Source organism: Methylorubrum populi, assembly GCA_036946625.1.
GTDB classification, from domain to species: domain Bacteria; phylum Pseudomonadota; class Alphaproteobacteria; order Rhizobiales; family Beijerinckiaceae; genus Methylobacterium; species Methylobacterium populi_C.
Window position 1 is genome coordinate 112878 of the sequence record JAQIIU010000002.1, and the last position, 55393, is coordinate 168270.

Here is a 55393-nt window from a genome sequence, read left to right on the forward strand (position 1 = left end):
CGATCGGGCCGGGGGGCTAGGATGCCGGTCGGCGCCCCTCGATCCCGTGCCACGACCTCGACCTGAGGTGCCGACGCGCAGCGGCGGCCTCGAAGGATCGTCCAGATCCCGCGCAATCCCTGGAGCATCCTTCGAGGCCGCTTCGCGGCACCTCAGGATGAGGAACCGCCCGGACTCGGCCCGATCCGGCGTCGAGCCAGGGCCCCTCTCTCGCCCGGCGCCTGTGAGGACGCCATCATGAGGACGCCATGACCACCGATCCGGTCACCACGCGGCTGCTGCGGCAGGCGCTGCCGGTGGTGACGACGCTCGCCTCGCTGCTGCTCGTGGTGACGCTCGCCGGCGCGCTCTATCTCGGCCGCGACATCCTCGTGCCGGTGGCGCTCGCCATCCTCCTGAGCTTCGTCCTCGTGCCCGCGGTGCGCGCCCTGCGGCACCTGCGCGTGCCGCGGGCGGCCGCCGTGCTGCTGGTGGTGCTGCTCGCCTTCGGGATGCTCGGCGCGGTGGGCAGCCTGATCGCCCGCGAGGCGGCGCAGCTCGCCGCCGACCTGCCGCGCTATTCGCTCACCCTGCGCGACAAGATCACGGCGCTGCGCGCGGCGACCGCCGAGCGGGGCGGGCTGTCGGACACGTTTTCCGGCTTCTTCGACATGGCCGAGGAGATCGGCAAGGAGCTGCAACCCCCTGCCGCCAAGACCGGCTCCGGGACCGAGGCCCCGCTCGGCACGGCGGACCGACCGATGCAGGTCGAGATCCACGCCCCCCGCTCCGGCCTGCTGACGACGCTCGGCAGCGTGGCGGGCGGGGTGCTGCATCCGCTGGCCACGCTCGGCCTGATCCTCCTGTTCACAATCTTCATCCTGCTCCAGCGCGAGGATCTGCGGAACCGCGCGATCCGGCTCGCGGGGTCGGGCGATCTGCGCCGCACGACGGCGGCGATCGACGACGCCACGAGCCGGCTCAGCCGGTTCTTCATCGCGCAGCTCATCCTCAACCTCGCCTTCGGCCTCGTGATCGGCGTCGGCCTCTGGCTGATCGGCGTGCCGAGCCCGATCCTGTTCGGCGTCATCGCCGGCATCGCCCGGTTCGTGCCCTATGTCGGCGCGGCGATCTCGGCCTTGCTGCCGCTCGCCATCGCGGTCGCGGTCGATCCCGGCTGGTCGATGGCGATCGAGGTCGCGATCCTGTTCGTGATCGTCGAGCCGATCGCCGGCCACGTGGTCGAACCGCTGCTCTACGGGCACTCGACCGGCCTCTCGCCGATTGCCGTGATCCTGGCGGCGACGATCTGGACCTTCCTGTGGGGACCGATCGGGCTCCTGCTCGCCACGCCGCTCACCGTCTGCCTCGTGGTGCTCGGGCGCCATGTCGAGCGGCTGTGGTTCCTCGACGTGATCCTCGGCGACCGGCCGGCGCTCGGGCCGCAGGAGATTTTTTATCAGCGCATGCTCGCGGGCGACCCGGCCGAGGCGATCGAGCAGGGGCGGCTGTTCCTGAAGGAGCGGGCGCTCGTCACCTATTACGACGAGGTCGTGCTGGCGGGCCTGCGCATGGCCCAGGAGGACGCGGCGCGGGGCACGCTCGACCGCGCGCGGCAGGGCGAGGTCGGCACCGGCTTCCGCACGGTGGCCGAGGCGCTGGGGCAGGCGCGGGGGCGGCGCCGGCTCGAGCGCTCGCGCAAGCCCAGGGGCGCCGAGGCCGAGGCCGCCTTCGCGGCGGTGGGGCCGGACCGGCGCGCGGCCGGCATCGTGCTCGGCCCGGACGACCTGGCTCCGGTCTGGCGCGGCGCGGCACCGGTGCTGTGCGTGCCGAGCGGGGGCGCCTTCGACGAGGCGGCGACGCTGATGCTGGCCCAGACGCTCTCCCGCCACGGGCTCGGGGCGCGGGTGGCGACGGGCGACGCGCTGCGCAACGGCGGGCCGGAGGGCGAGGGTCCGGCGATGATCTGCTTTTCCTATCTCGACCCGATCAGCCTGTCGCTGATCCGCCTCGCCATCCGCCGCGCCCGCAAGGCGGTGCCGGGGGTGACGATCCTCGTCGGCTTCTGGCGCGAGCGCGATCCGGCCTCCCTCGGGCGCCTGCGCCGGGCGATCGCCGCCGACCTGCTCGTCACCTCGCTCAGCGACGCCCTCGACGCGGCCCTGGACCGGGCCAGGGTCGGCGGGGAAGCCGACGCGCCGCCGATGCTGCAGGCGGCGGAATAGGGCTTCGTCGGAACGGGCCACCAGCGCGCCGCCGATCGGGCGGGCCGGACCCGCGGCGTGGACGGCGAGGCCTTCGAGGCCGAAATGATCGGGGGTAGGCGACTTTGCCTGTGCCGTCGCGCTCCTGGGTTGCTTCGGCTTCGCCTCGCAAGGACGGAGAAGGAGACCTGCACCGTCATTGCGAGCCGAATGGCGAAGCAATCCAGAACGCGACGCAGGCCGGATGAGGCACGCGTGTCACCCGAAACCCATTCGCCAGCCGTATCGCGCAGCCGAAGCGATCGACGTCACGGTGCCTCGGGCTGAGGGCGCGGGTGGGACACTCGGCCTCCTTCCGCCAGCGCCCGCGCGATCCCCTCGTACACATGCGGGTCGGTCATCTGCGCCACGTTGAAGCGCATGAAGCCGGAGGCCGTCTGCGCGACGCTGAAGACGTTGCCGGGGGCGAGCACGAGCCCCTCGCGCAAGCCGGCGCGGGCGACCGCCGCCGCGTCGCGCCCGTCGGGCAGGCGGCACCAGAGCGTGAAGCCGCCGCGCGGGACGATCCAGGGCTCGATGCCGAGACGGCCGAGCCGCCTCCCGGCGCGCCCGCGACAGGCGGCGGCGCAAGTGCTCCAGATGCTTGCGGTAGCTGCCGTCGGCGAGCGTCCCGGCGATCAGCTCGGCCGCGACCGGGCTCGGGCCGCCGAAGCTCGTCGCCACCTGGAGATCGACGAGCGCCTCGATCCAGTCGGGCCGGGCGGCGATGAAGCCGCAGCGGATCGAGGCCGAGAGCGTCTTCGAGAAGCTGCCGATCCGGATCACGCGGGTGAGGCCGTCGAGGGCGGCGAGCCGGGGCGAGGGTTCGGGCTCCAGATCGGCGAAGATGTCGTCCTCGACGATGGTCAGGTCGTGGGCCGCCGCGAGCATCAGGATCCGGTGCGCGGTTCGGGGCGAGAGCGTCGCGCCGGTCGGATTGTGGAGCGCCGAGTTGGTGACGTAGAGGCGCGGGCGATGCTCGGCCAGCGCCTCGGCGAAACGCGCCAGATCGGGTCCGGTCGGGGTGTAGGGCACGCCGACGATCCGGGCGCCGTGCACCCGCAAGAGGGCCTGGAAGTTGAAGTAGCAGGGATCGTCCACCAGCACCGTGTCGCCCGGCCGCAGCAGGAAGCGGCCGATCAGGTCGATCGCCTGCGTTCCGGAAGCCGCGAGCAGCACCTGATCGGCGCCGAGCTCGATCCCCTCCTCCGCGAACCGGCGCACGAGGAGGCGGCGCAGGGACAGCGCGCCGCGGGGGGCGCCGTAATCGGTCAGCACCGCGTCCCCGGCGCGGGCAAGGCCGCGCACCGCCCGGCGGATCGCCGCCTCCGGCATCCAGGCGGCGGGAAGCCAGCCGCAGCCGGGCATGAGCGTGTCCGGCCCGGCATCGAGCGACTGGCGCGAGACCCAGAGCGGGTCGATCGCCCGCTCCCGGCGCGGTTCGGCCTCGGTGAGCGCCAGCGGCGAGACCGCCCCGGAGACGGTGAAGCCGGAGCCCGGCCGCGCGCGGATCAGCCCCTCCGCCACCAGCCGGTCGTAGGCCTCGACCACGGTCGAGGGCGAGACCTGCATCGTCGCGGCGAAGCGCCGGATCGAGGGCAGCTTCTCCCCCGGCGCCAGCGTCCGCGCGGCGAGTTTCTGGCGGATCGCCGCCATCACCGCTCCGGTCCGGCCGCCCGCTTCCCCTGTCCTGTCACGGTCCGTCATGCGTGCGGGTCCGTAGGGCCATACAGTTCGGCCGAAACCGTACGGGACCGTTCCTGTCGCCGCCAGCGCCTGCCGCTTACCCTCGCGCCGGGTTCGGGGACAAGCGATGCGGACAACGCACAAAAAATCCTGGGAGGGGTGGGGGCACGGCCTTCTCGGCGTCGTCATCTTCAGCGGATCGCTGCCGGCGACGCGGGTCGCGGTCGGCGGCTTCACGCCGCTGTTCCTGACCGCTTCGCGCGCCGTGATCGCCGCCGGGCTCGGGGCGGCGCTGCTCGCCCTGCTGCGGCAGAAGCTGCCGGCGCGGGGCGATCTGATGCCGCTCGCCGTGGTGGCGCTCGGGGTGGTGATCGGCTTTCCCCTGCTCACGGCGCTCGCGCTGCGGAGCATCACGTCGGCCCGCTCCATCGTCTTCATCGGCCTGCTCCCGCTCGCCACCGCCCTGTTCGGCGTCCTGCGCCGCGGAGCCGAACGGCCGAGACCGGCCTTCTGGCTGTTCTCGGGGGCGGGCAGCTTCGCGGTCGCGGGCTTCGCCCTGGCGCGCAGCGCGGGCGCCGACCTCGCGGGCGATCTCCTGATGCTGGGCGCGATCCTGCTGTGCGGCCTCGGCTATGCCGAGGGTGCGCGCCTGTCGCGCCGGCTCGGCGGCTGGCAGGTCATCTCCTGGGCGCTGCTGCTCGCCGCACCCGTCATGGCCGTGCTGGCGCTCGCCACGCTGCCTCCGTCGTGGAGCGGCATCGGCCTGCCGGCCTGGGCCGGGCTCGCCTACGTCTCGGTGTTCAGCATGCTGGTCGGCTTCGTGTTCTGGTATCGCGGGCTGGCGCTCGGCGGCATCGCCGGGGTCGGGCAGTTGCAGTTGCTCCAGCCCTTCCTCGGCCTCGCGCTCGCCGGCCTGCTGCTGGGCGAACCGGTCGAGGGGGCGATGGTCGCGGTCGCCGCCGGGGTGGTGCTCTGCGTCGCCGCCGCCAAGCGCTTCGCGTGAGGGCGGATCGGAACCCTCCGGCCGCCTGATTGAGGTCGAGACAGGCGGTCTCGATCACGATCTGCGTGCGGCTGATGACTTCGAGTTCGCGCAGGATCTCGGAAGCGTGGGCCTTCACCGTCGAGTCGCCGACCTGGAACTCGTGGGCGATCTGCTCGCTGAGCTTGCCCTGGCGGATCATGCCGAGCACCCGCATCTGCTGCGGCGTCATACCGTTTCCGCTTGATCGCTTCGGGTTTGGCCCCCCTCCGTCATCGCGAGCGGCCGCGAAACGATCCAGGGCGCGACAGGTCCGGAAAGGTCGCGCCCTGGATCGCCACGGCTTCGCCTCGCGATGACGCAGGAGAGGCCGAAGTCATCAACCGGATGGCGTATCAGGCGCGCGACCCGCTCGGCTGCCGGCGCCTTGTCGCCGCCCCGGGCCGGAGCGGGCGGCGGGGCGAGGTCGGGCGGCATGAACAGGGCGCCGCCATCGTACGTCTTTGGTCTCCCCGGGTCTCCCGCCCCGGCTCCACGGCTCACGTCCCTTCGAGGACGAATTGGCGCCGGCCGGGACGGTGGCCCTCCGAGCCCGTCTCGCGGAAGCCGAGCTTGTGCAGCAGGCCCCAGGAGGCGACGTTGTCGGGCCGGCACTCCGCCACGATCGCCCGGCGCGGGAAGCGGTGCCGCATCAGGCCGACGAAGGCCGAGACCGCCTCCGCCCCGAAGCCGCGCCCGCGGGCGGCCCCGGCGATCCAGTAGCCGATCTCGACCGCGCCCTCCCCGCGCAGATGCGCGCCGACGACGCCGACGAGCGGGGATGCGCCCGCGTGAAGACCGGGATCGCGGCTCCAGGCGCCGACGAAGCGGTCGCGGCCGTGCCGGGCGGAGCCGATCAGCGCCTCGGCATCCGCCAGGGTGAAGGGATCGGCCAGGAAATCGACGGCCCCGGTGATCGCCGGATCGTCGGTGAGGTCGCGCAACGCCCGCGCGTCCTCGCGCGCGAGCGGCGCGATCGACAGGCGCGCGGTCTCGAGACCGGGCAGGTCGATCAGGCTGTCGCGGCGGAAGAACATCATCAGTGCGGGATACGATGTCGCGCGCAGAGAGACCATGACGGGCCGGGTCGGTCGCTTAATCCCTCCCGCTTTCGAAAGATGCGGCTCGAAAAAATTCGCCCGGACCCGCATGGGAAACAGGAGACATGGGAGACCTGCGGGCCGGCCGCGCGAACCATCGCGGCGGGCGCCGGTTGCCCCGCCAGGAGTTCGCGATGACCGACACCCGTGACGAGACCCGCTACGAGCCCCAGGCGCCGCTCTCCGTCGCCGCGCGCAGCGCCTGCCCGCGCTGCGGCCGGGGCCACCTGTTCAAGGGCTTCCTGAACATCGCTCCGTCCTGCGACGTGTGCGGACTCGACTTCTCCTTCGCCGACCCGGCCGACGGCCCGGCCTTCTTCGTGATGATGACGACGGCGATTCCCGCGGTCGCCTTCGGCCTGTGGCTGGAACTGGCCTACGATCCGCCGGTCTGGCTCCACTTCGTCCTGACGCTGCCCGTCGTGCTGATCGCCTGCTCGCTCCCTTTACGCTTCTTCAAGGGCTGGCTGGTGGCGAGCCAGTACGTCCACCGGGCCGAGGAGGGGCGGATCGCGCGGGTCAGCGCCCGGCCGGTCGCGGAAGCGGTCGAGCCGGACGCGTCCGGCGGCCGCTGAACGGCGGGAGAGGTTTTGGAGCCTCGTCGTGGATACCGGATCCGGGACGAGGCTCTCGGTTTTCGATCTTGCATCGTCTTTTCGGACGAGCCGGCTCAGTGCGTGGCGGGCGCCGTGACGGCCGGGTGGATCACCATCTCGGTGAACGGGTAGACATAGGCCTGGAGCATCACGAGGCCGCCGACGAGGCAGGCCAGCACGATCGAGTGCCAGAACACGAAGCGCAGGATCTTGCTCTCCTGGCCGAAATACCCGGTCGCCGTCGAGGCCACGACGATCGACTGGGCGTCGATCATCTTGCCCATCACGCCGCCCGAGGAGTTGGCCGAGGCCATCAGCACGCCCGACAGGCCGAGCTGCTCCGAGGTGATCCGCTGCAGGCCGCCGAACAGCACGTTGGAGGCGGTGTCCGAGCCCGTGAGCGCGACGCCGAGCCAGCCGAGCAGCGTGCCGAAGAACGGGTAGAGGATGCCCGTGCCGGCGAAGGCGAGGCCCAGCGTGGCGTCGACGCCGGCGTAGCGGGTGAGCACGCCGAGCGCCAGCATCGCCGCGATGGTGACGAGCGAGTAGCGCAGCACCCAGATCGTTTCGACATAGGCGGTGACGAGGCGAACCGGCGAGAAGCGCATGATCAGGCCGGAGAGGATCGCGGCGAACAGCACGCCGGTGCCGGTGTAGGACATGTAGGTGAAGGCGAAGATCGCGGGCTCCGCCTTCGGCGCGGCCTCGACGGGGGGCACCTTCATGATCATGTTGTGCAGTCCCGGCACCTCGTACTTCCAGGTGAAGAGCGGGTTCACGATCCCCTTGAACCAGCCGGTCCCCCAGATCGCCACGATCACCGAGAGGATGATCCACGGCACCCAGGCCATGGCGATCGCGCGCGACGAGGCGGCGCGGCCGCCGACGCTCACCTTCGGCGGGTCGCCGGGCACGCCCGCGCCGAGCGGAGCGGGACGCGGCTCGCCGTAGCCGACGGACGGATCGTGGCCGCGCAGGGCCGGCGAGGACCACACCTGCGAGGGCCGCCACACCTTCAGGAAGGCGACGAGGGCGGCCATCGAGACCAGCGAGGCGCCGATATCGACGATCCAGGGGTTGATGTAGTTCGAGATCAGGAACTGGGCTGCCGCGAACGCGATGCCGCACACCGCGATCGGCGGCCAGATCGCGATCATGCCGCGGAAGCCCGCGAACACCCAGATCAGCCAGAACGGCACGATCACCGAGAAGAACGGGAGCTGGCGGCCGATCATCGCGCCGAGCACGTAGGGGTCGTAGCCCGTCACCGAGGCCAGACCCTGCACCGGCGCGCCGAGCGCGCCGTAGGCCACGGGCGCGGTGTTGGCGATCAGCGAGAGGCCGGACGCGGCCAGCGGCGAGAAGCCCAGTCCGATCAGGATGGCGCCGGTGACGGCCACCGGGGTGCCGAAGCCGCCCGCGCCCTCGAAGAAGGCGCCGAAGGCGAAGGCCACCAGCAGGAGCTGGATGCGCCGGTCCTCGGTGATGCCGGCCACCGATTGCTGGAGGGTGGCGAACCAGCCCTTCTCCACCGTCAGCCGGTAGAGGAAGATGACGTTGAGGATGATCCAGCCGATCGGGAACATGCCCGTGACCATGCCGAGCACGGTCGCACGGGTCGCGAGCCCCGTCGGCATGCCGAAGGCGACGGTCGCCACGAGGAAGGCGATGACGAGGGCGAGGATCGCGGCGATATGCGCCTTCACCTTGCCGCTGGCGATCATCCCGAGCAGGGCGATCACCGGCAGTGACGCCATGAAGGTCGAGAGCCACGGATTCCCGAACGGATCGTAGACCTGGTTCCAGGGTGTCACGGGCGTCGCCCTCCTCCGATGTCCCGATCTGCCGCCGGGACCTTCTGGCACAGGGTGCTAGCAGAGCGGCCAAGCCCGCTCAACGCACGTCATCATGTCTTCATTCCGGGTCCCGGCAGATGTTGGCCCGGTGACGCTTTTTTGGCACCGCGGGCCGGGGGAGCGTCGCGAACGCCTTCACACGGGTGTGAGCGCATGTCCGGGTGGGGTTCGGAACCGGGCCTGCGAACCCCGGTTCCCGCTGGACGCCCATGGACGATTCCCGGGCGATTCCCGAACGCAGCGAGAGGAACCTCCTCCCATGTTCATGCGCGTCGACAAGTTGCAGGCCGAGCTTCCCGCCCCCAAGCGCAGGGATCCGAATGCGGCCGCCGCGCTGCAGGAATTGCTGGGCGGCAAGTACGGCGAGATGTCCACGCTCGGAAACTACATGTTCCAGAGCTTCAACTTCCGCAGCAAGGAGAAGCTCAAGCCGTTCTACGGCCTCGTCTCCAGCATCACGGCGGAGGAACTCGGCCACGTGGAGCTCGTGAGCAACGGCGTGGCCATGCTCAACAACGGGCCCGACGACGACGGCGACGAGACGGATGGCGGCGACATCTCGGGCGCGCCCTTCGAGGACATGAAGGACGTGCGGCTCGCTGCGGCCTTCCTCTCGAACGGCGGCGGCGCGGCGCCGATCAACAGCAACGGCGCCTCTTGGAACAACGACTTCGTCACCTCCACCGGCAACGTCGTCGTCGACCTGCTGCACAACTTCCACCTCGAATGCGGCGCGCGGCTGCACAAGCTGCGGGTCTACGAGACCCTGTCCGACCCGACGGGCCGCGAGGTCTGCGGCTACCTGCTGGTGCGCGGCTCGGTCCACGCCCACGCCTACGCGCTGGCGCTCAAGCAGATCACCGGCGTCGATCTCGACAAGTTTTTGCCGACGCCGAACATCAACCTCGACAGGATCCCCGAGTGCCAGAAGTACCTCCAGGAGGGCTCGCACCGCCGGCTCTACACCTGGAGCCCGAACGACTATCGCGAGATCGCCGGGATCTGGGGCCATGGCGAGACGGCGCTGCCGGGCGATCCGCCGGGCGAGCTCGAGGTGGTGGACGGCATGCCGGACGGCGGCAAGATCCACCAGCTCACCGGCGTGCCTTCCGCCTTCTCGCCGGACTACGCGCCGGAGGAGATGTTCGAGATCGCGCAGAAGCTGACGAAGAAGGCCCGCTGAGGCGGCCTTCGGCGGCCGGCGACGAAGACCGCCGGCCGTCAATTCGGGCGGGGCATCAGCCCGCGAGATCGTCCAGGGAAACCCCCAGAGCCGCGGCAAGCTTGCCGTAGGTTTCCACGGTGCCTTCCCGCGTTCCCGTCTCGATCTGCGACAGGTAAGCCTGTGCGAGTCCTGCCCGCTTCGCGAGCGCGGCCCCGCTCAGGCCGCGGTGCTCGCGCCAGACACGGACACGGTTCTCGCCGGAGACGAGACGCTCTACGACGGAAGCCGGGATCAGTTCCTCCTCGCTCGCAGCGAGCTTGCGCCGGAACTCCGCCACGGCGGTCCGGTCGGCATCGGCCTTCACGCGCAGCATCGCTTTCCCCTTCACCGTCCCGTGCGCGCCGCCCGCCACAGCCGCCACAGGCGGCGCCAGCGGGGGATCTCGATCAGGCTGTTGAGCGGATCGTAGCCGGAGCGCTCCATCGCCGCGAGAGAGGGCTCGACCAGGGCGACCGGCAGGAAGGCGGGCCGGGCGGCGGGGGCGATCGTGGTGCGGGCCGCCTCGTAGGCGGCGAGATGGCGCCGGGCCAGCGCCCGCAACTCGGCGCAGGTGCGCACGAGACCGGGTCCGCCGCGGCCGGAGACGATGTCCTCGCGGGTCACGCCGTTCTGGCGCAGCAGGTCGCCGGGCAGGTAGACCTGCCCCTGCCGCGCGTGCCAGGGCAGCGCCCGCAGGAGGCCGGTGATGCCGTAGGCCACGCCCGCATGGCCGGCGGCGGCCGCCCCGCCCGGCTCGGCCCCGTCGGCGAGCGCCAGGCCGGCGAGGCGGATCAGAGCGGAGGCGGTCTCGCCGCAATAGCCCTCCAGATCGTTCACCCGCGGCATCGGATCGTCGTAGAGGTCGAAGACGCGGGCATCGATCAGGTCGACGAAGGGCTGGCGCCCGAGGCGGCGGGCGACGATCGCGTCCTCCAGGGCCGCGGCGACGGGGTTGGCCCGCACGTCGCCCCGCGCCTCGCCCTGGAGCGCGTCGCGCCACCATTGCAGGCGGATCTCCCCTGCCATCGGATTGCCGGCCGCCTCGCGGACCCGGGCGACGGTGAGGTTGAAGGCGGAGAGCGCGAACAGGTGCGGACGGACGGCGGCGGGCGCGAACAGGGTGGCGAAGTAGCGGTCCGGGTCGCCCTCGCGCACCAGCTCCTCGCAGTGCCGGAAGGCGAAGGCGAGCCCGCCGTCGCCGGCCTCCGGGTTCGTCTCGGTTCTGGTGTCGGGGCGCGTCATGGAGCGGGGCTCATGCGGCGTTCAAGGTCAGGGGACGGCGATCAGCGCGGCGGCGACCTTGCGGTTCTCGGCCATCAGGATGTTGTAGGTCCGCACCGCCGCCCCCGTCTGCATGGCGTCGACGCCGATGCCCGCGGCCTTGAGGCGCTGGCGTAAGGGATCGGGCAGGAACACGATGTCGGCGCCGGTGCCGATGAGGAGCAGTTCGATCCCCCCGGCCTCGGCGAGCACCGGCGCGAGGCTGCGCCCGTCGATGTCGGCGGGCGCGGCGACGCCCCAGGCGCTCACGCCGGAGGGCAGCAGCAGGATCGAGCCGCGGTGGGACATCTGCCCGAAGCGGAAGCCGCCGTTGCCGTAGGCGTCGATGCCGTGGCGCCCGGGCAGGAAGCCGTCGTGGATCCGTCCGGGATGACGCCCTTCGCTCAAGCCGCGCCTCCCCTGGGCCGCATCCTCACGGGGTCGCCCCCGCTCCGGACGATGTTGGCCTTTCGAGCGGCACTCTCAACCGCCGCGGCCGTGGAAACAGCCCGGGATCGACGACTCACGTCCCGCCGCACGCCGCGCCTTACTCGGCCGCCTGGGGCAGTCCGGCCTCGCGCCGGGCCGGCTTCGCCCCCGACAGGCGCAGGCCGATATAGATCAGCGCGGGCGTCGAGACGAAGATCGCCGAATAGGTGCAGATCACCACGCCGCAGAGCATCACCACGGCGAAGCCCTTGATCGCCTCGCCGCCGAACAGCACCAGCGCGACGAGCGACAGGGCGGTGGAGAGCGAGGTCATCACCGTGCGCGACATGGTGGAGTTGATCGAGAGGTTCAGGAGCTCCACCACGGGGATGGTCTTGTAGCGGCGCATCAGTTCGCGGGTGCGGTCGAACACCACCACGGTCTCGTTGAGCGAGTAGCCGACGATGGTGAGGATCGCGGCGATCGAGGTCATGTTGAACTCGATGCGGGTGACGATGAAGATGCCGACCGTCAGCACGATGTCGTGCAGGGTGCCGACGATGGCGCCGAGCGCCAGCTCCCGCTCGAAGCGGAACCACAGGTAGAGCAGCACCGCCAGCACCGAGAGCACGACGCCGATCGTGCCGGACTGCACCAGCTCGCCCGAGACGCGCGGGCCCACCGTCTCGGTGCGGCGGAAATCGTAGCCCGCGTCGAAGGCGGCGTGCGCCTTCTGCATCACCGCGGTCTGGCCCTGCTCGCCGGCCTGGAGCGGGAAGCGCACCAGCACCTGCCCCTCGCCGCCGAGTTCCTGCACCTCGGTCTCGCCGAAGCCGAAGCCGTTGGCGGTGTGCCGGATCTCGGCGAGGTCCGCCGTCCGGCCGGGCTTGGCCTGGAGTTCGACCAGGGTGCCGCCCTTGAAGTCGATGCCGAAATTGAGCCCGACCGTGACGAACAGCACCACGGTCACCACCGACATCACCGCCGAGAGCGGGAAGGTGACGCGCCGGAACCGCATGAAGTCGAAATGCGATTCGTCGGGCCAGAGGCGGAGCAGGCGCATGGTCGGTCTCAGGTCATGGAGGCCGGCGCGCGGGGCCCGAGCCTTGCAAAGCGATGGTGCGGCCCGCCCATGCGGGTCGCCGCAGTCCCCCGGACGGGGTTCGTTCAGAACGGCAGGGCCTTGGGCCGGAACCACGTGTACCACACCGCGATCATCATGCGCGTCAGCGTCACCGCCGTGATCACCGTGGTGAGGATGCCGAGGATGAACACCACGGCGAAGCCCTTCACCGGGCCCGAGCCCATGAAGAACAGGAGCAGGGCGGCGATCGCCATGGTCGAGTTCGAGTCGATGATGGTGGCGAACGCCCGGTCGAAGCCGGCCTGGAGCGCCGAGACCAGGGAGCGGCCGGATCGGGCTTCCTCGCGCATGCGCTCGTAGATCAGCACGTTGGAATCGACCGCGGTGCCGATGGTGAGCACGATGCCGGCGATGCCGGGCAGGGTCATGGTCGCCTCCAGCACCGACATCAGGCCGAGGATCAGGCCGACATGCACGATGAGGGCGATGTTGGCGATGAAGCCGAAGGTGCCGTAGGTCGCGAACATGAAGGCGATGACGAGGGCGCCGGCCACCAGCGTCGCCAGCTTGCCGGCCTCGATCGAGTCGCGTCCGAGGCCGGGGCCGACCACGCGGCGCTCGACCACGGTGAGCTTGGCCGGCAACGCGCCCGCCCGCAGCAGCACCGAGAGGTCGTTGGCGTCCTTGACGGTGAAGTTGCCGGTGATCTGGCCCGAGCCGCCGGTGATCGCCGAGCGGATCACGGGGGCCGACTGGATCACGTTGTCGAGCACGATCGCCATGCGGCGTCCGACATTCTCCGAGGTTGCCTGACCGAAGCGCTGGGCCCCGCGCAGGTTGAACTTGAAGCTCACCATCGGCTCGTGGGTCTGCGGGTCGAAGGCGGGCTGGGCGTCGGTGAGATCGCTGCCGTCGGCCATGACGCGCCGCTCGACCGGCACCTTGGCCCCGCCCTCGTCCTTCGAGGGCAGCAGGTCGACGTCGCCCGAGGGCGAGTCGGCCAGCATGCGGAACTCGAGCTTGGCGGTCTTGCCGAGCTGGTCCTCCAGCTCCTGCGGGTTCTGCAGGCCCGGCACCTGCACCAGGATGCGGTCGGCGCCCTGCTGCTGGATCGACGGCTCCTTGGTGCCGCTGAAATCGACGCGGCGGCGGATCACCTCGATCGCCTGGGTCACGGCCCGGCGGGTGCGGTCGTTGAGGCCGGCATCGGTGAGGACGAGCTGGATCGTGCCGTTCTCGGCCTCGTTCACCGCGAGCGTCTGGCCACCGCCGCCGGCGAGCGGGTTGCTGACGGGCTGGGCCAGTTCGCGCAGCTTCGGCATCACCTTCGCGCGCGCCGCGGCATCGGGGATGCGCAGCTCGACGCCGCGGTTGATCACGCGGATGCCGCCCTCCGGCGACACGGACGCCTCGCGCAGGACCCGGCGCACGTCGTCGCGCAGGCCCGTGACCATCGAGCGGACGAGATCGGGCTGGTCGATCTCCAAGAGGATCTGCGAGCCGCCCTGGAGGTCGAGGCCGAGCACGATCGCCCGTTGCGGGATGATCCAGCTCGGGAACCACGACGGCAGCGCGGCCATGAAGGCCTTGCGGCTGTCGGCCGGGACGAAGCTCGGCACCGCGAGGCTGAGGCCGATCAGGATGACGGCGAGCGTCGCGACGATCTTGGTTCTCGAGAAGCGCAGCATCCGCCCGGTTCCGACTTCTTATGTCATGGGTGCCGGGGTTTGACCGCCGGCACACAGCTATGGCGCCTCAGGAGGCCTTGACCGGGGCGCCCTTGACGCGGACCTCGGAGATCATCGAGCGCACCACCTTCACCCGCACGTTCGGGGCGATCTCGACCTCGACCTCGGAGGCGTCGTCGGTCACCTTGACGACCCGGCCGACGAGGCCGCCGTTGGTGACGACGGTGTCCTCCCGGCGCAGGTTCTTGACCATGCTCTGGTGATCCTTGAGCCGGCGCTGCTGCGGGCGCAGGATCAGGAAGTACATGATCACGAAGATCAGGACGAAGGGCACGAATTGCAACGCGACGTCCGCGCCGCTTCCGGCACCGGCTCCTTGCGCGAAGGCGGGGGTGATCAACGCGGAAAACTCCTGATCGAGGGCATGCGCCCGTCAGGCCCGGCGGCGCCGGGGCCTTGCGACGACGAGCCTGCCGAAAAGCGCGCGGACTATAGCGAGGGGCGATTCGAAAGCAACGCCGGGGCGATGCATCCGGCGCGATGCCGGCACGGTTCCCCTTCTCTCCGGCCTCGGCCTAAAAGGCGCCACCTCGGCGAGGGCTGCCGCCCTCCCCCCGCAACCGGACCGCACATCATGGCCTTAGAGCCGACTCCCGCCGCCCTTCTGCCGCTTCTGGAGCGGATCGCCGCAGCCCTGGAGCGCGCCGCCCCGTCCGCCATCTCGAAGGTGGATACGGGCGCGGCCGATGCCTTCCTGTGGGGGCCCGAGCGCCGGCTGATCCCGGTGCCGCGGGTCAACCGCGTCGAGATCGGCATCCTCACCGGCATCGACCGGGCCCGCGACACATTGGTTGAGAACACGGAGCGCTTCGCGCGGGGGCTGCCGGCCAACAACGCCCTGCTCTGGGGCGCGCGCGGCATGGGCAAGTCGTCGCTGGTCAAGGCGGCGCATGCCGAGATCAACGCCCGGCGGCCCGAGGGCGCGCGGCCGATGAAGCTCGTGGAGATCCACCGGGAGGACATCGAGGCGCTGCCCGAGCTGATGAGCCTGCTGCGCGGCGATCCCCACCGCTGGCTGGTGTTCTGCGACGACCTCTCGTTCGATGCCGACGACACTTCCTACAAGTCGCTGAAGACCGCGCTCGACGGCGGCATCGAGGGACGGCCGGGCAACGTGCTGTTCTACGCCACCTCGAACCGGCGCCACCTGCTCGCCCGCGAGATGGTCGAGAACGAGCGCTCCACCGCGATCAATCCCGGCGAGGCCGTGGAGGAGAAGGTCTCGCTCTCCGACCGCTTCGGCCTCTGGCTCGGCTTCCACAAGTGCAGCCAGGACGAGTATCTGGCGATGATCCGCGCCTACGTGGAGCGCTACGGCCTTCAAGGGGAGCCGGACCGCGTGCGGGCCGAGGCGCTCGAATGGGCCACCACCCGCGGCTCGCGCTCGGGCCGCACCGCGTTCCAGTTCATCCAGGATCTGGCCGGACGGCTCGGGCAGCGGCTCGACGGGTAGTTTTTTTCCGACTCTCCCACCTCGCCGTCATCGCGAGCGCATGCGAAGCGATCCAGGTGCGCGACCTTTCCGGATAGGGCGGTGCCCTGGATTGCTTGCGCCGGGCCTCGCAATGACGGAGGCATCACCGAAGCCGAAGCGCCCGAACAAAAAGGCGGCCCCTCGCGGGACCGCCCTCCGTCTGCGAATCCGACGAAAGAATCAGTTGCCGGCGAGGTGCGGCATCGGGTCGACCGGGGTCGCGCCCTTGCGGATCTCGAAGTGGAGCTGCGGCGAGGTGACGTTGCCGGTGGCGCCCGACTTGGCGATGGTCTGGCCGCGCTTCACCTTCTCGCCGGGGCGCACGTCGAGCTCGCCGTTGTGGGCGTAGGCGGAGACGTAGCCGTTGTTGTGCCGCACCAGCACCAGCTTGCCGTAGCCCTTCACGTCGGAGCCGGCATAGGCCACCGTGCCGTCCTCGGCCGCCTTGACCGGCGTGCCCTCGGGCACGGCGATGTTGATGCCCTCGTTGCCCGACGAGCCGTAGCCGTTGATGATGCGGCCCTTGGCCGGCCAGCGGAACGACTCGGCCGGCTGCGCGGCGGGCACGGCGGCGGGGATCGGCGCGGACGCGTCGGCGCTCGCCACCTTCACCGGAGCCGCCGGAGCCGCCTCCGGCGCGGGGGCCTTGGCGGCTTCCCTGCTCTCCTTGGCGGCGGCCTTCGCGGCGGTTTCCGCCGCGCGGGCCTCGGCGAGTTTCTTGGCGGCGTCCGCCTTGGCCTGCTTGGCCTCGGCCTTCGGATCGGACTTGGTCTCGGCCTTGGCGACCTTCTCGGCGCCCTTCTGGCCCGGGCGCGGATGCTTCTGAGCCTCGGCCGCCTTCTTCGCTTCGGCGGTCTTGGCTTCGGCAGTCTTGGCTTCGGCGAGCTTGCGGCTCTGGGCCGCCTTCGCGACCGCCTTGGCCTCGGCGATCTTGGCGGCGGCGGCCTGCCGCTCGGCCTCGCGCCGGGCCTCGGCCGCCTTCGCGGCCGCGGCCTCGGCGGCGCGCTTCTCCGCTGCCTTGTCGACGGGCTTGCCGAACGGGAGCTTGGGCTGCGGCGCCGGGGTGGAGGCGCGCGGCGTCATCGCGCGGCCGGCATCCGGGTTCATGCCGGCCACGTTGCTCGCCATTCCGCCGCTCATCGGCTCGGCCGTCGCCACGCGGGTCGCGGTCCGGGCCGGGGCCATCGCCGAGGGGCGCGGCGACAGGGCCGGGCCGGGGGCGGGCAGCGCCTGGGACTGGATGCGCGGGGTGCGGATCGCCGGCGCCGGCGCCATCTCGGCCTCGCCCTCGGCTCCGCCCTCCGGCAGGCTGCCGGTGGCCGAGGGCTCGCCCGCCAGGGAGGCGAACGGGTTGGTGAAGGGGTCGCCCAGACGCGAGGCGTCCGACGAGCAGGCGGCGGCGCCGCCGCCGATCATTCCGATGAGGGCGAAGCGCGACAGCGTCCTCAAGCCCAGAACCGTCCCCCGAACCCGCATCGACGCACCCGCTTGAACACTGACGCAACGTGATGCGCCATTCAAACGGGATTCAGGTTAAGCAACCGTTCCCGAGATCCGCACGGGCGTCGGTTTCGCGCGTGTTCCGGTAAGGTTGAGGAACCCCGGCCGCGGCGCGGATACCGTGCACGACGGTCGCGCGGCTACGGCGTCCGTGCCCGGCCCGGAGTCAGCGGGCCGAGCTGCAGCGCCGCCCCTTCCGTGCGCGCGTAGGCCGCCGCGCCGTCGCGGGCGAGCGTCAGCAGCCGGCTTCCCCGTCCGGTCCAGAGACCGGCCACCAGCCGCCCGCCGGGCTTGAGCGCCGCGGGCAGGTGCGGCGGCAGCGCCTCCAGGCTGCCGTTGACGAGGATGCGGTCGAACGCCCCGCCCCGCACGGCCTCGGCCGCGAGCCCGTCGCCGATCTCGACGGTGGCGTCGTCGAGGTCGCGTCCGAGATGGGCGCGGGCGGTCCGCGCCAGCGCCCCGTAGCGCTCCAGGCTGCGCACGTGCGCCGCCCCGAGCCGCACCAGCAGGGCGGTGACGTAGCCCGTGCCCGTGCCGATCTCCAGCACCCGGGCGCCGGGGGCGATGTCGAGGGCGCCGAGCATCGCCGCGACGACGCTCGGCGCGGTCATGGTCTGGCCGCAGGCGAGCGGCAGGGCGATGTCCCGCCGGGCATGCGCCCGCAGGGCCGGGGGCGCGAAGCGCTCGCGGGGCACCCGCTCCATCGCCCGCAGCACCGCGGTGTCGCGCACGCCGCGCTCGCGCAGGAGGAGCACGAAGGCGGCGTTGCCGGCCGCCTCCGCGTGGCCCTCGGGATCCTCGGCCTCAGGCGACCCGATCGCGGACATGCCCGCCTGTTCCCGCCCCTCGCCCCAGCCCTCGCCTCACGCCTCGAACGCCGCGGCGAAGCGGGTCAGTTCCGGCTCGTCGGTGAGGTCGAGCCGCAGCGGCGTCACCGCGATGCGGTTCTCGGCGATCGCCTTGAGGTCCGAGCCGTTGCCGGGCTCGAACCGCGCCTTGGCGAAGGCGAGCCAGAAATAGGGGTTGCCGCGCCCGTCGTGGCGGGCGTCGATCCGCAGGAGCGCCTGGTTGCGCTGCCCCTGGGCCGAGACCGCCACGCCCTGCACTTGATCCGGTTCGCAGTCCGGAAAATTGACGTTGACGAGGATGCCGGGCTCGATCCCGATCTCCAGGATTTTCTGGATCACCCGCGGCCCGTGCTCGGCGGCACAGGCCCATTTCAGGCTGCCGCGCCCGCCCGCGCCGTAAGCCTGGCTCAGCGCGATCGAGCGGATGCCGAGGATGGTGCCCTCCATCGCCCCGGCGATGGTGCCGGAATAGGTCACGTCCTCGGCGACGTTCTGACCGCGGTTGACCCCGGAGAGAATCAGGTCCGGCTTATGATCCTTGAGGATGTGGGCCACCCCCATGATCACGCAGTCGGAGGGCGTGCCCTTCACCGCGAAGCGCTTCTCGGAGATCTGCCGCAGGCGCAAGGGATCGTTCAGCGAGAGCGAGTGCGAGACGCCCGACTGGTCGTATTCGGGCGCGACCACCCAGACGTCGTCGCTCAAGCGCCGGGCGATGCCCTCCAGCGTCTCCAGGCCCGGCGCGTGGATGCCGTCGTCGTTGGTGACCAGGATGCGCATCAGTGGTTCGGTCCCTCGATCCGGTTCAGGCCGCCCATGTAGGGCTGGAGCACCGACGGGATCGTGACGCTGCCGTCGGGGTTCTGGTAGTTCTCCATCACGGCGATCAGCGCGCGGCCGACCGCGACGCCCGAGCCGTTCAGGGTGTGGACGAAATTGACCGCCCTGCCCTCCCTCGCCCGATAGCGCGCGTTCATCCGCCGCGCCTGGAAGTCGCCGCAGACCGAGCAGGAGGAAATCTCCCGGTACGTCCGCTGGCCCGGCACCCAGACCTCGATGTCGTAGGTCTTCTGGCTGGCAAAACCCATGTCGCCGGTGCAGAGCGTCATGACGCGGTAGGTCAGGTCGAGTTTCTTCAAGACCGCCTCGGCGCAGGCGAGCATCCGCTCGTGTTCCTCCGCCGACTTGTCCGGGGCCGTGATCGAGACGAGTTCGACCTTGTTGAACTGGTGCTGGCGCAGCATGCCGCGGGTGTCGCGCCCCGCCGCCCCGGCCTCCGCGCGGAAGCAGGGGGTGAGCGCGGTGAAGCGCAAGGGCAGCTCGTCCTCGGCCAGGATGGTTTCACGGACGAGGTTGGTGAGGGGGACTTCCGCCGTGGGGATGAGCCACTTGCCGGTCGATGCAAGTTGAATCCAGTTCAAATCTCGTTTTTTGAGTTTATCAATTTCGGATATCTCCTCTTTAAAATCGGATAGCAAAATTCTTGCCCAATTAGAGGCGCTGTCATTTTTGTCTGAATCTTCACCGGCGGCTTTTTCGATTCGCTCTATGAAATATGGCAATTTGTCGGCCAGATCGTACATTTCCTTCCTTAGTAAGCTAATATCTTCAATGCGCTCTACTGCACGATCAAAAATGTCCCTCTCATCATCAGGTATGGCACCACTTATGCTAAGAAATTGATCAGATGCGAACTTCGGCAGTTGCGCCGTACCGAACATCGCCTCATCCCGAACCAAAACCGGCGGCGCAACTTCCAAATAACCGTGCTCGCCCGTGTGCAGGTCGAGCATGAACTGGCCGAGCGCCCGCTCCAGCCGGGCGAGCTGGCCCTTCAGCACCACGAAGCGCGAGCCGGAGAGCTTGGCCGCCGCCTCGAAATCCATCAGGCCGGTGGCCTCGCCGAGCTCGAAATGCTGGCGGCCCTCGCCCAGGCGCTCGCGCGAGGAATCGAACCGGCGGTACTCGACGTTTCCGTGCTCGTCGGCACCGGGGGGCACCTCCGCCTTCGGCCGGTTCGGGATCGCGGCGAGGCGCGCGTCAAGGGCTTTTTCCGCCTCTCCCTGCGCGGCCTCCAGCCCCGGCGCCTCCTCCTTGAGGCGGGCGACCTCGGCCATCAGTTCGGCGGCGCGGGCCTCGTCCCTCGCCTTCTTGGCGGCCCCGATCTCCTTCGACAGCGCGTTGCGCCGCTCCTGGGCGCCCTGCGCCGCCGAGACGGCGCCCTTGCGTGCATCGTCGAGGGCGATCAGCTCGGCGCTGAGGGCCGGGAGGCCGCGGCGCTCCAGGTCGCGGTCGAAGGCCTCCGGGTTCTCGCGGATGGCGCGGATGTCGTGCATGTCGGGGCTCTGGAAGCTCTAAGGCGCGCGAGGGCCCCGCTTTGCCGCATCGCCCCCCGCATCACAAGAGCGGGGCCTCGACCCCGCAAGGGCTCCGAACGCGGGTGAACGCTCTCGCCGACCCTCCCCGGTTCCTCACCGCCGTCATTCCGGGACCGCGCAGCGGAACCCGGAACCTACCCGTGACGCGTCGCCGAAGCCCGGCGTCGCGACCGGTCGTGGACGGTACGCCCCTTCGGGTCCGGGTTCGCCTGCGGCGCCCCGGAATGACGACGGAAGGAGGGACGGAGCGGCAGCCGTCTGAGAGCCTGTTTGACTGCGGTGATCCCATCTCGACCCTCATCCTGAGGTGCCGCGTGAGCGGCCTCGAAGGGGGCTCCAGATCCCGCGCGGTTCCTGGAGCCCCCTTCGAGGCCTCCGCTCCGCTCCGGCACCTCAGGATGAGGGTTCAGGATGGGAGTAGGACCTTCCTCTCGCCTTGCCGTGGCCTGACGAAGACACGGCGGCCGGTCAAACAGGCTCTAACAAAAATCAAAGGGATAAAGTGGCAAAAGATCGGAAAAACGCCCTGCGCCCTCGTCTTGCACGGGCGCAAATCCGGCATCATATCGCTGATGTGTCGGCATTTTTCCGCACGACCTGCACGGAACTGCTGCTTTTCAGCCTCGGCTCGAGCGGTCTTAAGAAATCTCTATGAGAAATATAAGTGTAGGGCCCGCTTGAATTGCGCCCAACGGATCCCCTATATCAGGGACGTCGAACACGAGGGGCCCGGCAAACGAAAGGCCACCACCTCCGTTCGAGGGTGGGGCGGTCGTGAGACCGGCCTTCGTATTCAAAACATCGCTTGGAGACGCGCCATGAAGTGGTCTGCCCCCGTCGTTGCCGAGATCTGCGTCGGCATGGAAGTCACCTCCTACGAGTCCGCCGAGATCGACACCTTCAACTGAGAAGGCGTCGCCGGCCCAGGCTGGTTCGGTTCATCCAACATTCCATCAGGAGAAACGTCATGAAGTGGTCCGCTCCCGTCGTTGCCGAGATCTGCGTCGGCATGGAAGTCACCTCCTACGAGTCCGCCGAGATCGACACCTTCAACTGAGAAGGCCGTCGCCGGTTCGACCCGGTGGGACGAAGGGCGTCACCCGACCAGGGTGGCGCCCTTTTCGTTTGCGGGCGTCGCGGCCAGAAACGGGGAAGGCCGGAGGGTTCTGGCGAACCCTCCGGCCTTCCGTTGTCCGACTTCTCGACGTGAGTGGTCAGAGCCGGTAGCGGATCTGGTCGGTCCAGAAGCGCTCCAGGCGGGCGAGCGCTTGGTTGAGGCGGCCGAAATCGTCCTCGGAGATGCCGCCGATCGGCTGGATCGTGCGGGCGTGCTTGTCGTAGAGGCTCTGGATCAGGTCGTGGATCTCGCGGCCCTTGGGCGTCAGGCTGATGCGCACCGAGCGCCGGTCGGTCTTGGAGCGGGCGTGGTGCAGGAAGCCGGCCTCGACCAGCTTCTTGACGTTGTAGGAGACGTTCGAGCCGAGATAGTAACCCTTGGAGCGCAGCTCGCTGGCGGTCAGCTCCTTGTCGCCGATGTTGTAGAGCAGGAGCGCCTGGACGCTGTTGACGTCCTCGCGGCCGCGCCGGTCGAACTCGTCCTTGATCACGTCGAGGAGGCGGCGGTGCAGCCGCTCCACGAGGTGCAGCGCCTCGAGATAGGAGCCGGCGGCACCCTGGGGTTGCGGGGCGGCATCGGTGGTCCTGAGGGCGGTGCCGGCGGCCTTGGTGCTCATCGTGGTGCCTTCCTGTCGGTTCGTGCCGGCTCTTGCCGGCCGGCATCGCTCATGGGCCGAACCTAGGCCGCACCGATGAAAGCCGATTTAAGCGACAGGATGAACTCGCGATTTACTTCTGTCGGTAAATGCAAAATGAAACGATGATGTTGACCTCCCATTAGCCTACATCGCGCGCGGCCAGCCAGGACAGCACGAAGTAAACGGCCACGATGCTTGCCTGCACTGCGATCAGCGGCAGCGACATCGGCAGGAGCTGCGGCGTCAGCAGCGCCAGCGTCAGCGCCGAGGTCGCGGCGAGCAGCCAGACCACGCCGCCCCAGGCGCTGGCCAGCCACAGGCCGACCGCCGCCACGAAGTCGATCACCGCGAAGTAGACGATCGCCGACTGCCGCCCCGGGGACAGGGCGGCGAACGGGGGCCGGCCGGGGATCAGGTCGAGGATCTCGCCCCAGGTCGCGAGCCCCTTGGCGAGCCAGATCAGCGCGGTGACGCGCATGAACCAGACCAGCACCACGTCCCAGCGGGTCTGCGCCTTGGGCGCGCTGCCCTCGATCCGGTCGCCCGCCCCCGGGCTCGGGCGACCGCGCCCGTCGCGGGTCGCGCCGACCTTGGCGAGCGCCTTCACGGCCGGCCTCCTTCGGCGGGACCCTGGCTGCCGTCGAAGCGGGGTTCGGGCCCCTCGGACGGGCCGAACGCCGCCTCGATGGCGGCGGCATCGACCGCCTCCAGGGTGGCGGGCCGCCAGGCCGGCCGGTTGTCCTTGTCGACGATCACCGCCCGGACGCCCTCGTAGAAGTCGTGCCCGCGCATCGCCCGCTCGCACAGCCGGTACTCGGCGAGCAGGGCTTGCGCGAAGCTCATGCCGCCGCCGCGGCGCATCAGCGCGTGGGCGACGGTGAGGCTGGTGGGCGAGCGGGTGCGGATCGTCGCCGCGGTGTCGCCCGCGAAGGCGGAGCCCTCCCGCGCCGCCGCGTCGAGCCGGACGAGCACCTCCGCGACGCCGTCGGCGGAGAAGCAGGCATCGATCAGCGCCCGCTCGGCGACGAGCGGACCGGTCTCGAGGGCCGGCACGTCGAGCCGGTCGAGCGCGGCCGCGATGTCCGCGCCCGCGGCGAGCCGGTCGATGATGGTCTCGAAATCGGCCGCCCGGGCCGCGTGGGTGACGAGCCCCACGGCGCGCGCGTCGCCCGCGCCGATCCGGGCGCCCGTCAGGGCGAGGTAGCGCCCGGTGCAGCCGGGCAGGCGCGGCAGGGCGTAGGTCGTGCCGACATCGGGGAAGAAGCCGATGCCGGTCTCGGGCATGGCGAAGCTGTAGCTCTCGGCCGCCACCCGCACGTCGCCGTGCAGGGAGATGCCGACGCCGCCGCCCATCACGATGCCCTCGATCAGGGCGATGTAGGGCTTCGGGTAGGCCTTCACGGCGGCGTCCAGCCAGTACTCCTCGCGCCAGAACGCCATTACGTCGGCGTGGCGCCCGGCCCGGCCGAGGGCGTGGATCCGGCGGATGTCGCCGCCGGCGCAGAAGGCGCGCCCGCCGGAGCCGCGCACCACGACCCGGGTGACCCGCGCATCCGCCGCCCAGGCCCGGAGCTGCCGGTGCATCGCCTCCACCATCGGCAGGGTCAGGGCGTTGAGCGCCTTGGGCCGTCTCAGGGTGATCAGTCCGGCCGCCCCGCGGGTCTCGAAGGCGATCTCGGGCTCCGCCCCCTGCCCTTCCATCGTCCCCCCTTGCGCCAACCCTTCCGCCATCTCGCGCTCCGCTCCGCCCGTTTTCCCGGGCCTCGCCCGCGCAACGCCGTCCGCATCGCCGGCGGCGCGGGAAGACGATCGCCGACCGGGAGCCCCGGGGGGCCTCCTTAGACGAATTCCCCGGCAGGGCGTCAACGAGGCGGCGCGCCTCCTCCCGATTCGCGCCGCCCACGGTCGTGGTTGCGGAAGCGCGGGCGCTTCTCAGAGCCTGTTCGACTGCGATGATCCCATCCCCACCCTCATCCTGAGGTGCCGGAGTGCAGCGGAGGCCTCGAAGGGGGCTCCAGGAATCGCGCGGGATCTGGAGCCCCCTTCGAGGCCGCTCACGCGGCACCTCAGGATGAGGGGCGAGATGGGATCACTGCAGTCAGACAGGCTCTCAGGCCTGTATTGCAGACAATTGACTGACTGCAAGTTTTGCCGCGCTGCGCATTTGTCGTCGAGTCGCGCCCAGGTCCGCTGCCTTGTCGGGAACGGAAGGGAATCCGGCGCCCGATCGGGAATCGCATCGCGGCGGCGTCGAAGGTGCCCCCGAGCGGGTGCCTGCCCTGCGGCGACAGCGCCTTTCGGCCGCGAATCCGGATGTGCTAGGGCGCTTGCCCATGGCCCGCGCCTCCCGCGGGGGCCCTCCTCACGCGCGCCCCCGCGGCGGAAACGTGCCGGTGTCCGAGCCGTTTCGTGAGAGGGACGCGCGGGGTGCGCCGCCCGGAGCCGCGCCCGCTCGCCCCTCGGGATCCACGGCTCCGATCCACGTCGTGATGCCTTCGGAGGCTCTTGCGCCATGTCAGACGCAACCGCAGACGCAACCCCGCGCCCGCTCGCCATCGAGACCGCGCGCGAGGCCGCCCCCGGCGCGGGGCCGCTGAGCCTCACCCAGCGCCCGCGCCGCAACCGCAAGGCGGAATGGTCGCGCCGGCTGGTGCGCGAGCATACGCTGACCGTCGACGACCTGATCTGGCCGCTCTTCGTGATCGAGGGGCAGCGGCGGCGCGAGCCGATCGCCTCCATGCCCGGCGTCGAGCGGCTCAGCGTCGACGAGATCGTGCGCGAGGCCGAGCGCGCGGCCCGGCTCGGCATTCCGGCGGTCTCGTTCTTCCCCTACACCGAGGCGTCCTTGCGCGACCCGACCGGCTCCGAGGCCTTGAACCGCGAAAACCTCGTCTGCCGGGCGGTGCGGGCGGTGAAGCGCGCCGTGCCCGAGATCGGCGTGATGACCGACGTGGCGCTCGACCCCTATACCAGCCACGGCCATGACGGGCTGATCGAGGACGGCGCCATCCTCAACGACGAGACGGTCGCCGTGCTGGTCGAGCAGAGCCTGATCCAGGCCGAGGCCGGCACCGACATCATCGCCCCCTCCGACATGATGGACGGGCGCGTCGGCGCGATCCGCAACGGCCTCGACCGGGCTGGTTTTCGCGACGTGCAGATCATGGCCTACGCCGCGAAATACGCCAGCGCCTTCTACGGGCCGTTCCGCGACGCCATCGGCACGAAGGCCGCGCTGGTCGGCGACAAGCGCACCTACCAGATGGACCCCGGCAACGCGGCCGAGGCCCTGCGCGAGGTCGCGCTCGACCTCGCCGAGGGCGCCGATTCGGTGATGGTCAAGCCGGGGCTGCCCTATCTCGACATCATCACCCGGGTGAAGACCGGGTTCGGCGTGCCGACCTTCGCCTATCAGGTGTCGGGCGAGTACGCGATGATCGAGGCGGCCGCCCGCAACGGCTGGCTCGACGGCGAGCGCGCCATGACCGAGAGCCTGCTCGCCTTCAAGCGCGCGGGCGCCGACGGCGTGCTGACCTACTACGCCCCCCGCGTCGCCGAGCGCCTGCGCGCCGGCGCCTGACGGGATCGCTGCAGGCGGGACGGCCTTGGTCCGGACCTCGCGGCGGGCGGCGCTGGCCGGCGCCCTCTCCCTCTGGCTCGCGGCCGGATCGGGCTGCGGCACCGCAGTCGACGGGCGCCGGGCCACGCTCTGCCGAAGGGCCGTGCCGGCGCTGGCCCCACCGGGTGCCGATGTCGGCCTGCTGCGGGTGGGCCCGGGCGCGAGCCGCGGCAGCGTGCGCGTCGATTACCGCCTCGTCGGGGGCGGCGCCCTGCCGAAGTCCGAGGCGGCCCGTCCCCGCTTCCTCGTCTGCCATTTCGGGGCGGGCGACGACCTCACCGCGCTGACGAGCGAGCGGGGGCCGGTGAACGGCGCCTCGCTCTACCTGCTCAAGCGCTACTATCTGGCCACGCCCGAGGCGGAAGCCGCCGATCCCGGCGGCCGATGATCCGTTGGACACAGGTCGAGGGCGTCGAGCATCGCGGAATAGTCGGCGAGATGGATCGCGTCGGGCATCAGGCCCGGCCGGGCGAGCCCGGAATCGCCGGCCCGCATCGCGGCGAAGGGATCGGCGAAGCGGCAATTGTCCGACCGGCACAGAGCTCTGAGGATCTCCGAATAGACCGCCACCGCCGCCGGGTCGCGCCGGGCCGCGGCGGCCTCGCCGAGGGGCGGCACCGCCGCGACGACCACCCGCTCCGCATGGGCCGAGAGCCGTGCGAGGCCGGCGCCGGCCTCCGCCGCGAACCGGGTCCGGGCCTCCCCCGAGAGCGGGCGCGCGACCCGCAGGAGGTCGTTGGTGCCGACCACCAGCACGCCGAGCCGGGCTTTTCCGCCACGCCGCAATCCGCTCAGGCCGTCGGCGACCTCGCGGGCCCGCGCCCCGGCGAGGCCCGCATTGACGAGGGGGGCGCAGGAGAGCCCGGCATCCCCCGCCAGTTCGGCGTGGGAATCGCCCGCGATCAGCACCGTGCCGGGGGCGATCTCCGCCAGGGCGGCGGCGATGACGGGGCGCCGCGCCGCCGCGTGCTCCAGGACCGAGCGGTCCGCCCTCCGGGCCGGGCTGGGCGCGCCGGGGGGAGCGACGAGCGCCAGCAGGCACAGGCCGAGCCCGAGACCCGCCCCCCGTGCCGGTCCGGGCCCAAGCGTGGCGAACCGGGGCAAGGTGCGCCGGTCCGAAGGGCGAGCGCCGGCCCGTCTGCGAAGACGGCGCGAGGGCGGGGACGCGATGCCCGGAAGCCACCGCGCGGTCCCATTGAGAATCGTCGTCGCGGCGGCGGAAGCTCGGCTAGAGCATCGTCCCGAGAGGCGGCGGCCGGCTTGTCCGAAAAGACGGTGCACAATCGAAAACCGGGAGCCTCGTCCCGGATCCGATATCCGGGACGAGGCTCCATCGAGGGGCGGAGGCCCTCTTCTCGGCCTGGATTGTTGCCGGCTTATGTGGGAAAATTACCCACATAGATGCGATGCGGCGCGCTGCCCTCTCCTCTCCTCTCCTCTTGGCGGCGTCGCACCCCCTCCCCACCTGAGCGAGACTGCACGCAACGGTCGAGGGGGCTTTCGCCCATGACGGACTTCCACCCCGGCTATCAGCCCGGCTACACCGACCCGGCGGGGATGCCGGGTGCGGGCGGCCTCCCCGTGCCTTCCATCCGAGCGAGCCTCGGCGGCCGCGCGATCGCCTACCTGCTCGACCTCGCCTTCATCTTCGTGTTCACGGCGGTGCTGGCCACGGCGATCGCCATCCTCGGCGTGCTCACCTTCGGCTTCGCCTGGGTGCTGTTCCCGATCCTCGGCGTCAGCGGCATCCTCTACAGCGCGGTCACGGTCGGCGGCCGCAAGCAGAGCACGCTCGGCATGCGCATGCTGGGCCTGCGGGTCGTGGCGCCCGAGAGCGGCCGGCCGGTGGATTTCCTCACCGCCGCCGTCCACGCGCTGCTGTTCTACGTGGCGATCTCGACCTTCCTGCTCTGGTGCCTCGACATCGTGTTCGGCCTCGTCCGCCCGGACCGGCGCCTCGGCCACGACCTGCTGCTCGGCCTCGCGGTGGTGCGGATCTGATCCGTCACCCCGAACCTCTCATCGGCGGCGGAAAGCCGCCGACGGGCCCCATCAATCCGGTTGAGCGCCGCCGCGATCCCGCTACACTGATCGTCGGCGGCCCGGTCTTCCGTTGCCGCCGGCCCCGAGGGCGAGCCTTCCCAGCGTGACGAGCCATCCGCGCGACACCCCGCAATTCTACCTCACGGCGCCCTCCCCCTGCCCCTACCTGCCGGGCCAGGAGGAGCGGAAGGTGTTCACCCACCTCGTCGGGCGCCGCGCCCGCGACCTCAACGAGATCCTGACCCAGGGCGGCTTCCGCCGCTCGCAGACCATCGCCTACCGCCCGGCCTGCGAGACCTGCCGGGCCTGCGTCTCGGTGCGGGTCGTGGTCGAGGACTTCGCCATCACCGGCAGCCAGCGGCGCATCCTCCAGCGCAATGCCGGGCTGATCGGCATGCCCGAGCCGAACCGCCCGGCCTCCGAGCAATACGCCCTGTTCCGCCGCTACCTCGACGCCCGCCACGGCGATGGCGGCATGGTCGACATGACCGTGCTCGACTACGCGATGATGATCGAGGACAGCCACGTCGACACGCATCTCGTGGTCTACCGCGCGTGCGGGCCCGACGGCGCGATCCACGGCCGCGGCGTCGGCGCCCCGGTCGCCGTCTGCCTCACCGACGTGCTCGCCGACGGCCTGTCGATGGTCTACTCGTTCTACGACCCCGAGGAGGCGAGCCGCTCCTTGGGCACCTACATGATCCTCGACCACATCCGCCGCGCCCGCGCGCTCGGCCTGCCGTATCTCTATCTCGGCTACTGGGTCGATGGCTCCCGCAAGATGGACTACAAGGCCAAGTTCAAGCCGCAGGAGCGGCTGATGCCGCAGGGCTGGATGCGGGTGGAATAGCCGGCTTGAGACGATCCTCGCCGACGACGGCCTGGGCCCGAGAGCGGTGGACGGCCCCGCTTCATGCGGTCGCCGAGACCGATGCCCGTCTTCCCCGGCGCAGGAGCGCGCCGCCATCGTCGATCGGATTGCCGCCGCTTCCCTGCGGCCGGTGACGATGGTTCACGGCTCGGGCGGTGTGTCCTGGTTGCGCGCCCTCCGCCGGCGGGGATGCCGGTTCGGCGCGGGAGCGCGTCGAGGCGAGAGCCCAGGGGCGGATGGGATCGGGAATACCGGAAGGACGTCGAGGGCCGGTCATGGCAACGAATGTCGGCCTCGCCTTTCTCGCCGGCCTCCTCTCGGTGCTCTCGCCCTGCGTCTTGCCGCTGCTGCCGCTGGTGCTCGCCGCCGCCGCCTCGGAGCACCGACTCGGTCCGGCCGCGCTGGCGGCAGGCCTTGCCCTCTCGTTCGTGGCGGTCGGCCTGTTCGTGGCGACCATCGGCTTCGCCATCGGCCTGGACACCGACGTGTTCCGAACCATCGCGGCGATCCTGCTGGCGCTGCTCGGCCTCGTGCTGCTGGTGCCGCCCGCCCAGACGCGGCTGGCCGTGGCGGCCGGTCCCGTCGGCGATTGGGCCGAGCGGCGCTTCGGCGGATTCTCGACCGCGGGTCTGACCGGCCAGTTCGGGGTCGGCCTTCTTCTCGGCGCCGTCTGGAGCCCCTGCGTCGGTCCGACCCTCGGCGCCGCCTCGCTCCTGGCCGCGCAGGGACGGGATCTCGGCCAGGTCGCGGCGACCATGCTGCTGTTCGGACTCGGTGCGGCCCTGCCGCTCGTCCTGCTCGGGACGCTGTCGCGGGAGGTGCTGCTGCGCTGGCGCGACCGGATGGTGGGGCTCGGCCGTGGCTTCAGGGCGGCGCTCGGCCTGATTCTCGTCGTGACCGGCCTGACCGTCGCTCTCGGCTACGACAGGGCGATCGAGACGGCCCTGGTGTCGGCCTCGCCCGGTTGGCTGACCCGGCTGACGACACGATTGTGAGCGGTGGCCGCGCCGCCCGGCCTCCTCCGTCGGGATAGAGCATCGTCCCGAAAGGTGGCCTCTCGGCGCGCCGGATGCCGTGTGCTCCGGCTGCCCTTGCATGGCTGGACTCCGTTTGCCGTCCGCTCCGCCCTTTTTCCGACGAAATTGTGCACAAATCGGTTGCGCGAAATTATTCTGGCCGGACGCCTCGGACATCATGCCCTCGAAGCTCTCGCAACGCGTCTCCGGTCTCGGGTTCGTCGGCCTCTCCCTCGCTCTGTGGGGAGCGGCCTGCGTGCTGTCGGGGCAGATCGTCTGGGTCTGAGCGCGTCGAGGCGCGGGCTGTCATCCGTCGGGCTGCGACGCCGCGGTGGAGAGTGTCGGCGAACGGGTCATACCAACCGGCGATGATCCCGGCTCCTCGCCGGTTGCCCGCGCGAAGGCGCGGCGGCGGGCGTCCGCCGGACGCAGGGAAGCCGGCCATCGGTCGGCTTCCCTGCAGCCTGGTATCAGACGTTCGGCCGCGTGGCGCTGTACGCTCCGATGAGGAAGCCGCCCTGCAGCGCCGAGAGATAGGCGAACAGCATCAGGACATCGACCACGGTGAGTGTCTGAACGTAGACCTTCGTGAGGATCCAGACCACCATCACGGTCAGGCTGGCGGCAGTGACGGCGCCGAGCCGGAGATAGGATCCCACGGCGAAGCCGGTCAGGATCAGAAGAGACAGGGTGAGCATGACACGCTTCCTTGGCGAGGAGAGCCGTCCCAATCCGCCATTGCGATGAGCCGTCGATCGTGCACGGCCCTCGGCGCAATGCCAAGTTGCCTTCAAGGCTATTTATGTCCAGAAGCGCGCTGAGAAAAGCGCCTCTCATGAAAACAGATCATCGAAAATTGAGAAAATTCGTCTCATCGTGCAAGGTGCGTTGATATTTATATTTGCAAGATGTCGCAGCTTGCCGTTAAGATCTGGCGCATAAGCTTCACTGTTCTTCTTGAAAGATCTTTTTCGGGGCTGCGGTGCCGGCCGGTGGACGCATGGGCAGCGGGGGCGGCGTCGCGCTTCGCCGTCCGACCGACCCGGCAACTTTATGATGCATTCAAGCAACGCATTGGATAAAATCGGCAATATCCGGAATAAGTTGCAAACCATCGATCGAATCGATGGAAATATCTGGATTTATAACAGTTACAAAACATAGATCTTGCATGAGTCATTCACTCCTTGTCATACGGCCCCGGTGATTTTGTTGTGTCTGCTTGGGTCCCTGGCCTGAGTTGAAAACGTCTCGGGGATCATGTGCGAAGATCATGCCGCTTCCGCTCGGCCAGCTCGGCGCGCGGGTTGGACCCGCTGGTAGGAAACCGGACATGGCGTCGCGAGGCGGCACGACATCCCTTCGCGATCGGGCCGCCGTGGCCGGCCGGGTCGTGCTGGCGGCGGGCGGCGGCTACGGCGTCGCCGCGCTCGCCACCGCGCTCCTGTCGCTGACCCTGCCGATGGCGCGTTCGGAGGCGGTGGCGACGGCGACGCTTCTCAGCTTCGCCGTGATGGCGGGAACCGTCGTGCTCGTCTTCGCGACCCGCACGCTCGCGCGGGCGTTCCTCACGGTCGCGGGCACGGCCCTCGTGCTCGGCGGCCTCCTCTGGCTGGCGATGCGGGGGTTCGCGCCATGAAGGGAAGCTTCCGCCGGTCCATGGCGTGGCTGCACACGTGGTCCGGCCTGATCGTCGGCTGGGTGCTGTTTTCCGTCTTCGTCACCGGAACCGCGAGCTACTACCGGGCCGACATCTCCCGCTGGATGCGTCCCGAACTCGTCCGGACCGAGCCGATGCAAGGGGCTACGCAAGGGCCGGAACTCGCCGCCGCCGCCGAGCGCGCGGTGGCCTATCTCGGCGAGCACGCGGCGGCGGCGCGGGGCTGGTTCATCGGCCTGCCGCGGCCCGACCGTCCGGTGCTGGACCTGTTCTGGCGCACCCGCCCCGGCGAGCCGCCGGGCCACGTCATGCTCGATCCGAGGACCGGCGCCGAGGCCGCCGTGCGCGACACCCGCGGCGGCGACTTCCTCTACCGCTTCCATTTCGAGCTGCACATGCCGCCGATCTGGGGGCGCTGGGTCGTCGGCATCTGCGCGATGATCATGCTGATCGCGCTGATCTCCGGCATCGTCACCCACAAGCGGATCTTCTCGGATTTCTTCACCTTCCGGCGGGACAAGGCGCCCCGGCGCAGCTTCCTCGACGCGCACAACGTCGCCGGCGTGCTGGCCCTGCCCTACCACCTGATGATCACCTATACCGGCATCGTCACCCTGGCGACGCTCTACATGCCCTGGGGCGTGACCGCCGCCTACCAGGGCAACGTCCAGGCCTTCTTCACCGAGGCCAACTGGATCACCGCGCCGCGCCCGCCCGCGGGGCGTCCCGCCGTCCCGGCGCCGGTCGGGCCGATCGTCGAGCGCGCGCTGGCTACCGTGCCGGAAACCCTGGAGCGGCTGGCGATCACGAACCATGGCGACGCCAACGCCACCGTGGTGGCGGTGTTCGAGGAGCCGCGCGGCCTTTCGCACGAGCATCCCCAGGTCGCCTTCGACGGCGTCAGCGGCGCGGTGCTGGAGGTGCGCAGCGGCGGCCTCAGGCCCGCGGCCAAGACCTTCACGGTGATGACCGGCCTGCACGAGGGGCACTTCGCCGGCACGGCCCTTCGCCTGCTGTTCTTCCTGTGCGGGCTGATGGGCTGCGCCATGGTCGCCACCGGCCTCGTGCTGTGGTCGTTCGCCCGCCTGCCGAAACCGGGCGAGGCTCCCTTCTTCGGCCTGCGGCTCGTCCAGGCCCTGAACGTCGGCAGCGTCGCCGGCCTGCCGGCGGCGGTGGCGACGTTCTTCCTCGCCAACCGGCTCCTGCCGGTCGATCTCGCCGCGCGCGGGGAGTGGGAGATCCGCGCCTTCTTCGGGGCCTGGATCGCCGTGGCCCTGGCCATGCTCCTCCGCCCGCAGCGCCGGGCCTGGTGCGAGGGGTTCGCGGCGGTGGCGGCGCTCTGCCTCGCGGTCGCGGCCGCCGACATCCTGACGATCCCCGGGCACCCCTTGCGGAGGGGAGGCGGCGACCCGCTGTTCGCGTGGTTCGACGTGGCGATGCTGATGCTGGCGAGCCTGTTCGCCGTGGCGGCCCGCACGGTGCTGCGCTACGAGGGGCCGAAGCGCGAGCGGGGCGCGAAGCCAGCGGCGGCGCCGCTTCCCGCCTCTCCCGCCCGCGCACCGGCACGGCACACGGAGCCGACCCACGCATGACGCCCGCCGTCCTCGCCGCGAATCTCGGCTTCGGTTTCGCCGCGCTCGCCGCCCTCTGCCTCAGCCTGAACCGGCACCACGCCGAGGTGTTCGATCGGCGGGCCGAGCGCGCGGCGGTGCTGCGGCTGCGCGTCTTCGGCTGGTCCGCCATCGCCGTCTCCCTCGCCGTCGCCGGGCTGTGCGAGGGCTGGCACTTCGGCGCCGTGCAGTGGATCGGCGCGCTGACCGGGGCCGGTGTCGCGCTCGTGCTGCTGCTGTCCTTCCGGCCGCGCTACGTCGCCCCGGCGGCGGTCGCCGCCCTCGTCGCGGTGGCGGTGCCGCTCGCCGTTCTCGCCGCCGCGGCCTGATGCGGGCGATCGCGCCGCTGCCGCCCCGGCAGGCCCTCGCCCGGGCGGGCGAGCGCCTCGCCGCGCACGGGTTTCGCGAGGTCGCCCGCAACGGGCGCGGCGACAGCCTCTACCTCGCCCGCGGCGACGGGCCGGAACGGCTGCGTCTCTCGAATCATGCCCGCACGCCGAAGCAGCGGCGCCTCCACCCGGAGGTGATGGCGAGCCTCGTCATCCGTGCGCCGAAGACGGAGGCGCAGGTCGCCGCGATGGTCGAGGCGGCCCTGCGCGATTTCGCGAGCGGGCTCGCCCGCCGTGTCTGAGCCTCACAGCGACGCGCGGGCGGCGCGCGTCCGGCGCCGTTCGGCCGGCATCTCGAACACGCCCGACCACAGCCCCAGGCGGCGGCCCCAGGCGCGCCGGTCCTCGGCGGCGTAAGCCGCGCCGCTCCGGTCGGCGACGGCGTAGCCGTTCCCGATCATCCAGGCGGCGAGGTCGTCCGCCCCGAGGCGGCACAGGGCGATGGCGGCGCCGTCCGCGGCCGGCCCGCGCGGCTCGCAGGTGACGCTCGCCCCGCCGATCCGCGCCGCCAGCGCTCCGGCGGCGGCCCGGCCGCAGGCATAGCCGCGCTCCTGCGCGTCGAAGCAGGTCTGGTCGAGATCCGGCGCGTCGATGCCGTGCAGCCGCAGGCGCCGCCCGCCGATGTCGAGGGTGGCGCCGTCGATCACCGTGGCCGGGCCGCTCACCGGCCGGAGGGCCATCTCGGCGGCGCGGGCCGGAAGCGCCGGAGCGCCCGCCGGCAGGGCGAGGAGCGGGACGAGGAGCACGCCCATCGGCCGGCGCTGGGGGGGGTCGTCGATCTGGTCGGCGGGGCGCTCGCCGGGCGCCGGCGGACTGGCGATGGTGCCGACGAGGCAGGCGGCGTAGATCAGCAGGATGGCGGCGGTGAGCGACATCGGGATCGACCTTGCGAGGCGGGTGACGCGCCGGCCACGGCCGGTGCGCCGACGATGCCGCCTTGTCGCCGAGAGCCTCGCGCGCCGGCCTGACGCCGCCCGTCAGCCTTCCGTCAGCCAGGATCGGGCATCTCCGTCCCGCGCCATTCCTCCGCACGCCATGTCCCGCCTCCTGTTCCGCCTGCTCCTCCTCGCACTGCCCCTGGCGCTCGGCGCGGCCTCCCCGGCCCGATCCGCCTCTGACGGCGAGCGGGCGAGGCAGGCGCTGGAGCGCGGCGAGATCCGCCCGCTCGATGCGGTGCTGGCCGCCGCCCGCGCCGCCGTGCCGGGGGACGTGGTGGCGCTCGACCTCAAGCGCGACGACGGACGCTGGCTCTACAAACTGCGCATCCTCGGCTCCGACGGGCGCCGCCGCGACGTGAAGATCGATGCCCGTTCGCTCAAGCTTCTCGACGTGGACGACGATGATTGAGGGCCGCGTGTCTGGAAGGGCGGCCCCGTGCGCATCCTCGTCGTAGAGGACGAGCCGCGCATCGCGGCCGACATCCGCGGGGGCCTGGAGCGGGCCGGCTACGTCGCCGAGATCGTCGGCGACGGCGAGGCGGCGTGGTTCCGGGCGGAGACCGAGACCTACGACGCCATGGTGCTCGATCTCGGCCTGCCGCGCCTCGACGGCCTCGGCGTCCTGCGCCGCCTGCGCGCCGCGGACGTCGCCCTGCCGGTCCTGATCCTCACCGCCCGCGACGGCTGGCGCGAGCGGGTCGAGGGGATCGACGCGGGTGCCGACGACTATCTCGTCAAGCCGTTCCGGATGGAGGAACTGGCGGCGCGGCTGCGCGCCATCCTGCGCCGCACCGCCGGGCACGCTTCAGCCGTGCTGCGAGCGGGCGCGGTCGAACTCGATACCCGCACCCGCGCGGTCTCGGTGGCGGGGCGGGAGACCGACCTCACCGCGCTGGAATACCGCCTGCTCGCCTTCCTGCTGCACCGCCAGGGGCAGGTCGTGCCGGCGGGCGAGCTGCTCGACCATCTCCATGGCAGCGACAGCGACCGCGAGGCCAACGCGCTCGAAGCCCTGCTCACCCGGCTGCGGCGCAAGCTCGGCCCCGGCATCGTCGAGACCCGCCGCGGCCACGGCTACCTCGTCCCGGCCGACACGCCCGGCGTGCCGTGAAGCGCGACTCCCTGCGCCTGCGGCTCGGGCTCGCCGCCGCGGGGCTGATCGCCCTGGCGCTGGCGCTGGCCGGCATCGGGCTGACGCTGATCCTCGACCGGGTGCTCGACGCCCGTACCGCCGACGGCCTCGACCGCACCGCCAAGTTCATCGCCGGCCAGGTCGTCCTGGCGCCGGACGGCACGCTGCGCCTGCCGAGCGAGCCGCCGGACTCGCGCTTTTCCGCGCCCTATGGCGGTCTCTACTGGCAGGTCGAGCGCCGGGATGCCGGATCGGACGGGGCTCCTCTGCGCTCGCGCTCGCTCTGGGACCGCGGCCTCGGCACGGTGCCCGACGCCGCGCAGGAGCCGGCGGTCGGCGATCTCGCCGGGCCCGACGGCGGGCGGCTCGTCGCCGTGACCCGGCGCGTCACGATCCCCGGCAACGGCGGCGCGGTGCCGCTCGCCGTCACCGTGGCCGAGGACCGCCGCGATCTGGCCCAGAGCCGCGCCACCTTCCTGCGCCTGCTGGTGCCCTCCCTCGGCGCCCTGTTCGCGGCGCTGACGCTGGCGATGTCGCTGTTCGTGCGCCGGGCATTGGCACCCTTCCGCACCTTGCAGGCGGACCTCGCCGCGGTTCATGCCGGGATGCGGGCCAGGCTCCCCGAGACCTTCCCGGAAGAGGTGCGCCCGCTGGTGGCCGACCTCAACCGCCTGCTCGACGCACAGGAGCGGGATCTGTCGCGCGCCCGGACGGGCGCCGGCGACATGGCGCACGGCCTCAAGACGCCGCTGGCGGTGCTCGACGCCCTGGCCCGCCGCACGGAGGGGCGCGATCCGGCGCTTGCCGCGGAGATCGCCGAGCAGGCCCGGGCCATGGGCCGGCAGGTGGAGCGGACGCTGGCGCGCGCGCGGGCCGCCTCGGGCGGCCTGCGGCGGCGCGCCTGCCCGGTCGTCCCGGTGATCGAGCGGATCGTCGGCGCCCTGAAGCGGCTGCCCGAGGGCGAGGCCTTGCGCTGGGAGATCGTCGTGCCGGGCGGGCTCGGGTTCCCCGGCGACGAGGGCGATCTCACCGAGATCCTGGGCAACCTCTCGGACAATGCCCGCAAATGGGCGCATCGCCGCATCGTCGTTTCGGGGCGCGAGGCGGACGGGGAGGGCTGCCTCGCGATCGAGGACGACGGGCCCGGCATGAGCGCGGCGGCGATCGCCGGCATCGCCCGAGGCCGGCGCTGGGACGAGACCCGCCCCGGGACCGGTTTCGGCATCGCCATCGCCCGGGATCTCGCGGAAGGGGCCGGGGCGCGGTTGGAATTCGGCCGTTCGAGCCTCGGTGGCCTGCGGGTGGCACTGCGCTGGCCGGTCCGGACGGCGTGACACGCTCCGCCCGTCCCGCCGCTGCCCCTCAGGCGGCGTGCCCGAGCGCTCCGAGCAGATCGGACCGGCAATAGGGTTTCGGCAGGAAGCGGCCCGCGTCCGGCAATTCGCCGCCCGTCGGCCGGATCCGGCCCGAGGTGACGACGAGCCGGATATGCGGCCAGCGCGCCCGCACCCGCGCCGCGAGCGTGAGGCCGTCCATCGAGCCCGGCATGTCGATGTCGGTGAACAGGGTGCCGAAGGCCTGCGCCCGTCCTTCCAGGAGCCGAAGGGCCGCGTCGGCGTCGGGCGCCTCGACCACCGGCAGGCCGGCATCCTCCAGCATGTCCACGGCGACCATGCGCACGAAACACTCGTCCTCGACCACGAGGATCCGGGACTCGGTGAGCGGATCGATGGGCGGATCAGGAAGCTTGGGCTGAAGGGACATCGGATCAGGGAGCAAGCTGAGCGAGGACGGGAGCGGACTGTCCTTTCTAAAGGTCGTAGCCGGAATTGGTTTCAGCGGAGCCGCAGAAGAACCGGCGAAAATTCGCAAGACCAGTTCGCGGGAGCTTTTCCCGCAGAGGCGCGCCGATCGGCCGACGGCGCGGGCCGGTGGGCACGGCTCCGAACGCGTGTTGACACGGCAAGCCTTCAGGATGCCGATCCGCCCCGTCCGCACCCTCCGCCGTCATTCCGGGGCGCCGCAGGCGAACCCGGACCCGAAGGGGCGCGCGAAGCGTGCACCCCACGACGGGCCGCGACGGTCTGCTCCGGTCGCGCGTCACGGGGGGATTTCCGGGTTTCGCCGCACGACCCCGGAATGACGGACAAGGGCAAGAGGAGCGAGGGCAAGAGGAGCGAGGGCAAGAGGAGCGAGGGCAAGAGGAGCGATGTTCAAAAGCCGTGTATCCGGGTTTGCAGCCCCGGCGGCCGGTGCCGTGCGTGTTGCCACCCCCGGGCCTTTGCATTAGGGAGCCCGGCTGACGGGTGCCGGTAGCCCGCTGCGACGCTCCCTTTCATGACGCTGCCCTCGAACCTTCCCGCCACCGTCCGTGCCGGATGCGGGATTTGCCCGTCGTGCCGTCGCCCTCGTCTCGAACGCCTGCCGCTGTCCCCTGACCCGACGACGGGCGCGGGCATCGTGGCGATGCGGCCGTCCGCCCGGACCGCCGCCTTCGAGCCCATCGTCTCGGAGATCCGCCTTGGCGTCTGAGCCGCAGGACCAAATCGGTCAAAACCGAAGCGGCGACAGGCCGCCCACGGCCGCCCCGGCCCTGCCGAAGGTCGCCACCGGCATCGCCGGCTTCGATACCATCACCTTCGGCGGCCTGCCGAAGGGGCGGCCCTCGCTGATCTGCGGCGCGGCCGGCTGCGGCAAGACGCTGTTCGCGACGACCTTCCTCGTCAACGGCGCCACCCGCTTCGACGAGCCCGGCGTGTTCGTGAGCTTCGAGGAGCGCGCCGAGGATCTCGTCGCCAACGTCGCCTCCCTCGGCTACGACCTCGACGGCCTGGTGGCGCAGGGCAAGCTCGCCATCGACCACGTGCGGGTCGAGCGCAGCGAGATCGAGGAGACCGGCGCATACGACCTCGAAGGCCTGTTCATCCGCCTCGGCTTCGCGGTGGATTCGATCGGCGCCAAGCGCGTCGTGCTCGACACCATCGAGACGCTGTTCGCGGGCTTCTCCGACGAGACGGTGCTGCGCGCCGAGCTGCGCCGCCTGTTCGGCTGGATCAAGGAGCGCGGGCTCACCGCCATCATCACCGGCGAGCGCGGCGACGGCCAGCTCACCCGCCAGGGGATGGAGGAATACGTCTCCGACTGCGTGGTGCTGCTCGACAACCGCGTCGAGGACCAGATCACGACCCGGCGCCTGCGCGTGGTGAAGTACCGCGGCTCGGCCCACGGCACCAACGAATACCCCTTCCTGATCGACGCCGAGGGCATCAGCGTCCTGCCGGTCACCTCGGCCGATCTCGACTACACGGTCGCGGAGGGCGTGGTTTCCACCGGCATCGCCGGCCTCGACGCGATGCTCGAACCCGGCGGCTTCCACCGCGGCACCAGCATCCTGATCTCGGGCGAGGCCGGCACCGGCAAGACCATGATCGTCTCCAGCATGGCCGACGCGGCCTGCCGACGGGGCGAACGCTGCATGGCCTTCGTGTTCGAGGAGAGCGGCGACCAGATCTGCCGCAATGCCCGCTCCATCGGTCTCGACCTCGCCCGCCACGTCGAGGCGGGGCTGCTGCGGTTCGAGGCGGCGCGCCCGAGCCTCTACGGCCTGGAGATGCACCTGGCGCGCATGCACCGGGACATCGACCGGTTCGCGCCCTCCCTGGTGGTGATCGATCCGCTCTCGGCGCTGCGCGGCCCGCCGGCCGAGTTGCAGGCGACGATGCTGCGCATGGTCGACATGCTCAAGAGCCGCGGCATCACCGCCGTGTTCACCAGCCTGCGCGAGGATGGCGGGCTCGACCGGGACGACACCATCGGCGTCTCCTCGCTGATGGATGCCTGGGTCAAGCTGGTCAACGTCGAGGCCGACGGCGAGCGCTCGCGCACGCTCTACGTCATCAAGGCCCGCGGCATGCGCCACTCGAACCAAGTGCGCGAATTCGTGATGTCGGGCGACGGGATCGCGCTGATCGACGCCTATATCGGTCCGGCGGGCGTGCTCACCGGCACGGCCCGGGTGGTGCGGGAGGCGGAGGAAGCCGCTGCCGCCCTGCGCCGCGAGCAGGAGAACCACCGCCGCCAGCGCGAGGCCCTGCGGCGGCGCCGGTCGCTGGAGCGGCAGATCGAGGAGTTGCGCGCCGGCCTGGAAGCCGTGGAAGAGGAAGAGGCGGTGCTCTTGAGCGAGAACGAGATGCGCGAGGCGATGCTGGCGAGCGGGCGGCGCACCCTCGCCGCTCGCCGGGGAGGCACGAAATGACCGGGTCCGAGCCGATGGACGACGGCGCCGACGGGGCGGTCGACGACGGTCATTACCACCTGCGTCTCTACGTGGCCGGACAGACCGCCAAGTCGCTCGCGGCCATGGCCAACCTCAAGCGGTTCTGCGAGGAGCACCTCGCCGGCCACTACGACATCGAGGTCATCGACCTGATGAAGAACCCGCAGCTCGCGGCCGGCGACCAGATCCTGGCGATCCCGACCCTGGTGCGGCGCCTGCCCGCACCGCTCAAGCGCATCATCGGCGACCTGTCCAACACCGAGAAGGTGCTGGTCGGCCTCGACATTCGGCCCAAGGGCGTCGCATCGAAGGTGGGCGGGCCTTGAGCGGGACGGGGGCCATGGGCGGCGGGACCGCCGGGCGCACGCATCTGCGCCTCTACGTCGCCGGCACCTCGCCGCGCTCGACCCGCACCATCGAGAGCGTGCGCCGGCTGTGCGAGGGCCGGCTCGGGGGGGCCTGCGATCTGGAGGTCGTCGACATCTACCAGCAATCCGCCCTCGCGGGCGCCGACGGCGTCGTGGCGGCACCGACCCTGGTGCGTCTCGCCCCCCTCCCCGCCCGACGCATCGCCGGCGACCTGAGCGACGAGCGGCGCATCCTCGACGGGCTCGGCCTGCAGGGATTCGTGCGGGACGATCCGCGGGAAGGGCTCCCCGCGGCCGTCGCCGGTGGCGCCGATGAGCGCTGACGCCGCCCCCGACGCCCTCGGCGAGGCGCAGGCGCGCATCCGCGAGCTCGAGACGCGGCTGGAAGAGGTCGAGGACACCCTCTCGGCGATCCGCCGGGGCGATTTCGACGCCATCGTGGTCGAGGGACCCGGCGGCGAGCGGCTGGTCTACACCCTGGAGAACGCCGACCGGCCCTATCGGGTGCTGATCGAGCAGATCCAGGAGGGCGCCTTCACCCTCGGGCCCGACGGGGCGCTGCTCTACTGCAACCGGCGGCTCGCCGAGATCCTGGGCAGCCGGCAGGAACGGCTGATCGGCCAACCGCTCGCCCGCTTCGCCGCCAACGGCCAGGGTGCGGCGCTCGCCGCCCTGGTGGCACAGGCGGCGCAGGGGCCGGCGCGCGGCGAGATCGCCCTGCGCGACGAGGCCGGCACCGAGCGGCCGGTCTACCTGTCGCTCGCCCGCCTCGACGGCGACGGCGACGCCCTGCTGCTGTGCGGCGTGCTGACCGACCTCACCGCCGAACGGCGGCGCCTGCGCGAACTCGCCGAGACCAACGAGCGCCTGCGCGCCGAGGTGGCCGAGCGCGAGCGGATCGAGGAGGCCTTGCGCCAGTCGCAGAAGATGGAGGCGGTCGGCCAGCTCACCGGCGGCGTCGCCCACGACTTCAACAACCTGCTCACCGTCATCAAGTCCTCGACCGACCTGCTGAAGCGTCCCGACCTCGCCGAGGAGCGCCGCCGCCGCTACGTCGATGCGATCTCCGACACGGTGGGACGCGCGGCCAAGCTGACGGGTCAGCTCCTCGCCTTCGCCCGGCGCCAGGCGCTCAAGCCCGAGGTGTTCGACGTGGGCCGCGGCGTCGCCGCGGTGGCCGACATGGTCGGCACGCTGACCGGCGCGCGCATCCAGGTGAAGACCCTGATCGAGCCCTGCTTCGACGCGGCGGGCGAGCCGTTCGCCTGCCTCGTGGAGGCCGATCCGAGCCAGTTCGACACGGCGCTGGTCAACATGGTGGTCAATGCCCGCGACGCCATGGACGGCGAGGGCACGCTCACCATCCGCGTCGGCCACGCCGCGCAGATCCCGGCCCTGCGCACCCATCCGGCGGTGCCCGGCGACTTCGTGGCGGTGTCGATCTCCGATACGGGGTCGGGCATCGCGCCGGCCGACCTGTCGCGGATCTTCGAGCCGTTCTTCACGACGAAGGGGGTCGGCCAGGGCACCGGACTCGGTCTCTCCCAGGTGTTCGGCTTCGCCAAGCAGTCGGGCGGCGACATCGCGGTGGAGAGCGTGCTCGGCCAGGGGACCCGTTTCACCCTGTTCCTGCCGCGGGCCAAGGTCGCGCCGACGATGCCGGAGGCCGCGGACGAGCCGGAGCCGCTCGCCCCCGGCCACGGCGCCTGCGTCCTTCTGGTCGAGGACAACCGCGAGGTCGGCGCCTTCGCCACGCAGGCGCTGGCCGAACTCGGCTACGGCACCGTCTGGGCGATGGACGGCGATCAGGCTCTGGCCGAACTCGCCCGCACGCCCGACCGGTTCGACGTGGTGTTCACCGACGTGGTGATGCCCGGCATGAACGGCGTGGAACTCGCCCGCACGATCCTGGGACGCAAGCCCGACATGCCGATCGTGCTCTCCTCCGGCTACAGCCACGTGCTGGCCGAGGATGGGCACCACGGCTTCCCGCTGCTGCACAAGCCCTACTCGGTGGAGGATCTCTCGCGCATCCTGCGCCGGGCGATCCAGCGGCGCGGCACCCGGGCCAAGTAAGGCCAACCGGCGACGATCCCGGCTCGTCGCCGGTTGGCCGCGCGAAGGCGCGGCAGCTTGGTATCATACCGTTTCCGCTTGATCGCTTCGGGTTTGGCCCCCCTCCGTCATCGCGAGCGGCTGCGAAGCGATCCAGGGCGCGACCTGTCCGGAAAGGGCGCGCCCTGGATCGCCACGGCTTCGCCTCGCAAGGACGCAGGACAGGCCGAACGCATCAACCGGATATCGTATAAGGTCCGGCTTCGCCGGCAAGGACTTGGGCGTTCGGCCAGGAAATCGGCCAAGAAACAGGAAATCGGCCAAGAAAAAAGGCTCGGATCGCTCCGAGCCTTGAAGGGCAAAGGCCATTGGGGGCTGAACTGGCCTTCGTAACCGGACAATGCGCGGGCGTGCGATCGGTTCCGCAAAAAGTTTCGCGAAATCGGGGTACGCCGTTCAGCGTGGGGCGGCGGCCCGGCGCAGGCGGTCGTTGATCGCCTCGCCCAGGCCCCGCTCCGGCACCTGTGCGACGGCGATGGTGCCCGCGCCGGAGGCGTCGAGCCGGCGCAAAGCCCCGAACAGCCGCGCGGCCGCCTCCGCCGGATCGCCCCGCTCGCTCAGGGATTCGACCGCCACGGCACGCTCCCACCCTTCGGGCCGGAAGGCGCCGAACAGCAGCGCCGCTTCGCCGGCGGCGACGCTCGTCGCGTCGAGCCGCACGCCGGCCCGCGGGGCGTAGTGCGAGGCGAGGAGGCCCGGCCCGACGGGCCGCGATCCCGGATCGTCGGCCGCCTCGGGCGCGAAGCCCAGCACCGCGGCGATGGCCTCCCGCGTCACGCCGCCGGGGCGCAGCAGGCGGGGACGTCCGCCGAGGCAGGCCACCACGCTCGACTCGACCCCGACCGGGCATTCGCCCCCGTCGAGCACCGCCGCGATGCGCCCGTCGAGATCGCCGAGCACGTGCTCGGCGTTTGTCGGGCTCACCCGGCCCGAGCGGTTGGCCGAGGGGGCCGCCACCGGTCGTCCGACCCAGGCCAGCAGGTCGCGGGCGATGGCGTGGGCCGGCACCCGCAGGGCCACGGAAGCGAGCCCGGCCCGGGCGAGATCGCAGACGGAGCCGGTGGGGGATGCCGGCACCACCAGGGTCAGCGGCCCCGGCCAGAACGCTTTCGCGAGGGTTTGCGCGAACGCGTCGAACACGCCCTCCGTCATCGCGGCCTCGGCCTCGGCGACATGGGCGATCAGCGGGTTGAAGCGCGGGCGTCCCTTGGCGGCGTAGATCGCGGCCACCGCCTCCGGATCGGTGGCGTCGGCCCCGAGGCCGTAGACCGTCTCCGTCGGCAGGGCGACGAGGCGGCCTTCGCCGAGCAGCGCGGCCGCCCGCGCGAGGCCGTTGACATCGGTGCTTAAGCGTAGCGTGGTGGCGGTTGACGGTGTGGCGTCCATGTCGGAGTGGAGATGCGGTGAAGAACGGCCGGCCGTAGACCCTCGGCCCGCGGGCCGTCAAACGGGAGCGCCGCCCCTGGTGGTGTGGCGGGAGGAGCGGTGAAGGGACCATGAGCTATCGCGCGCCCGTCGAGGAGATGGTCTTCACGCTCCGCCACGTCGCGGGGCTCGACGCCGCGCTGGCGCGGAGCCCGGCCGAGATCGCCCCCGAGGATGCGGCGGCGATCCTCGAAGAGGCCGGCCGGCTCGCGGGCGACGTGATCGCGCCCCTGAACCGCGCGGGCGACCGCCACGGCACGCCGTTCGCCGATGGTCGCGTCACCACCGCGCCGGGCTGGCGCGAGGCCTACCGCGCCTTCGTCGAGGGCGGCTGGAACGGCGTGCTCGCCGCGCCCGACCACGGCGGCCAGGGCCTGCCGCACCTGATCGCCGCCGCCTGCACCGAGATGTGGAACGGGGCGAACCTCGCCTTCGGCCTGTGCCCGATTCTCACCGCCGGCGCCATCGAGGCGCTGGCCGCCCACGGCTCCGACGACCTCAAGGGCCGCTATCTCGAAAAGCTCGTCTCGGGCGAGTGGACCGCGACCATGAACCTGACCGAGCCGCAGGCCGGCTCGGACCTCTCGGCCCTGCGCACCCGGGCCGAACCCGACGGCGACGGCGGCTACCGGATCACGGGCGCCAAGATCTACATCACCTACGGCGAGCACGATCTTTCCGACAACATCGTCCATCTCGTGCTGGCCCGCCTGAAGGACGCGCCCGCCGGCACCCGCGGCATCTCGCTGTTCCTCGTGCCGAAGGTGCTGCCGGACGGCTCCCGGAACGACCTGCGCTGTTCGGGCGTCGAGCACAAGCTCGGCATCCACGCCTCGCCCACCTGCTCCATGGCCTTCGGCGACGGCGGCGGGGCGACCGGTTGGCTGATCGGCGAGGAGAACCGGGGTCTGGCCTGCATGTTCACGATGATGAACTCGGCCCGGCTCAATGTCGGCCTCCAGGGCGTCGGCGTGGCGGAAGCCGCGTATCAGAAGGCCCTCGGCTACGCCCGCGAGCGCCGCCAGGGCCGGGCGCCGGGGGCCTCGGAGCCCGTCAGCGCCATCGTCGCCCATGCCGACGTGCAGCGCATGCTGCTGACCATGAAAGCCTACACCGCCGCGGCGCGCGGCATCTGCTACCTCACCGCGCAAGCGCTCGACGCGGCGCACGGCCCCGAGGGGCGGGTGGCGCACGACCGCGCCTCGCTGCTGACGCCGGTGGCGAAAGCCTTCTCCACCGACATCGCCAACGAGGTGACCTCGCTCGGCGTGCAGGTCCATGGCGGCATGGGCTTCGTCGAGGAGACCGGTGCGGCCCAGCTCATGCGGGATGCCCGCATCCTCGGCATCTACGAGGGGACGAACGGCATCCAGGCGATCGACCTCGTGTCCCGCAAGCTGCCGCTGAACGGCGGGGCCACGGTGGGCGCGCAGATCGCCTCCCTGCGGCGGGTGACCGAAGGGCTGCTCAAGGACGGGACGCCCGCCTTCGGCCACGCCGCGTCCCGCCTGCGGGAGGGCATCGGCAGCCTCGACCGGGCGACGAGTTTTTTGCTGAAGGCGCTCGCCTCCAACCGGCCGCAGGAGGCGTTGCCCGGTGCGGCGCCCTACCTGCGCCTGTTCGGCCTCGTGCAGGGCGCGGCCTGCCTCGCCGCGGCCGGCCTCGCATCGAGCGCGGCGCTGAAAGCCGGCGAGACCGATCCGGCCCACGCCGCGCGCATCGCGCTCGCGCGCTTCTTCGCCGAGAACCTGCTGCCGGCGGCCGGCGGCCTGGAGCAGGCGATCCTCACCGGCGGCGGTTTCGCTGACGATCCGGCCTTCGCCCTGACGGGGTGAGCCGCGCTCACCCTTCCGCGCCGGGCCTGTACCCGGCGAAGAACACCCGCACCGCTTCCGCCACGCGGTGCCGGATGTCCGCCTCGCTCGGCGCCTCGCCGGCGTTGAACAGCAGGCGGGTCAGCATTCCGGCCTGGCACAGTTGCAGGAAGTGCTTGGCGGCGAGATCCGTGTCGTCGGCCCGCAGGCGCCCGGCCGAGACCTGGGCCTCGATATAGGCCTTGAGCCGCCCGACGCCGCAGGCCGGTCCGGCCTCGTAGAAGGCCTGCCCGAACCGGGGAAACTTCTCGCAGGCGCCGATCACCATGCGGATGATCGAGACGTGCTCCGGCCGCGCCATCATCGCGAGGTAGCTGGCACCGAGCCGCGTCAGCACCGCGCGCACGTCCGGGTCGTCCTCGTCGAGGCGGAACAGGGCCTCGGCCAGCCCCTCCTTCTCCTCGGTGGTCAGCGCCTCGAACAGCGCCTCCTTGCTGTCGAAATAGACGTAGAGCGTGCCCTTCGAGACGTTCGCCGCCTTGGCGATCTCGCCCATGCTGGCCCCGTCGAAGCCGGAGGTCATGAAGACCTGGCGCGCGCCCTCCAGGATCTGCCGGCGCTTGTCGCTCTCGTTCGTCGGAGCGCCCCGCTCCTGTGCCGCCGCGCCCGCCATCACTCGACTCGCATATGTTGACCGAACCGTTCGGTCAGTGCTAGCTAGCGCCGGATGGGTGGCGGCGTCAACTCGACCCGCTCAGTGACCGAACCGTTCGGTCATTGCATGTCCGGGGTTTCAGCCATGTCGCTTCGTGAGGATGCCCGTCGGTCGGACACGGCCGTGGACGCCGTCGCGGACCGCGTCGAGGAGGAGCGGGCCGAGGGCGGTCGCGCGCCGTCGCCGACGCGCACCCCCGTCGTGGTCGAGCCGGCGCCGCCCGCCTCCCCCGCCAAGCCTCGCCGCCCTTTGCGCCGGGCGATCCTGTCCGCGCTGCTCCTCGCCGGCCTGGGCGGCGGCGCCTATGCCGGCTGGGACTGGTGGACGGTCGGGCGCTTCTTCGTGAGCACCGACGATGCCTACGTCCAGGCCGACATCTCGGTGCTCGCCGCCAAGGTCTCCGGCTATCTCGAGGCCGTCCCGGTGGTGAACGGGCAGGTGGTGAAGCGGGGCGACGTGATCGCGCGGCTCGACGACGGCGATTACCGCCTCGCCCTGAAGGCGGCGCAGGACAAGCTCGCCACGCAGGAGAGCACCATCACGCGCATCGGCCGACAGGCCGAGGCGGCGCAGGCGCAGGTTCTCCAGAGCGCGGCGCAGGTCGACGCGGCCAAGGCCGACGCCGTGCGGGCGGGCGCCGACTACGCCCGCGCCACGCAGATGCAGGTCGAGTACGTCGCGAAGTCCCGCCTCGATCAGGCCAAGGCCGACCGCGACCGCACCGAGGCCGCGGTGAAGTCGGCCGAGGCCGCGCTCGCCGCCGCGCGGGCCAATGTCGACGTGCTGCAGGCGCAGAAGCGCGAGGCCGAGGGCCTCGCGGCGGAACTGCGCACCGCGGCCGACCGCGCCCGGCGCGACCTCGACTTCGCGATGATCCGCGCGCCCTTCGACGGCGTCGTCGGCAACAAGGCGGTCGAGGCCGGCGCCTACGTCTCCCCCGGCTCCCGGATCGCGGCGCTGGTGCCGCTCCAGAGTGTGCGGGTCGATGCGAACTTCAAGGAGACGCAGCTCGCCCGCGTCCGGCCGGGGCAGGAGGTGCACATCCACGTCGACGCCTATCCCAACCGCGACATCGTCGGCACGGTGGAATCGCTCTCGCCCGCCTCCGGCTCGGTCTTCAGCCTGCTGCCTCCCGACAACGCCACCGGCAACTTCACCAAGATCGTCCAGCGCCTGCCCGTGCGCGTCCAGGTGCCGGAGGCGATCGCCCGCGAGGGCCTGCTGCGGCCCGGCCTCTCGGTGGTGGTGCGGGTCGATACCCGCGAGGGCGCCGACGCGCCGGTCCAGAAGTTCGCCGCCCAGCGCTGAGAATCCATCCGGCCGAACAAGAACCGTTCGATCCTGCCAACCCCCTCATCCTGAGGTGCCCGCGCCAGCGGGCCTCGAAGGATCCTCCAGTTCCCACGCGATCCCTGGAACACCCTTCGAGGCCTCCGCTTCGCTCCGGCGCTTCAGGATGAGGGTGTGGAGGGGACGACCCCGCTTAGATTCTGACCGAGGCGCCCCATGGCCGCCACCGCGACCCTCGCTGCAAGCCCCGCCGCCGACCCGCCCATCGACCGCCGCCGCATGGTGGCGTTCCTGTGCATGGTGTTCGGGATGTTCATGGCGATCCTCGACATCCAGATCGTCTCGGCCTCGCTCAACGAGATCCAGGCCGGCCTCTCGGCCTCGGGCGACGAGATCCCCTGGGTGCAGACGAGCTACCTCATCGCCGAGGTGATCTCGATCCCGCTCTCCGGCACCCTGTCGCGGGTGCTCTCGACGCGCTGGATGTTCTCGGTCTCGGCCGGCGGCTTCACGCTGATGAGCCTGATGTGCGCCACCTCCTCGTCGATCGACGAGATGATCGTCTGGCGAGCGCTCCAGGGCTTCATCGGCGGCGGCATGATCCCGACCGTGTTCGCCTCGGCCTTCACGATCTTCCCGCCCTCGAAGCGCCCGATCGTCTCGCCGATGATCGGCCTCGTGGCGACGCTCGCCCCGACCATCGGCCCGACGGTCGGCGGCTATCTCACCGACCTGTTCTCCTGGCACTGGCTGTTCCTGATCAACATCGTGCCGGGCCTCTTCGTCACGGTCTCGACCTGGTTCCTGATCGATTTCGACCGGCCGAACTTCGGCCTGCTCAAGTCCTTCGACTGGGCCGGGCTCGCCTTCATGGCGGGCTTCCTCGGCTGCCTCGAATACGTGCTGGAGGAGGGCCCGAACCACGACTGGCTGCAGGACGAGGTGGTGTTCGTCTGCGCCCTCGTCTGCGCCGTGTCGGGGCTGCTGTTCTTCGCCCGCGTCTTCACCGCGCGCCAGCCGATCGTCGATCTGCGCGCCTTCTCGGACCGCAACTTCGCCGCCGGCTGCGTCTTCAGCTTCGTGATGGGCATCGGCCTCTACGGCCTCACCTATCTCTACCCGGTCTACCTCGCCCGGGTGCGCGGCTACTCGGCGCTGCAGATCGGCGAGACGATGTTCGTCTCGGGGCTCTGCATGTTCGCCACCGCCCCGATCGCCGGCAAGCTTTCCGCCAAGCTCGATCCGCGCATCATGATGGCGATGGGTTTTTCCGGGTTTGCCGTCGGCACCTGGATCGTCACCGGCCTGACCAAGGACTGGGATTTCTGGGAGCTGCTGTGGCCGCAGATCCTGCGCGGCTGCTCCTTGATGCTGTGCATGATCCCGATCAACAACATCGCGCTGGGCACCCTGCCGCCGGAGCGGATGAAGAACGCCTCGGGCCTGTTCAACCTCACGCGCAACCTCGGCGGCGCGGTGGGCCTCGCGCTCATCAACACGATCCTGAACGCCCGCTGGGACCTGCACCTCGCGCGCCTGCACGAGCGTTTCACCTGGGCGAACAGCGCCGCGCTGGAACGACTCGACGCCATGCGGCGCCAGTTCGAGGTGTTCGGGGGCGATGCCAACGGCATGGCGCTGAAGGCCATGACCAACACGGTGCGGATTCAAGGGTTGGTGATGGGCTTCGAGGACGTGTTCCTCGTCCTCACCGTGCTCTTCCTGGCAATGGCCTGCGGCACCCCGCTGATCCGCCGCCCGCGCGGCGCGGCGCCCGCAGGTGCCGGGCATTGAGGATCTCCGGATCTTGGCCGATGGGGAATGGAGCGACGGGAGAGCTTCGTTCGATGCCCGTCATGCTTTCGCTCCTGCGCGCGGCCCATGATGCGCAGGACGCTCGTCACCGTGCGGCGGCCCGGCGTCAGGATCGCGCCGACCAGCAGGATCTGGGCGTGTCGCCACGAGCGGTGGACGAACAACGGCGCGAACGCCAGGATGAGCCCGGCGAAGGGGGTGGGCAGAGGCAGCATGGCGGTGTCTCTTGGCGGGGACGCCACCAGCCTATCCGTCACGTCCGCTTCGTCACCTCACATCCTCAACGACCCGGCCAATTGGCCAAAGTCGAGCTTAGCATCGGTCGCGGCTCCGCTCGGGCTGCTTTGCCTCGAACCCTCGACGGTGAGCACGGCAGCACATCATTAGGAAATTTTTCAGAATCAAGATGCTTGGATAATGTAGGAAAGTGTCACTCGTCGTCGTTGCTTGTATCAGTAATCCTTGTCATCAGAGAGTGCGATTCAAGTCGGGAACATCGATGATCACGCTACGCTCTCACCTTGTTCAGATTGGGCTTGGGTGCCTGATGACAGGTGCTATGCTCACGGCTTCTCCAGCCCGGGCTGAGCCGGACCAGGCACTGCTCGCGCGCGCCGATTCCTACCAAGAGCCTACGCTGAAATTTCTTGAACGCCTCGTCAACATCGATTCGGGTAGCGACGACGAGAAAGGCCTTGAAAGCTTGGCAGAAGTTGTCGTCGCCGAGTTGAAGGCGGTCGGCGCCAAGGTCGAGACGTCGAAGGCGGTCGAGCCTGGTAAGGGGTCAAACATCGTAGCGACCCTCTCAGGGACGGGAACGGCCCGCATTCTTCTCATCGCTCACATGGACACCGTGTTCCCGACCGGCGAGGCGGTTCGGCGGCCATTTACGATCACGGGCGATCGAATGATCGGTCCCGGCGTCGTCGACGACAAAGGTGGCATTGCGCTCGGCTTGTCCACGCTGCGCATCCTGCGCGATCTGAAGTTCACGAATTTCCGCACGATCACGTTTCTCCTCAATTCCAATGAAGAGATCGGGTCACCCGGTGCACGGGCGCTCATCGGGACACAGGCGCGAGAGCACGATGTCGTGCTCAATCTGGAGCCGGGCCGGCCGGCCGACGGTCTCGTGATATCTCGAAAGGGTTCGGGCGTGTTGCGCGTCGACGTGAAGGGGCGGAGCGCGCATGCTGGCGTCGCCCCAGACAGTGGTCGCAATGCGGCGACCGAGCTTTCACACCAAGTCCTGCAAATCGGCAAACTCGGCGATCGCGCGAAGGAGACCACGGTCAACGTCACGCAGATGAAGGCGGGCACGGCCGTGAACGTTATCCCCGATGCCGCCTCAGCCCAGGCTGACGTGCGTGCATTCGTACCCGAGGAGTTCGACCGGGTCGAACGCGACGCTTCCCGTATCGCCGAAACACCCCTCGTGCCCGATACCAGCACAAGCGTGAGGCTCGCGCGCGGCTTCCCGCCGATGCCACGCAATGCCGACACCGATGAACTCGCCGCGCGGACTCAAGCGATTTACGGCGAGATCGACCGCACGCTCACGTTGGAGAGCAGCGGGGGGGCGAGCGATGCCGGCTTCAGCGCGGCGGCTGGAACACCGACGATCGATGGGCTCGGGATTGTCGGTGGTCAGATACATACGCCGAATGAGTACGGCGAAGTCAAGAGCATCGTCCCTCGCCTGTACTTGCTGACACGGCTGATCATGGATCTCGGCAAGAAGCCAATCATGCGTTGATGGCGCCCGCCATACAAGAGGTGGCCCTGTGAGAGCCTGTTTGACTGGCCGACGTCTCTTCGTCAGGCAACGGCAAGGCGAGAGGAAGATCCTACTCCCATCCCCACCCTCATCCTGAGGTGCCGGAGCGCAGCGGAGGCCTCGAAGGGTGCTCCAGGAATCGCGCGGAACCTGGAGCACCCTTCGAGGCCGCTCACGCGGCACCTCAGGATGAGGGGAAAGATGGGATCACCGCAGTCAAACAGGCTCTGAGAGCCATGCCTTTTAAGGTGTTTTCTTAGCCATTAGCTTGGCCTTTTCGAGGACCCTGGCGGTGGCGACGTGTTTTCGGGCCGTAGCCGCCGCTACATAGGGCTTGTCGACCTTGCGCTTGGGACCACGCGGGCTGGTTGCAATCCGCCCTGGGTCGACCCGCTCCGCCAAGGCGAGCAAGCGGGCCGCGACGCTCGCCGCATCCTCCTGGCCCGTCAACACAGAGCCGTGTCCGAGCGCCACCATCAGCCCCTCGTAGCCGGCACCGATCTGACGGCTCAGGTGGAACACCGAGACCCGCGGCTCGGGCCCGTGCACCTGCTCGATGCACGCGCTCAGCAGGCTCAGCACGTTGTGGGCCAGAACGGCAGCGGCAAACCCCAGCAGGGCCGCCCGCGGACGACCCAGGCGACCGGCCTCGCTGTGCAGCACCCGTTCCATCTGCAGGAACAGACCCTCGATCCGCCAGCGTCGCCGATACACCTGCGCGATCTGCGCCGCACTGACGCTCGCCGGCAGGTTGCTCCACAGCCAGATCGTCCGGTCTCCCTCCGTCGTTGGCGCCGTCAAGCTCAGCGCGATGCGCCGCCACGCATCGCCGCTCCCCTCCAGCGTAATGCTCTGCTCACACAGTGTGCCGGTCTCGCAGGAGCCGCACGCCTGCCAATCCCCCTGCGCGCCCAGGCGGGGATGGTTGCCGTGCCGACGCACCACGAAGTGGCTGCCTGCCTCAACCAGACCCTGCAGCCAGGTCCGGACACAGAAGTGCCGATCGGCGACCCAGACCTGACCGGGCGCGGCAGCGTCCAGGAGGGCCCGGGCCAGCGCCCGTTCGTCGGCATAAGCATCTTCGGCCGCCACCAGATCGACGGCCAGGCCGGTATCGGGATCGTAGACGACCAGGGTCTGCCCCGGCAGGGCGGCGCCGCGATGCGCGCGCAGAGGCTTCAGGCGCTTGTCGCTGCCGGGCAGATGGTTGCCGTCCAGCACGCGCAGTGCGTAGCCCGGCAGGCTCGGATGGCCGGTGCCCGCCGCGGTCATCACCGGGGCCAGTCGGGTCGCGCTGCCGCGCACGAGGGCGCGCAGCAGGTCGGGCTCGGTGCGGTTGACCTTGTCGTAGAGGGCGGGCAGCGAGACGGTCAGGTCTTCGGCTTCGCGCGCAGCGGCGTGCAACGACGAGCGCAGGCCGAGAGCGACGAGCATCGTCAGCCTGACGACAGTGGAGAACAGCAACTCCCGCGTGTATTGCCGCTGGCGATGCTGCTCGAACACCTCGTCGATCCAGCCGGCCGGCAGCGCGTGTTCCAAGGCCGTGCGGGCCATCAGGCTCGTCGGCGCATAGTTCTCGAACCGTTCAATGACGGCAGACCAGACTGGATCGGATCCTTGCAATGCTTCGCTCATTGCAAGGATATAGTTAATATAAACGAACCTTAAAAGGCATAGCTCTGAGACCCCGTTTCATAAGTTTCGTGCCCGTCTCCTGACGAGGATCATGGCGGCAGCGAGGACGAAGAAGACGGGGGCACCTCGTAGTCCCGGGCGAGCCTTCGGCATCGGGCCATCGAGCCGAAGGTGCGCTCGATGGCCCAGCGGCGGGGCTGGACGGCAAACCCCTTCCGGCCCTCGTCGGGCCTGACGATCTCGACGGTGATGACGGTGGCGGAGCCGACCCGTTCGCCCTGATCGGCGGAGCAGTGTGCCAGGAACGGCCAGAGACGCCGGGAGGCGCGCAGCAACGCGACCCCACCGTGGCTGTCGTGCCGGTCGGCGGGCGAGGCGGTGGCCATGGCCAGGAGCAGGGGGCCGTCGGTGTCGGTGCGCCCGTGGCGCTTGCGCCCGACCCCGCCCGAGCGGGCGGCCTGCGCATCGAGAATACCCGCCGGTCGGGCTGGCCTCAGCCCGGCGCGCTCACGGTCGGCCATGGTCAGGGCGTGGGCGAGGCGCTCGAACACGCCCGCCTTCGACAGGCTCAGGATGAGGGGCGAGGGGAAGGTGCCGCCACGGGCAACCGGTTCGCACGACGGACTGGATGCCGTCCAGGATCGCCCGCGGCGGCCAGCGCCAGGGACGATCCGTTCCGGCCGGATGGGGCAGGAATGGGGCGACGAGCGCCCGTCACGCCGCCTTGGTGCCGGCCGCGCGGTCCGGGATGACGATGCGGAAGCGGGCGCCGCTCGGTGTCTCGTCGAGGTTGAGCGTGCCGCCGTTGAGCCGCACCAGCTCCGAGGCGATGGCGAGGCCGAGCCCCGTGCCGCCGGCCCGGGTCGAGCCCTGGAAGGCGGCGAACAGGTTGGCCTTGGCCCGCTCGGGCACGCCGGGCCCGTTGTCGGTGACGAGGATCGTGACGGCGCCCGCGCCGGCCGGACCGCTGCGAAATCCCTCGATCAGCACCGCGCCGTCCGAGGTCTTCGCCGCGGCATGGGCCTGGACCGCGTTGCGCACGAGGTTGGTCAGCGCCCGCAGGAGCTGCTCGGGATCGACGTCGATCTCCAGATCCCGCGGCGCGCGCACCGCGACGCGGATGCAGGCCGCCGGCATCAGGTCGGCGAGGTCGGTCAGTTCGTCGAGCAGGGGGCCAAGCGCCACCATGCGCCGCTGCGGGTTCGGCTCCGTGGCGCGGCCGTAGGCGAGCGTCGCCTCGCAGAAGCGGATCGCCCGGTCGAGGGTCTCGACGAGGCGCGGCGCGATGCGCTGCACCAGCGGGTCGGAGACGCTCTCCAGGCGGTCGCCGAGGAGCTGGGCGGTGGTCAGCAGGTTGCGCAGTTCGTGGTTGATCTTGCTCACCGACAGGCCGAGCTCGGCCAGCCGCCGCCGCTGGCGCAGCTCGCCGCCGAGCGCCACCTGCATCCGGGCGAGCGCCGTCTCGGCCTCGCCGATCTCGTCGGTGCGCGCCGAGCGGCGGGCCACCCGGTCGGTCCGCTCGGGGTCGTCGGCGAAGGCGGCGATGTCGCGGGCGAGCCGGACCACCGGCCGCACGATCGCCCGCTGGAGCACGAAGAACATCAGTGCCGCCGCCAGAGCCGCGATGACGAGGCAGGCCGTCAGCAGGCGGAGCGAGAAATCGACCACGGCCGTCCGCAACGGGGCCTCGTCGAGCCGCACCTCGACGGCGTCGAAGCCGTCCTGTCCCGCTCCGATCGCCCGGATCGGCGCCTTGGCGGGGAAGAACAGCGTCCGGAAGGCGCCGCCGATCGATCCGGTCAGGCCGCGCTCGCGCAGGTCGACCGTCTCCGCGACGGCGGGGGTGATCGGCCCGTCGGTGAGATAGCGCCACGTCTCGCCGACCCGCACCGCGATGGCACGGGCGCCGGCTCCCATGAGCAGGCGCCGGGCCGTCTCGTCGGGCACCTGCCCCTCCGGGGCGGCGTTCAGCACGAGCGCGGCGACCCGCGCCGCCGCGACCCGGTCCGAGAGCCGCGACAGCCGATAGGTCGCCACCGCCGGGACGTAGATCAGGATCTCGGCCAGCACGACGAAGGCCACGGTCAGCAGGAACAGGCGGCCGGACAGGCCCAGCCGGGCGAGCGGACGCGCGCGCCGCACCTCCGCCGTCGCGGCCGGTGCCGCGCTGTGCCAGGGCAGAGTGGCGATCGCCGCCGGTTCGAGCTGCCGGCCGGGAAACGGAAGGCGGGGCCGTCTCAAGCGTCACCCGTCGTTGTGTCGTTCGAACGCGGTGCGAATGGCCGTCGCCGTCCCCGGGCCCCATGGACCGCACAGGTTGTGCGGCCATCCGACGACGTGCGCCATTCGCTTGCGCACAAGTCTTATGCGCGAAGCGTCCGCCGCTCAAGCCGTCGGCGCAGATAAACCGACAAAAGCGCGAATCCCGCCAGCCCCACCAGCGCCGCCACCATGCCGGGCGTCACCAGGGCGCGCAGGTCGATGCCCGCGGCGCAATCGGCGCCCCCCGCGGCGAGGCAGGCGGTTCTGGCCTCGTCCCGGGCCGTCAGGAGGTCTTCGAGGCCGGCGCCGAGCCCGGCATAGATGAAGGCGCCGGGCGTCAGGCCGAGCAGGGTGGCGAGGGTGAAGGTGCGAAGCCGCACCCCGAAGGCGGCCGGCGCGAGGTTGGTGATCCAGTAGGGGAAGATCGGCAGCAGCCGCAGGATCAGGATGTAGCCGAAGCCGT

Annotated in this window: 53 protein-coding genes and 3 pseudogenes (2 of these 56 only partly in view); 29 read left to right on the plus strand and 27 right to left on the minus strand. The window is 70.9% G+C overall.

The window, feature by feature from the left end:
• Nucleotides 1-20, plus strand: the 3' end of a protein-coding gene (locus PGN25_02210; GenBank protein ID MEH3116439.1) for a response regulator. 355 nt of this gene lie to the left of the window's left edge; 20 of the gene's 375 nt are visible here — the last part of the coding sequence; its start codon lies beyond the left edge, outside the window; the stop codon is at nucleotides 18-20.
• A 228-nt stretch (nucleotides 21-248) separates the two neighbouring features.
• Nucleotides 249-2204 (plus strand): AI-2E family transporter, encoded by a 1956-nt coding sequence (locus PGN25_02215; protein MEH3116440.1) that lies wholly within the window; start codon nucleotides 249-251, stop codon nucleotides 2202-2204.
• 287 nt (nucleotides 2205-2491) lie between these two features.
• On the opposite strand, the pseudogene PGN25_02220 reads toward PGN25_02215, so the two are convergent.
• Nucleotides 2492-3929 (minus strand): annotated as a pseudogene (locus PGN25_02220) (PLP-dependent aminotransferase family protein).
• A gap of 106 nt (nucleotides 3930-4035) precedes the next feature.
• Here PGN25_02220 and PGN25_02225 point away from each other — a divergent pair.
• On the plus strand, nucleotides 4036-4911 hold the full coding sequence (locus PGN25_02225; protein MEH3116441.1) for a DMT family transporter: 876 nt from the start codon (nucleotides 4036-4038) through the stop codon (nucleotides 4909-4911).
• Between the two features lie 10 nt (nucleotides 4912-4921).
• On the opposite strand, the pseudogene PGN25_02230 reads toward PGN25_02225, so the two are convergent.
• Nucleotides 4922-5122 (minus strand): annotated as a pseudogene (locus tag PGN25_02230) (helix-turn-helix transcriptional regulator).
• 307 nt (nucleotides 5123-5429) lie between these two features.
• A complete protein-coding gene (locus tag PGN25_02235; protein ID MEH3116442.1) occupies nucleotides 5430-5966 on the minus strand; it encodes a GNAT family N-acetyltransferase in 537 nt (178 codons plus the stop codon).
• A 197-nt stretch (nucleotides 5967-6163) separates the two neighbouring features.
• Between PGN25_02235 and PGN25_02240 the strand changes: the two genes are divergently transcribed.
• Nucleotides 6164-6604, plus strand: coding sequence for a DUF983 domain-containing protein (locus PGN25_02240; protein ID MEH3116443.1), 441 nt, complete (start codon nucleotides 6164-6166; stop codon nucleotides 6602-6604).
• Nucleotides 6605-6699: 95 nt separating this feature from the next.
• Here the strand turns inward: PGN25_02240 and PGN25_02245 are convergent, their stop codons facing one another.
• On the minus strand, nucleotides 6700-8439 hold the full coding sequence (locus PGN25_02245) for an L-lactate permease (GenBank protein MEH3116444.1): 1740 nt from the start codon (nucleotides 8437-8439) through the stop codon (nucleotides 6700-6702).
• Between the two features lie 301 nt (nucleotides 8440-8740).
• On the opposite strand from PGN25_02245, the gene PGN25_02250 reads away from it, so the two are divergent.
• The gene (locus tag PGN25_02250; protein MEH3116445.1) at nucleotides 8741-9664 is read left to right on the plus strand and encodes a manganese catalase family protein; all 924 of its coding nucleotides are present in this window, start codon (nucleotides 8741-8743) and stop codon (nucleotides 9662-9664) included.
• A 55-nt stretch (nucleotides 9665-9719) separates the two neighbouring features.
• Here the strand turns inward: PGN25_02250 and PGN25_02255 are convergent, their stop codons facing one another.
• The 6 genes from PGN25_02255 to yajC all read right to left on the minus strand — a co-directional run bounded on the left by PGN25_02255 (nucleotide 9720) and on the right by yajC (nucleotide 14546).
• Complete coding sequence (locus PGN25_02255; protein MEH3116446.1) at nucleotides 9720-10019, minus strand: helix-turn-helix transcriptional regulator; 300 nt, start codon at nucleotides 10017-10019, stop codon at nucleotides 9720-9722.
• An 11-nt stretch (nucleotides 10020-10030) separates the two neighbouring features.
• Nucleotides 10031-10927 (minus strand): phytoene/squalene synthase family protein, encoded by an 897-nt coding sequence (locus tag PGN25_02260; GenBank protein ID MEH3116447.1) that lies wholly within the window; start codon nucleotides 10925-10927, stop codon nucleotides 10031-10033.
• 27 nt (nucleotides 10928-10954) lie between these two features.
• On the minus strand, nucleotides 10955-11353 hold the full coding sequence (locus tag PGN25_02265) for an MTH938/NDUFAF3 family protein (GenBank protein ID MEH3116448.1): 399 nt from the start codon (nucleotides 11351-11353) through the stop codon (nucleotides 10955-10957).
• Between the two features lie 139 nt (nucleotides 11354-11492).
• A complete protein-coding gene (gene secF, locus PGN25_02270; GenBank protein ID MEH3116449.1) occupies nucleotides 11493-12437 on the minus strand; it encodes a protein translocase subunit SecF in 945 nt (314 codons plus the stop codon).
• Between the two features lie 104 nt (nucleotides 12438-12541).
• Entirely contained in the window at nucleotides 12542-14146 is a 1605-nt protein-coding gene (secD, locus tag PGN25_02275) for a protein translocase subunit SecD (GenBank protein ID MEH3116450.1), read from the minus strand.
• Between the two features lie 67 nt (nucleotides 14147-14213).
• Nucleotides 14214-14546 carry a preprotein translocase subunit YajC gene (gene yajC / locus PGN25_02280; protein ID MEH3116451.1) on the minus strand — a complete coding sequence of 111 codons (333 nt, stop codon included), beginning with the start codon at nucleotides 14544-14546 and terminating at the stop codon, nucleotides 14214-14216.
• A gap of 234 nt (nucleotides 14547-14780) precedes the next feature.
• Here yajC and PGN25_02285 point away from each other — a divergent pair, with 234 nt between their 5' ends.
• The gene (locus PGN25_02285; GenBank protein MEH3116452.1) at nucleotides 14781-15659 is read left to right on the plus strand and encodes an ATP-binding protein; all 879 of its coding nucleotides are present in this window, start codon (nucleotides 14781-14783) and stop codon (nucleotides 15657-15659) included.
• A 201-nt stretch (nucleotides 15660-15860) separates the two neighbouring features.
• Here the strand turns inward: PGN25_02285 and PGN25_02290 are convergent, their stop codons facing one another.
• From PGN25_02290 to serS, 4 genes are all read right to left on the minus strand, one after another.
• Nucleotides 15861-17156: a peptidoglycan DD-metalloendopeptidase family protein gene (locus PGN25_02290; protein MEH3116453.1), complete on the minus strand. Its 1296-nt coding sequence runs from the start codon at nucleotides 17154-17156 to the stop codon at nucleotides 15861-15863.
• Nucleotides 17157-17320: 164 nt separating this feature from the next.
• Nucleotides 17321-18007, minus strand: coding sequence for a protein-L-isoaspartate O-methyltransferase (locus tag PGN25_02295; GenBank protein ID MEH3116454.1), 687 nt, complete (start codon nucleotides 18005-18007; stop codon nucleotides 17321-17323).
• A 36-nt stretch (nucleotides 18008-18043) separates the two neighbouring features.
• Nucleotides 18044-18808, minus strand: coding sequence for a 5'/3'-nucleotidase SurE (gene surE / locus PGN25_02300; protein MEH3116455.1), 765 nt, complete (start codon nucleotides 18806-18808; stop codon nucleotides 18044-18046).
• Nucleotides 18808-20364 (minus strand): serine--tRNA ligase, encoded by a 1557-nt coding sequence (gene serS, locus PGN25_02305; GenBank protein ID MEH3116456.1) that lies wholly within the window; start codon nucleotides 20362-20364, stop codon nucleotides 18808-18810. The genes surE and serS overlap by 1 nt, the downstream gene beginning before the upstream one ends.
• Nucleotides 20365-21224: 860 nt before the next feature.
• On the opposite strand from serS, the gene pqqA (PGN25_02310) reads away from it, so the two are divergent.
• Together pqqA (PGN25_02310) and pqqA (PGN25_02315) are read left to right on the plus strand one after the other, a co-directional pair.
• Entirely contained in the window at nucleotides 21225-21314 is a 90-nt protein-coding gene (gene pqqA / locus PGN25_02310) for a pyrroloquinoline quinone precursor peptide PqqA (protein MEH3116457.1), read from the plus strand.
• Between the two features lie 59 nt (nucleotides 21315-21373).
• A complete protein-coding gene (pqqA, locus tag PGN25_02315; GenBank protein MEH3116458.1) occupies nucleotides 21374-21463 on the plus strand; it encodes a pyrroloquinoline quinone precursor peptide PqqA in 90 nt (29 codons plus the stop codon).
• A 157-nt stretch (nucleotides 21464-21620) separates the two neighbouring features.
• On the opposite strand, the gene PGN25_02320 is transcribed toward pqqA (PGN25_02315), so the two are convergent.
• The 3 genes from PGN25_02320 to PGN25_02330 form a co-directional block, all read right to left on the minus strand.
• The gene (locus PGN25_02320) at nucleotides 21621-22139 is read right to left on the minus strand and encodes a winged helix DNA-binding protein (GenBank protein MEH3116459.1); all 519 of its coding nucleotides are present in this window, start codon (nucleotides 22137-22139) and stop codon (nucleotides 21621-21623) included.
• A 160-nt stretch (nucleotides 22140-22299) separates the two neighbouring features.
• Complete coding sequence (locus tag PGN25_02325; GenBank protein ID MEH3116460.1) at nucleotides 22300-22767, minus strand: DUF6163 family protein; 468 nt, start codon at nucleotides 22765-22767, stop codon at nucleotides 22300-22302.
• Nucleotides 22764-23891: an enoyl-CoA hydratase/isomerase family protein gene (locus PGN25_02330; GenBank protein MEH3116461.1), complete on the minus strand. Its 1128-nt coding sequence runs from the start codon at nucleotides 23889-23891 to the stop codon at nucleotides 22764-22766. The genes PGN25_02325 and PGN25_02330 overlap by 4 nt, the downstream gene beginning before the upstream one ends.
• 781 nt (nucleotides 23892-24672) lie before the next feature.
• Here PGN25_02330 and hemB point away from each other — a divergent pair.
• Together hemB and PGN25_02340 are read left to right on the plus strand one after the other, a co-directional pair.
• Complete coding sequence (hemB, locus tag PGN25_02335; protein ID MEH3116462.1) at nucleotides 24673-25740, plus strand: porphobilinogen synthase; 1068 nt, start codon at nucleotides 24673-24675, stop codon at nucleotides 25738-25740.
• A gap of 25 nt (nucleotides 25741-25765) precedes the next feature.
• Nucleotides 25766-26167, plus strand: coding sequence for a hypothetical protein (locus PGN25_02340; GenBank protein MEH3116463.1), 402 nt, complete (start codon nucleotides 25766-25768; stop codon nucleotides 26165-26167).
• On the opposite strand, the gene PGN25_02345 is transcribed toward PGN25_02340, so the two are convergent.
• The gene (locus PGN25_02345) at nucleotides 26119-26883 is read right to left on the minus strand and encodes an SGNH/GDSL hydrolase family protein (GenBank protein MEH3116464.1); all 765 of its coding nucleotides are present in this window, start codon (nucleotides 26881-26883) and stop codon (nucleotides 26119-26121) included. The two genes, PGN25_02340 and PGN25_02345, sit on opposite strands and share 49 nt — an antisense overlap.
• 402 nt (nucleotides 26884-27285) lie before the next feature.
• Here PGN25_02345 and PGN25_02350 point away from each other — a divergent pair, with 402 nt between their 5' ends.
• From PGN25_02350 to PGN25_02360, 3 genes are all read left to right on the plus strand, one after another.
• Entirely contained in the window at nucleotides 27286-27780 is a 495-nt protein-coding gene (locus tag PGN25_02350; GenBank protein MEH3116465.1) for an RDD family protein, read from the plus strand.
• A gap of 145 nt (nucleotides 27781-27925) precedes the next feature.
• Nucleotides 27926-28672, plus strand: coding sequence for an arginyltransferase (locus PGN25_02355; protein ID MEH3116466.1), 747 nt, complete (start codon nucleotides 27926-27928; stop codon nucleotides 28670-28672).
• 296 nt (nucleotides 28673-28968) lie between these two features.
• Nucleotides 28969-29688, plus strand: coding sequence for a sulfite exporter TauE/SafE family protein (locus PGN25_02360; protein ID MEH3116467.1), 720 nt, complete (start codon nucleotides 28969-28971; stop codon nucleotides 29686-29688).
• A 491-nt stretch (nucleotides 29689-30179) separates the two neighbouring features.
• Here the strand turns inward: PGN25_02360 and PGN25_02365 are convergent, their stop codons facing one another.
• Nucleotides 30180-30407: a hypothetical protein gene (locus tag PGN25_02365; GenBank protein MEH3116468.1), complete on the minus strand. Its 228-nt coding sequence runs from the start codon at nucleotides 30405-30407 to the stop codon at nucleotides 30180-30182.
• A gap of 635 nt (nucleotides 30408-31042) precedes the next feature.
• Here PGN25_02365 and PGN25_02370 point away from each other — a divergent pair.
• Genes PGN25_02370 through PGN25_02385 form a run of 4 tightly spaced genes read left to right on the plus strand, consistent with a single transcriptional unit; the run spans nucleotide 31043 to nucleotide 33610 of the window.
• Nucleotides 31043-31348, plus strand: a complete 306-nt coding sequence (locus tag PGN25_02370) for an iron transporter (GenBank protein MEH3116469.1) — start codon at nucleotides 31043-31045, stop codon at nucleotides 31346-31348.
• Entirely contained in the window at nucleotides 31345-32961 is a 1617-nt protein-coding gene (locus PGN25_02375; protein ID MEH3116470.1) for a PepSY-associated TM helix domain-containing protein, read from the plus strand. The genes PGN25_02370 and PGN25_02375 overlap by 4 nt, the downstream gene beginning before the upstream one ends.
• The gene (locus PGN25_02380; GenBank protein ID MEH3116471.1) at nucleotides 32958-33308 is read left to right on the plus strand and encodes a DUF3325 domain-containing protein; all 351 of its coding nucleotides are present in this window, start codon (nucleotides 32958-32960) and stop codon (nucleotides 33306-33308) included. Before PGN25_02375 ends, PGN25_02380 begins: the two co-directional genes overlap by 4 nt.
• Nucleotides 33308-33610 carry a hypothetical protein gene (locus PGN25_02385; GenBank protein MEH3116472.1) on the plus strand — a complete coding sequence of 101 codons (303 nt, stop codon included), beginning with the start codon at nucleotides 33308-33310 and terminating at the stop codon, nucleotides 33608-33610. Before PGN25_02380 ends, PGN25_02385 begins: the two co-directional genes overlap by 1 nt.
• Nucleotides 33611-33613: 3 nt before the next feature.
• Here the strand turns inward: PGN25_02385 and PGN25_02390 are convergent, their stop codons facing one another.
• A complete protein-coding gene (locus PGN25_02390; GenBank protein MEH3116473.1) occupies nucleotides 33614-34243 on the minus strand; it encodes a thermonuclease family protein in 630 nt (209 codons plus the stop codon).
• Between the two features lie 160 nt (nucleotides 34244-34403).
• On the opposite strand from PGN25_02390, the gene PGN25_02395 reads away from it, so the two are divergent.
• Genes PGN25_02395 through PGN25_02405 form a run of 3 tightly spaced genes read left to right on the plus strand, consistent with a single transcriptional unit; the run spans nucleotide 34404 to nucleotide 36772 of the window.
• The gene (locus tag PGN25_02395; protein ID MEH3116474.1) at nucleotides 34404-34715 is read left to right on the plus strand and encodes a PepSY domain-containing protein; all 312 of its coding nucleotides are present in this window, start codon (nucleotides 34404-34406) and stop codon (nucleotides 34713-34715) included.
• Nucleotides 34716-34742: 27 nt separating this feature from the next.
• Nucleotides 34743-35417: a response regulator transcription factor gene (locus PGN25_02400; protein ID MEH3116475.1), complete on the plus strand. Its 675-nt coding sequence runs from the start codon at nucleotides 34743-34745 to the stop codon at nucleotides 35415-35417.
• Nucleotides 35414-36772: a HAMP domain-containing sensor histidine kinase gene (locus PGN25_02405; protein MEH3116476.1), complete on the plus strand. Its 1359-nt coding sequence runs from the start codon at nucleotides 35414-35416 to the stop codon at nucleotides 36770-36772. Before PGN25_02400 ends, PGN25_02405 begins: the two co-directional genes overlap by 4 nt.
• A gap of 28 nt (nucleotides 36773-36800) precedes the next feature.
• Here the strand turns inward: PGN25_02405 and PGN25_02410 are convergent, their stop codons facing one another.
• A complete protein-coding gene (locus tag PGN25_02410) occupies nucleotides 36801-37202 on the minus strand; it encodes a response regulator (GenBank protein MEH3116477.1) in 402 nt (133 codons plus the stop codon).
• A gap of 573 nt (nucleotides 37203-37775) precedes the next feature.
• Here PGN25_02410 and PGN25_02415 point away from each other — a divergent pair.
• The 5 genes from PGN25_02415 to PGN25_02435 are packed head-to-tail and all read left to right on the plus strand — an operon-like array spanning nucleotide 37776 to nucleotide 42158.
• Nucleotides 37776-37970, plus strand: coding sequence for a hypothetical protein (locus tag PGN25_02415; protein ID MEH3116478.1), 195 nt, complete (start codon nucleotides 37776-37778; stop codon nucleotides 37968-37970).
• Between the two features lie 13 nt (nucleotides 37971-37983).
• Nucleotides 37984-39693, plus strand: a complete 1710-nt coding sequence (gene kaiC, locus PGN25_02420; protein MEH3116479.1) for a circadian clock protein KaiC — start codon at nucleotides 37984-37986, stop codon at nucleotides 39691-39693.
• Nucleotides 39690-40040: a circadian clock KaiB family protein gene (locus PGN25_02425; GenBank protein ID MEH3116480.1), complete on the plus strand. Its 351-nt coding sequence runs from the start codon at nucleotides 39690-39692 to the stop codon at nucleotides 40038-40040. Before kaiC ends, PGN25_02425 begins: the two co-directional genes overlap by 4 nt.
• A 14-nt stretch (nucleotides 40041-40054) precedes the next feature.
• Nucleotides 40055-40405 (plus strand): circadian clock KaiB family protein, encoded by a 351-nt coding sequence (locus PGN25_02430; protein MEH3116481.1) that lies wholly within the window; start codon nucleotides 40055-40057, stop codon nucleotides 40403-40405.
• A complete protein-coding gene (locus PGN25_02435; protein ID MEH3116482.1) occupies nucleotides 40395-42158 on the plus strand; it encodes an ATP-binding protein in 1764 nt (587 codons plus the stop codon). Before PGN25_02430 ends, PGN25_02435 begins: the two co-directional genes overlap by 11 nt.
• A gap of 435 nt (nucleotides 42159-42593) precedes the next feature.
• Here PGN25_02435 and PGN25_02440 read toward each other — a convergent pair whose 3' ends face one another.
• Nucleotides 42594-43583 (minus strand): L-threonylcarbamoyladenylate synthase, encoded by a 990-nt coding sequence (locus tag PGN25_02440; GenBank protein MEH3116483.1) that lies wholly within the window; start codon nucleotides 43581-43583, stop codon nucleotides 42594-42596.
• Between the two features lie 110 nt (nucleotides 43584-43693).
• Between PGN25_02440 and PGN25_02445 the strand changes: the two genes are divergently transcribed.
• Entirely contained in the window at nucleotides 43694-45457 is a 1764-nt protein-coding gene (locus PGN25_02445) for an acyl-CoA dehydrogenase (protein ID MEH3116484.1), read from the plus strand.
• A 7-nt stretch (nucleotides 45458-45464) separates the two neighbouring features.
• On the opposite strand, the gene PGN25_02450 is transcribed toward PGN25_02445, so the two are convergent.
• Nucleotides 45465-46109, minus strand: coding sequence for a TetR/AcrR family transcriptional regulator (locus PGN25_02450; protein MEH3116485.1), 645 nt, complete (start codon nucleotides 46107-46109; stop codon nucleotides 45465-45467).
• Nucleotides 46110-46235: 126 nt separating this feature from the next.
• On the opposite strand from PGN25_02450, the gene PGN25_02455 reads away from it, so the two are divergent.
• The 3 genes from PGN25_02455 (at nucleotide 46236) to PGN25_02465 (ending at nucleotide 51012) form a co-directional block, all read left to right on the plus strand.
• Nucleotides 46236-47459 carry an HlyD family secretion protein gene (locus PGN25_02455; protein ID MEH3116486.1) on the plus strand — a complete coding sequence of 408 codons (1224 nt, stop codon included), beginning with the start codon at nucleotides 46236-46238 and terminating at the stop codon, nucleotides 47457-47459.
• 198 nt (nucleotides 47460-47657) lie between these two features.
• Entirely contained in the window at nucleotides 47658-49235 is a 1578-nt protein-coding gene (locus tag PGN25_02460; protein MEH3116487.1) for a DHA2 family efflux MFS transporter permease subunit, read from the plus strand.
• 568 nt (nucleotides 49236-49803) lie between these two features.
• Nucleotides 49804-51012, plus strand: coding sequence for a glutamate carboxypeptidase (locus PGN25_02465; protein MEH3116488.1), 1209 nt, complete (start codon nucleotides 49804-49806; stop codon nucleotides 51010-51012).
• 264 nt (nucleotides 51013-51276) lie between these two features.
• On the opposite strand, the gene PGN25_02470 is transcribed toward PGN25_02465, so the two are convergent.
• The 4 genes and pseudogenes from PGN25_02470 to PGN25_02485 form a co-directional block, all read right to left on the minus strand.
• A complete protein-coding gene (locus PGN25_02470; GenBank protein ID MEH3116489.1) occupies nucleotides 51277-52587 on the minus strand; it encodes an IS4 family transposase in 1311 nt (436 codons plus the stop codon).
• Nucleotides 52588-52725: 138 nt separating this feature from the next.
• Nucleotides 52726-53379: pseudogene (locus PGN25_02475) on the minus strand (transposase).
• A gap of 3 nt (nucleotides 53380-53382) precedes the next feature.
• Nucleotides 53383-54909 carry a HAMP domain-containing sensor histidine kinase gene (locus tag PGN25_02480; GenBank protein ID MEH3116490.1) on the minus strand — a complete coding sequence of 509 codons (1527 nt, stop codon included), beginning with the start codon at nucleotides 54907-54909 and terminating at the stop codon, nucleotides 53383-53385.
• Between the two features lie 122 nt (nucleotides 54910-55031).
• Nucleotides 55032-55393 carry the 3' end of a TVP38/TMEM64 family protein gene (locus PGN25_02485; protein MEH3116491.1) on the minus strand. It continues 448 nt past the right edge of the window, so 362 of the gene's 810 nt are visible here — the last part of the coding sequence; its start codon lies off the right edge, out of view; it ends in the stop codon at nucleotides 55032-55034.

Excerpts from the sequence above, each read along its gene's own strand:
- PGN25_02215 (MEH3116440.1), top strand. The coding sequence starts at position 249 with ATGACCACCGATCCGGTCACCACGCGGCTGCTGCGGCAGGCGCTGCCG.
- PGN25_02225 (MEH3116441.1), top strand. The coding sequence starts at position 4,036 with ATGCGGACAACGCACAAAAAATCCTGGGAGGGGTGGGGGCACGGCCTT.
- PGN25_02235 (MEH3116442.1), bottom strand. The coding sequence starts at position 5,966 with ATGTTCTTCCGCCGCGACAGCCTGATCGACCTGCCCGGTCTCGAGACC.
- PGN25_02240 (MEH3116443.1), top strand. The coding sequence starts at position 6,164 with ATGACCGACACCCGTGACGAGACCCGCTACGAGCCCCAGGCGCCGCTC.
- PGN25_02250 (MEH3116445.1), top strand. The coding sequence starts at position 8,741 with ATGTTCATGCGCGTCGACAAGTTGCAGGCCGAGCTTCCCGCCCCCAAG.
- PGN25_02255 (MEH3116446.1), bottom strand. The coding sequence starts at position 10,019 with ATGCTGCGCGTGAAGGCCGATGCCGACCGGACCGCCGTGGCGGAGTTC.
- PGN25_02260 (MEH3116447.1), bottom strand. The coding sequence starts at position 10,927 with ATGACGCGCCCCGACACCAGAACCGAGACGAACCCGGAGGCCGGCGAC.
- secF (MEH3116449.1), bottom strand. The coding sequence starts at position 12,437 with ATGCGCCTGCTCCGCCTCTGGCCCGACGAATCGCATTTCGACTTCATG.
- secD (MEH3116450.1), bottom strand. The coding sequence starts at position 14,146 with ATGCTGCGCTTCTCGAGAACCAAGATCGTCGCGACGCTCGCCGTCATC.
- PGN25_02285 (MEH3116452.1), top strand. The coding sequence starts at position 14,781 with ATGGCCTTAGAGCCGACTCCCGCCGCCCTTCTGCCGCTTCTGGAGCGG.
- PGN25_02290 (MEH3116453.1), bottom strand. The coding sequence starts at position 17,156 with ATGCGGGTTCGGGGGACGGTTCTGGGCTTGAGGACGCTGTCGCGCTTC.
- PGN25_02295 (MEH3116454.1), bottom strand. The coding sequence starts at position 18,007 with ATGTCCGCGATCGGGTCGCCTGAGGCCGAGGATCCCGAGGGCCACGCG.
- surE (MEH3116455.1), bottom strand. The coding sequence starts at position 18,808 with ATGCGCATCCTGGTCACCAACGACGACGGCATCCACGCGCCGGGCCTG.
- serS (MEH3116456.1), bottom strand. The coding sequence starts at position 20,364 with ATGCACGACATCCGCGCCATCCGCGAGAACCCGGAGGCCTTCGACCGC.
- pqqA (MEH3116457.1), top strand. The coding sequence starts at position 21,225 with ATGAAGTGGTCTGCCCCCGTCGTTGCCGAGATCTGCGTCGGCATGGAA.
- pqqA (MEH3116458.1), top strand. The coding sequence starts at position 21,374 with ATGAAGTGGTCCGCTCCCGTCGTTGCCGAGATCTGCGTCGGCATGGAA.
- PGN25_02320 (MEH3116459.1), bottom strand. The coding sequence starts at position 22,139 with ATGAGCACCAAGGCCGCCGGCACCGCCCTCAGGACCACCGATGCCGCC.
- PGN25_02330 (MEH3116461.1), bottom strand. The coding sequence starts at position 23,891 with ATGGCGGAAGGGTTGGCGCAAGGGGGGACGATGGAAGGGCAGGGGGCG.
- hemB (MEH3116462.1), top strand. The coding sequence starts at position 24,673 with ATGTCAGACGCAACCGCAGACGCAACCCCGCGCCCGCTCGCCATCGAG.
- PGN25_02350 (MEH3116465.1), top strand. The coding sequence starts at position 27,286 with ATGACGGACTTCCACCCCGGCTATCAGCCCGGCTACACCGACCCGGCG.
- PGN25_02360 (MEH3116467.1), top strand. The coding sequence starts at position 28,969 with ATGGCAACGAATGTCGGCCTCGCCTTTCTCGCCGGCCTCCTCTCGGTG.
- PGN25_02365 (MEH3116468.1), bottom strand. The coding sequence starts at position 30,407 with ATGCTCACCCTGTCTCTTCTGATCCTGACCGGCTTCGCCGTGGGATCC.
- PGN25_02370 (MEH3116469.1), top strand. The coding sequence starts at position 31,043 with ATGGCGTCGCGAGGCGGCACGACATCCCTTCGCGATCGGGCCGCCGTG.
- PGN25_02375 (MEH3116470.1), top strand. The coding sequence starts at position 31,345 with ATGAAGGGAAGCTTCCGCCGGTCCATGGCGTGGCTGCACACGTGGTCC.
- PGN25_02380 (MEH3116471.1), top strand. The coding sequence starts at position 32,958 with ATGACGCCCGCCGTCCTCGCCGCGAATCTCGGCTTCGGTTTCGCCGCG.
- PGN25_02385 (MEH3116472.1), top strand. The coding sequence starts at position 33,308 with ATGCGGGCGATCGCGCCGCTGCCGCCCCGGCAGGCCCTCGCCCGGGCG.
- PGN25_02390 (MEH3116473.1), bottom strand. The coding sequence starts at position 34,243 with ATGTCGCTCACCGCCGCCATCCTGCTGATCTACGCCGCCTGCCTCGTC.
- PGN25_02395 (MEH3116474.1), top strand. The coding sequence starts at position 34,404 with ATGTCCCGCCTCCTGTTCCGCCTGCTCCTCCTCGCACTGCCCCTGGCG.
- PGN25_02410 (MEH3116477.1), bottom strand. The coding sequence starts at position 37,202 with ATGTCCCTTCAGCCCAAGCTTCCTGATCCGCCCATCGATCCGCTCACC.
- PGN25_02415 (MEH3116478.1), top strand. The coding sequence starts at position 37,776 with ATGACGCTGCCCTCGAACCTTCCCGCCACCGTCCGTGCCGGATGCGGG.
- PGN25_02425 (MEH3116480.1), top strand. The coding sequence starts at position 39,690 with ATGACCGGGTCCGAGCCGATGGACGACGGCGCCGACGGGGCGGTCGAC.
- PGN25_02430 (MEH3116481.1), top strand. The coding sequence starts at position 40,055 with ATGGGCGGCGGGACCGCCGGGCGCACGCATCTGCGCCTCTACGTCGCC.
- PGN25_02435 (MEH3116482.1), top strand. The coding sequence starts at position 40,395 with ATGAGCGCTGACGCCGCCCCCGACGCCCTCGGCGAGGCGCAGGCGCGC.
- PGN25_02440 (MEH3116483.1), bottom strand. The coding sequence starts at position 43,583 with ATGGACGCCACACCGTCAACCGCCACCACGCTACGCTTAAGCACCGAT.
- PGN25_02445 (MEH3116484.1), top strand. The coding sequence starts at position 43,694 with ATGAGCTATCGCGCGCCCGTCGAGGAGATGGTCTTCACGCTCCGCCAC.
- PGN25_02450 (MEH3116485.1), bottom strand. The coding sequence starts at position 46,109 with ATGGCGGGCGCGGCGGCACAGGAGCGGGGCGCTCCGACGAACGAGAGC.
- PGN25_02455 (MEH3116486.1), top strand. The coding sequence starts at position 46,236 with ATGTCGCTTCGTGAGGATGCCCGTCGGTCGGACACGGCCGTGGACGCC.
- PGN25_02460 (MEH3116487.1), top strand. The coding sequence starts at position 47,658 with ATGGCCGCCACCGCGACCCTCGCTGCAAGCCCCGCCGCCGACCCGCCC.
- PGN25_02465 (MEH3116488.1), top strand. The coding sequence starts at position 49,804 with ATGACAGGTGCTATGCTCACGGCTTCTCCAGCCCGGGCTGAGCCGGAC.
- PGN25_02470 (MEH3116489.1), bottom strand. The coding sequence starts at position 52,587 with ATGGCCCGCACGGCCTTGGAACACGCGCTGCCGGCCGGCTGGATCGAC.